44 protein-coding genes (2 of these 44 running past the window's edge) are annotated in these 57,671 nt (G+C 37.6%); 22 read left to right on the top strand and 22 right to left on the bottom strand.

The window, feature by feature from the left end; genetic code table 11:
- The 3 genes from IPO46_11895 to IPO46_11885 form a co-directional block, all read right to left on the bottom strand.
- Window positions 1-1,145, bottom strand: partial view of an SLBB domain-containing protein gene (locus tag IPO46_11895; protein ID QQS62774.1) — the 5' end (the start) only. 1,165 nt of this gene lie to the left of the window's left edge; 1,145 of the gene's 2,310 nt are visible here — the first part of the coding sequence; the start codon lies at window positions 1,143-1,145; its stop codon lies off the left edge, out of view.
- A gap of 116 nt (window positions 1,146-1,261) precedes the next feature.
- A complete protein-coding gene (locus tag IPO46_11890) occupies window positions 1,262-2,188 on the bottom strand; it encodes a nitronate monooxygenase (GenBank protein QQS64401.1) in 927 nt (308 codons plus the stop codon).
- 69 nt (window positions 2,189-2,257) lie between these two features.
- Window positions 2,258-3,262: an NTP transferase domain-containing protein gene (locus tag IPO46_11885; GenBank protein QQS62773.1), complete on the bottom strand. Its 1,005-nt coding sequence runs from the start codon at window positions 3,260-3,262 to the stop codon at window positions 2,258-2,260.
- 171 nt (window positions 3,263-3,433) lie between these two features.
- On the opposite strand from IPO46_11885, the gene IPO46_11880 reads away from it, so the two are divergent.
- From IPO46_11880 to thrC, 6 genes are all read left to right on the top strand, one after another.
- Window positions 3,434-4,717 carry a serine hydroxymethyltransferase gene (locus tag IPO46_11880; protein QQS62772.1) on the top strand — a complete coding sequence of 428 codons (1,284 nt, stop codon included), beginning with the start codon at window positions 3,434-3,436 and terminating at the stop codon, window positions 4,715-4,717.
- A gap of 4 nt (window positions 4,718-4,721) precedes the next feature.
- Window positions 4,722-5,132, top strand: coding sequence for a DUF4293 family protein (locus tag IPO46_11875; protein QQS62771.1), 411 nt, complete (start codon window positions 4,722-4,724; stop codon window positions 5,130-5,132).
- 26 nt (window positions 5,133-5,158) lie between these two features.
- Complete coding sequence (locus IPO46_11870) at window positions 5,159-8,002, top strand: T9SS type A sorting domain-containing protein (protein QQS62770.1); 2,844 nt, start codon at window positions 5,159-5,161, stop codon at window positions 8,000-8,002.
- Window positions 8,003-8,320: 318 nt separating this feature from the next.
- Complete coding sequence (gene thrA / locus IPO46_11865) at window positions 8,321-10,762, top strand: bifunctional aspartate kinase/homoserine dehydrogenase I (protein ID QQS62769.1); 2,442 nt, start codon at window positions 8,321-8,323, stop codon at window positions 10,760-10,762.
- Between the two features lie 20 nt (window positions 10,763-10,782).
- Window positions 10,783-11,727, top strand: a complete 945-nt coding sequence (locus IPO46_11860) for a homoserine kinase (protein QQS62768.1) — start codon at window positions 10,783-10,785, stop codon at window positions 11,725-11,727.
- Between the two features lie 21 nt (window positions 11,728-11,748).
- Complete coding sequence (thrC, locus tag IPO46_11855; protein QQS62767.1) at window positions 11,749-13,050, top strand: threonine synthase; 1,302 nt, start codon at window positions 11,749-11,751, stop codon at window positions 13,048-13,050.
- A gap of 50 nt (window positions 13,051-13,100) precedes the next feature.
- Here thrC and IPO46_11850 read toward each other — a convergent pair whose 3' ends face one another.
- Together IPO46_11850 and uvrA are read right to left on the bottom strand one after the other, a co-directional pair.
- Window positions 13,101-13,667: an aminodeoxychorismate/anthranilate synthase component II gene (locus IPO46_11850; protein ID QQS62766.1), complete on the bottom strand. Its 567-nt coding sequence runs from the start codon at window positions 13,665-13,667 to the stop codon at window positions 13,101-13,103.
- Between the two features lie 8 nt (window positions 13,668-13,675).
- A complete protein-coding gene (gene uvrA, locus IPO46_11845; protein QQS62765.1) occupies window positions 13,676-16,507 on the bottom strand; it encodes an excinuclease ABC subunit UvrA in 2,832 nt (943 codons plus the stop codon).
- A 281-nt stretch (window positions 16,508-16,788) separates the two neighbouring features.
- Here uvrA and IPO46_11840 point away from each other — a divergent pair, with 281 nt between their 5' ends.
- The 3 genes from IPO46_11840 (at window position 16,789) to IPO46_11830 (ending at window position 19,917) form a co-directional block, all read left to right on the top strand.
- Window positions 16,789-17,370 (top strand): sigma-70 family RNA polymerase sigma factor, encoded by a 582-nt coding sequence (locus IPO46_11840; GenBank protein ID QQS62764.1) that lies wholly within the window; start codon window positions 16,789-16,791, stop codon window positions 17,368-17,370.
- A 208-nt stretch (window positions 17,371-17,578) separates the two neighbouring features.
- Complete coding sequence (locus tag IPO46_11835) at window positions 17,579-18,982, top strand: MBOAT family protein (protein QQS62763.1); 1,404 nt, start codon at window positions 17,579-17,581, stop codon at window positions 18,980-18,982.
- A 2-nt stretch (window positions 18,983-18,984) separates the two neighbouring features.
- Window positions 18,985-19,917 carry a hypothetical protein gene (locus IPO46_11830; protein ID QQS62762.1) on the top strand — a complete coding sequence of 311 codons (933 nt, stop codon included), beginning with the start codon at window positions 18,985-18,987 and terminating at the stop codon, window positions 19,915-19,917.
- A gap of 37 nt (window positions 19,918-19,954) precedes the next feature.
- On the opposite strand, the gene IPO46_11825 is transcribed toward IPO46_11830, so the two are convergent.
- The 8 genes from IPO46_11825 to IPO46_11790 form a co-directional block, all read right to left on the bottom strand.
- Window positions 19,955-20,734 carry a TolC family protein gene (locus IPO46_11825; protein QQS62761.1) on the bottom strand — a complete coding sequence of 260 codons (780 nt, stop codon included), beginning with the start codon at window positions 20,732-20,734 and terminating at the stop codon, window positions 19,955-19,957.
- Window positions 20,735-20,749: 15 nt separating this feature from the next.
- Window positions 20,750-22,285, bottom strand: coding sequence for a hypothetical protein (locus tag IPO46_11820; GenBank protein ID QQS62760.1), 1,536 nt, complete (start codon window positions 22,283-22,285; stop codon window positions 20,750-20,752).
- Window positions 22,285-22,431 carry a hypothetical protein gene (locus tag IPO46_11815; GenBank protein ID QQS62759.1) on the bottom strand — a complete coding sequence of 49 codons (147 nt, stop codon included), beginning with the start codon at window positions 22,429-22,431 and terminating at the stop codon, window positions 22,285-22,287. Before IPO46_11815 ends, IPO46_11820 begins: the two co-directional genes overlap by 1 nt.
- Window positions 22,432-22,441: 10 nt before the next feature.
- Window positions 22,442-23,644, bottom strand: coding sequence for a glycosyltransferase (locus tag IPO46_11810; protein QQS62758.1), 1,203 nt, complete (start codon window positions 23,642-23,644; stop codon window positions 22,442-22,444).
- Window positions 23,645-24,988: an oligosaccharide flippase family protein gene (locus tag IPO46_11805; protein ID QQS62757.1), complete on the bottom strand. Its 1,344-nt coding sequence runs from the start codon at window positions 24,986-24,988 to the stop codon at window positions 23,645-23,647.
- A gap of 12 nt (window positions 24,989-25,000) precedes the next feature.
- Window positions 25,001-26,074, bottom strand: a complete 1,074-nt coding sequence (locus IPO46_11800) for an acyltransferase (GenBank protein QQS62756.1) — start codon at window positions 26,072-26,074, stop codon at window positions 25,001-25,003.
- 44 nt (window positions 26,075-26,118) lie between these two features.
- Window positions 26,119-28,296: a hypothetical protein gene (locus IPO46_11795; protein ID QQS62755.1), complete on the bottom strand. Its 2,178-nt coding sequence runs from the start codon at window positions 28,294-28,296 to the stop codon at window positions 26,119-26,121.
- A gap of 86 nt (window positions 28,297-28,382) precedes the next feature.
- Window positions 28,383-35,495, bottom strand: a complete 7,113-nt coding sequence (locus IPO46_11790; GenBank protein QQS62754.1) for a hypothetical protein — start codon at window positions 35,493-35,495, stop codon at window positions 28,383-28,385.
- Window positions 35,496-35,804: 309 nt separating this feature from the next.
- On the opposite strand from IPO46_11790, the gene IPO46_11785 reads away from it, so the two are divergent.
- From IPO46_11785 to IPO46_11755, 7 genes are all read left to right on the top strand, one after another.
- Window positions 35,805-36,986, top strand: coding sequence for a glycosyltransferase family 2 protein (locus tag IPO46_11785; protein ID QQS62753.1), 1,182 nt, complete (start codon window positions 35,805-35,807; stop codon window positions 36,984-36,986).
- A 291-nt stretch (window positions 36,987-37,277) separates the two neighbouring features.
- Window positions 37,278-37,703, top strand: a complete 426-nt coding sequence (locus IPO46_11780) for a response regulator (GenBank protein ID QQS62752.1) — start codon at window positions 37,278-37,280, stop codon at window positions 37,701-37,703.
- Window positions 37,704-37,826: 123 nt separating this feature from the next.
- A complete protein-coding gene (locus tag IPO46_11775) occupies window positions 37,827-38,876 on the top strand; it encodes a sugar transferase (GenBank protein ID QQS64400.1) in 1,050 nt (349 codons plus the stop codon).
- Between the two features lie 11 nt (window positions 38,877-38,887).
- Window positions 38,888-39,799, top strand: coding sequence for a glycosyltransferase family 2 protein (locus IPO46_11770; GenBank protein QQS62751.1), 912 nt, complete (start codon window positions 38,888-38,890; stop codon window positions 39,797-39,799).
- Window positions 39,796-40,935: a glycosyltransferase family 4 protein gene (locus IPO46_11765; protein QQS62750.1), complete on the top strand. Its 1,140-nt coding sequence runs from the start codon at window positions 39,796-39,798 to the stop codon at window positions 40,933-40,935. The genes IPO46_11770 and IPO46_11765 overlap by 4 nt, the downstream gene beginning before the upstream one ends.
- Window positions 40,936-42,126: a glycosyltransferase gene (locus tag IPO46_11760; protein QQS62749.1), complete on the top strand. Its 1,191-nt coding sequence runs from the start codon at window positions 40,936-40,938 to the stop codon at window positions 42,124-42,126.
- Between the two features lie 6 nt (window positions 42,127-42,132).
- Window positions 42,133-43,278, top strand: coding sequence for an acyltransferase (locus tag IPO46_11755; GenBank protein QQS62748.1), 1,146 nt, complete (start codon window positions 42,133-42,135; stop codon window positions 43,276-43,278).
- Between the two features lie 7 nt (window positions 43,279-43,285).
- Here IPO46_11755 and IPO46_11750 read toward each other — a convergent pair whose 3' ends face one another.
- From IPO46_11750 to IPO46_11720, 7 genes are all read right to left on the bottom strand, one after another.
- Entirely contained in the window at window positions 43,286-44,371 is a 1,086-nt protein-coding gene (locus tag IPO46_11750; GenBank protein ID QQS62747.1) for a class I SAM-dependent methyltransferase, read from the bottom strand.
- A 137-nt stretch (window positions 44,372-44,508) separates the two neighbouring features.
- A complete protein-coding gene (locus IPO46_11745; GenBank protein QQS62746.1) occupies window positions 44,509-45,843 on the bottom strand; it encodes a T9SS type A sorting domain-containing protein in 1,335 nt (444 codons plus the stop codon).
- A gap of 245 nt (window positions 45,844-46,088) precedes the next feature.
- Window positions 46,089-47,819, bottom strand: a complete 1,731-nt coding sequence (locus IPO46_11740; GenBank protein ID QQS62745.1) for a von Willebrand factor type A domain-containing protein — start codon at window positions 47,817-47,819, stop codon at window positions 46,089-46,091.
- A gap of 80 nt (window positions 47,820-47,899) precedes the next feature.
- Window positions 47,900-48,439 carry a hypoxanthine phosphoribosyltransferase gene (gene hpt / locus IPO46_11735; protein QQS62744.1) on the bottom strand — a complete coding sequence of 180 codons (540 nt, stop codon included), beginning with the start codon at window positions 48,437-48,439 and terminating at the stop codon, window positions 47,900-47,902.
- Window positions 48,440-49,465 (bottom strand): glucosaminidase domain-containing protein, encoded by a 1,026-nt coding sequence (locus tag IPO46_11730; protein ID QQS62743.1) that lies wholly within the window; start codon window positions 49,463-49,465, stop codon window positions 48,440-48,442.
- Between the two features lie 64 nt (window positions 49,466-49,529).
- A complete protein-coding gene (locus IPO46_11725; protein ID QQS62742.1) occupies window positions 49,530-50,168 on the bottom strand; it encodes an O-methyltransferase in 639 nt (212 codons plus the stop codon).
- Window positions 50,169-50,172: 4 nt separating this feature from the next.
- A complete protein-coding gene (locus IPO46_11720) occupies window positions 50,173-51,654 on the bottom strand; it encodes a sodium:solute symporter (protein QQS62741.1) in 1,482 nt (493 codons plus the stop codon).
- 150 nt (window positions 51,655-51,804) lie between these two features.
- Here IPO46_11720 and IPO46_11715 point away from each other — a divergent pair, with 150 nt between their 5' ends.
- The 5 genes from IPO46_11715 (at window position 51,805) to IPO46_11695 (ending at window position 55,392) form a co-directional block, all read left to right on the top strand.
- Window positions 51,805-52,413 carry a hypothetical protein gene (locus tag IPO46_11715; GenBank protein QQS62740.1) on the top strand — a complete coding sequence of 203 codons (609 nt, stop codon included), beginning with the start codon at window positions 51,805-51,807 and terminating at the stop codon, window positions 52,411-52,413.
- Entirely contained in the window at window positions 52,410-53,075 is a 666-nt protein-coding gene (gene tsaB / locus IPO46_11710) for a tRNA (adenosine(37)-N6)-threonylcarbamoyltransferase complex dimerization subunit type 1 TsaB (GenBank protein QQS62739.1), read from the top strand. The genes IPO46_11715 and tsaB overlap by 4 nt, the downstream gene beginning before the upstream one ends.
- A 105-nt stretch (window positions 53,076-53,180) precedes the next feature.
- Window positions 53,181-53,531 (top strand): helix-turn-helix transcriptional regulator, encoded by a 351-nt coding sequence (locus IPO46_11705; GenBank protein ID QQS62738.1) that lies wholly within the window; start codon window positions 53,181-53,183, stop codon window positions 53,529-53,531.
- An 83-nt stretch (window positions 53,532-53,614) separates the two neighbouring features.
- The gene (locus IPO46_11700; GenBank protein ID QQS62737.1) at window positions 53,615-55,018 is read left to right on the top strand and encodes an MBL fold metallo-hydrolase; all 1,404 of its coding nucleotides are present in this window, start codon (window positions 53,615-53,617) and stop codon (window positions 55,016-55,018) included.
- A gap of 143 nt (window positions 55,019-55,161) precedes the next feature.
- Window positions 55,162-55,392, top strand: a complete 231-nt coding sequence (locus IPO46_11695; GenBank protein QQS62736.1) for a helix-turn-helix transcriptional regulator — start codon at window positions 55,162-55,164, stop codon at window positions 55,390-55,392.
- 24 nt (window positions 55,393-55,416) lie between these two features.
- On the opposite strand, the gene IPO46_11690 is transcribed toward IPO46_11695, so the two are convergent.
- Window positions 55,417-56,343 carry a lipid A biosynthesis acyltransferase gene (locus tag IPO46_11690; protein QQS62735.1) on the bottom strand — a complete coding sequence of 309 codons (927 nt, stop codon included), beginning with the start codon at window positions 56,341-56,343 and terminating at the stop codon, window positions 55,417-55,419.
- A 134-nt stretch (window positions 56,344-56,477) separates the two neighbouring features.
- On the bottom strand, window positions 56,478-56,831 hold the full coding sequence (locus tag IPO46_11685; protein QQS62734.1) for a helix-turn-helix transcriptional regulator: 354 nt from the start codon (window positions 56,829-56,831) through the stop codon (window positions 56,478-56,480).
- Between the two features lie 127 nt (window positions 56,832-56,958).
- Between IPO46_11685 and IPO46_11680 the strand changes: the two genes are divergently transcribed.
- Window positions 56,959-57,671: the 5' portion of a pirin family protein gene (locus IPO46_11680; GenBank protein QQS62733.1), read on the top strand. It continues 154 nt past the right edge of the window; the window shows 713 of its 867 coding nt (coding positions 1-713); it begins with the start codon at window positions 56,959-56,961; its stop codon lies beyond the right edge, outside the window.

Raw genomic sequence — 57,671 nt, 5'->3', positions numbered from 1 at the left:
CGGGTTACGCCGCCTGCACGGTTAATGATGTCAAAAAGCCTGTCGTTTTTGCGTAATTCATATACGCCGGGAAAAGTAACTTCTCCCCTTATTTCCACTTTATTACTAAGGCCAGCTTTTACAATATCCACCTTTACAATGTCGCCATCCATTAATAAAAAATCCTGGTCGGGCAACTGAGTTATGGCATTTGCATTTACATCCCTTTGTACCTGTGTTTCATTTTCTGAACGCAGGATTTTCATGTTGGATGCCAATGCCTCCGAGGTGAGGCCTCCAGAAAATTTTAATAATGCTTTTACGCCTTCATCTTTTCTTAGCTGGTAATACATTGGCCTTTTGAACTGGCCGGTAGCTAAAACTTTTTTCTCAAAAATGCCAACAATAATAAAATCATTGTTTTGCAAGTAAATATGTTTTCCAAAATCACCGGTTGTTAAATATTTATATACATCTAATTCATCTATAACTTTGCCTGCCCTTTTAATTTGGATATTTCTTAAATTTCCAAACTTTGAAACGCCACCTGCCGCATAAATTACATTAAATGCATTGCTAAATGCCGATACGGTTACAGGCCCGGGATTATTTACTTCGCCTACCACATTCACATTTATTCTCCTGGGCTGGCCAAGGCTTACCGAAATATTAGTGCTTGCCGGAACCACGCTTTTAAAACGGGCATAAACAACTTTTCGGGCATTTTCGAAAGTAAGCCCCTGAACATAAATTTTTCCAAGGCCAGATGGGAAAATGGCGCCATCTCTTGCAACAATATAATTTTCCTGGAACTCTGCACCGCCCCAAAGCGCTACAATAATATTATCGCCAACGCCAATGGGATAATCCAATGGCGGGGTAGACATTTCATCTACACTGGTTGTAGGAGCAAATGCGGCAAAATTGGCACCGTAAGTTTTATCGGGGCTGTAGGCATTAAATTTAATATCGTCTTTTACAACACTGTCTTTTTCAATAGTGAGTTTGGAGTTGAGCTCAGCATTGCGGTCTTTGCCGGTTTCCCGGTTTTTATCTTCAAGTAAAGACCTCAATTGCGGTTGGGTAAGCTCCTGCGGATTAATCTGGTTAGGATTAATTTCCTGAGGGATGCCTGTAGGCGGCTGGCTGATTGCCGGCAAACTCAAAAGAACAACAATAAAAAAAATTGAAAAAAATCTAAATATAAATCCTCGAATATTACACTGCATTTTCTTGGGTTAATTTTCTGTTCGCAAAGATATAGTTTTTATTTTGGCGGAAATTATAGTAAATCATTGTATTCCATCCATATTTCATTTAGAATTTCTGCGGCAGGTTTTATATTATTGATCATTGAACTTACCTGACCTATTTCCAATTCGCCATCATCCATATTGCCTTCAAACATGCCTTTTTTTGCACGGCCACGGCCCAAAAGCTCTTCCAGTTGCTCCTTTGATGCACAAATTGACTCTGCTTGTTGCACCTGCTGGTAAAAATTATTTTTGAGCAACCGCACCGGCGTAAGCGCTTTTAAGCTTAACATGGTATCTCCTTCAATGGCATCTATTACGGCATTTTTAAAATTATTGTGGCAGGATGCTTCAACACTTGCCACAAACCTGCTGCCTATTTGTACTGCAGAAGCACCCAATACAAGCGCTGCCAGCATTTGCCTGCCTGTTGCTATACCACCGGCAGCAATTACAGGAATATCCACCGCTTTACTTACACATGGTATTAAAACCATTGTTGTAGTTTCTTCTCTTCCATTATGCCCTCCTGCTTCAAACCCTTCGGCCACTACAGCATCGCATCCTGCATCTTGCGCTTTTAATGCAAACTTGGCGCTGCTCACCACATGCACTACTTTTATACCATTGCTTTTCAATAACGCAGTATAGGTTTTGGGATTGCCTGCGCTGCTAAAAACAATGGGTACCTGCTGTTCAATTATTGTACCAATATGCTTGTCAATATCGGGATATAATAAGGGTATGTTAACCGCAAAAGGTTTTCCTGTGGCCTGTTTACATTTTTGGATATGCTCTTTTAATACATCCGGGTACATGCTGCCGCTGCCTATAATGCCCAGGCCACCTGCATTACTTACGGCGCTTGCCAGCCGCCACCCACTTACCCAAATCATACCGGCTTGTATAATTGGCTTTTCAATATTAAATAAACCGGTAACTTTTGAGGTGCCCATTTTCATATAGAAAATGAAAATTATGGATTAAATAAAAAAAGTGAAGATTAAATTATCAACATTTAAACATTATTTTGATGAGCCTCCCAATTCAATTTCGGTATTATCGCCAATGTTTAAATTACGGCTCACACCTTTTACCGATGCATCGCTGCCTATAAGGGAGTTGTTTAATACAATTTCCTGTATTTTGGAATAAGCGCCAATAATGGTATCTTTTATAATACAATTGTTGATGATGCTATGGTCGCCAATGGAAACATTTGGCCCAACAACCGAATTTTGAATTACACATCCTTCACCAATACTCACTGGCGGAATTATAATGGAATTTTCATAGTCGGCGGATTTGCTTTCGCTTGTTCCAAATTTTTTTAACAATATGGCATTAGAAGCAATCAGCGAATCTTTTTTGCCGCAATCAAACCAATTCTCCACTTTAAATGGCAGAAATACAATGTTCTTTTCAATCATACATTCCAGTGCATCGGTAAGGTTAAACTCATCGTAACTTTTAATTTTAAGCTGTTGTATTTTTTCAATACATGCAAATAACTGGCTTGTTTCTTTAATTTTATAAATACCTACCAGCGCCATATTGCTTTTAGGTATTGCCGGCTTTTCCACTACCCTGGTTATAGCGCCATCCTCATTAATTTCGGCAACGCCAAAATTTCTAGGGTCATCTACTTTCTTTACACCGAGTAATGAAGTAGGTGCATTAATAACATCGTTTACATCGTATTCCGCAATGGTGTCGCCCATAATAATGAGCACTTCATCGTCAGCAACCAGGTTTTTAGTAAGATCAATGGCATGGCCAGTTCCCAATCTTTCGCTTTGGGTTACAAAATAGGACTGTATATCCTTATGGTTTGCCATAACATAATCCTGTATTTTATCGCCAAGGTAGCCCACAATAAAAATAAATTCTTTAATACCGGCATCTCTCAATTGTTCAATAATAATGCTCAGGATGGTTTTACCCGCAAGCGGTATCAACGCTTTAGGTTGTGTATATGTATGTGGGCGAAGTTTAGTGCCTGCGCCTGCAACAGGAATGATTGCCTTCATAAATGCCAAATTTCTTCTGCAACTAAACTATGCAATAGTTTAATTTAATTGCCGGTTTGTTTTAGGTATGTGAAATTATGTATTTTGAATGAAAGATACAGTTTAAAAATCTACAAATCTGTGCTGGGTAAAATGTAAGGGCTGCTTATATTTGTACTATAATAAATAATAATGCAACGAGATAATACCGTTTTTAATTTGATTGGCAAAGAATTAACCAGGCAAAGGCAAGGAATAGAATTGATTGCCAGCGAAAATTTCACCAGCTTACAGGTAATGGAAGCTATGGGCACTTCGCTCACCAATAAATATGCAGAAGGCTACCCCGGACGCAGGTATTATGGAGGTTGTGAAATTGTGGATGAAATTGAACAACTGGCAATTGACAGGATAAAGCAGGTTTTCAATTGTAGTTATGCCAACGTGCAGCCCCATAGTGGCGCACAGGCAAATGCAGCCCTCATGCTGGCCATTTTGCAACCCGGTGATAAGATTTTAGGATTAGACCTTAGCATGGGCGGGCACCTAACCCATGGCTCTCCTGTAAATTTTTCGGGAAAATTATATGAAGCCCATTTTTATACTGTTAAAAAAGATACCGGGTTTATAGATTACGAAATGCTGGAAGAAAAAGCCAGGTCATTAAAACCCAAGCTGATTATTTGCGGTGCTTCGGCTTACAGCAGGGATTATGATTATGCCAGGATAAGAAAAGCGGCCGATGAAGCCGGTGCTTTTTTAATGTGTGACATTGCACATCCTGCAGGCTTAATTGCCAAAAACTTAATGAACTCGCCATTTGAGCATTGTCATTTTATAACCAGCACAACACATAAAACGCTACGTGGACCAAGAGGCGGTATTATTTTAATGAAAACGGATTTTGAAAACCCAATGGGATTAAAAGATCCTAAAGGAAATATAAGAATGATGAGCCATATACTGGACATGGCCGTTTTCCCGGGCACACAAGGTGGGCCTTTGGAACATGTAATTGCTGCAAAAGCTATTGCCTTTGGCGAATTACTCAGCAATGATTTTACCATTTATGCCCAACAAATACAAAAAAATGCACAGGCAATGACCAAAGCACTGCTGGCAAAAGAATACCAGATAATTAGCGGCGGCACTGACAACCACCTGATGCTGATAGACCTGCGAAATAAAAATATTACCGGTAAAAAAGCACAGGAAACACTGGATAAAGCACATATTACTCTCAATAAAAATGCCGTGCCTTACGATGATAAAAGCCCTTTTGTTACTAGTGGTATAAGAATAGGCGTACCGGCAATTACAACCAGGGGAATGAAAGAAGAACATATGCAAACGGTGGTTGATCTTATAGATAATGTATTAATGAATATTGATAATGAAGCCATCATTTCAACGGTGCAAAATAAGGTGAAAGAATTGATGCATGCTTTTCCATTGTACCCCGAATTAAAAAATTAAAACCATGTTACAACGAATTCAATCTATCTGGCTGCTGCTGGCTTCAATATGCTCATTTGCTACTCTTAAATTCCCCTTTTATATGGGAACTGATAAAACAGGAGTGCCTTCATCTACCCTGGAGGCAACAGACAACTTTTTACTTATCATTTTCACTGTAGCTATTGGCGTTACAGCCCTTCTATCCATTTTTTTATATAAAAACCGGGCAATGCAAATAAAATTTATTGCCGGAAGCATGATTTTGGAATGTGTTTTGATAATTTTATACTACAATTATTCTGTGCAATATGCCGAAGGGCATTTTGTACTGACATCTATATTTCATTTATTTATTCTTCTCTTTTTATTTTTGGCAATAAGGGGAATTATTCGTGATAATAAAATTGTGAGAGAAAGCAACCGGTTGCGATGAATCAATTATAATTTAAACATATAACTATGAAAGCAATTTTAACCATACTGTTTTGTGGCTGTATTTATATTACCAAAAGCCAAACCATTACTATAGACAATACCGGCGGCACTTCTGGCCTTATTGGCTTAGGCAATAACCTTTACCATGCCAGCGAATCATTGTATACCAGCGATGAAATTGGCGCAGGCAATTTTACTTCTGTTGCAACGGCAATAGAAAAAATAGCCTTTAAAGCAGTTGCGGTAGGAGCAACAACCACATTCAATAATGTAAATATTTACATGAAGAATGTACCATCTACAACAACCACACTTACTACCGGCACTTATACAACAGCAGGTTACACCCTGGTATTTAGCGGTAGCGTTTCTATTACTGCAACAGGATTTACCGATATTACATTAAGCACTGCATTTGTAAGAAACAACGGAGACAACCTGCAGGTACTAGTTGAACGCACAGACAATACTTCCCATACCGGGTTTACCTACCAAACGTCAAATGGCAACTCTGTAAACCTTACGCTTACTACTACCCGCCGCTACAATGGTACGGCTGCTTTGAGCGGAAGTACCGTATTGGCTCAAAGCGCTTTCAGGCCGGCCTTAAGATTAAAGCATGAATTTGTAACCGATATAGCGGTACAGGAAGTTTATACACTTGGTCGTTTACCCATCCCCAACGGTACACCACATACGGTTACTGCATTAATTAAAAATTTTGGTACCACTACTGCCAACAACCTCAATGTTACTTTAAATATTACAGGAGCAAATACATTTACCGATGTTCAAACCATCACTACACTTACACCGGACGCTTCTCAATTGGTAACCTTTACCAGTTTTTCTCCTGCGGTATTAGGCAATAATAATATTGCGGTTTCTATTCCTGCAGATGATTTTACTGCAAACGACAGCAAAAGTAGTACACAAATTGTAAATGAAAATACCTGGGCATATGCCGATGGATCTGCACCTTTTGGTTCTACCGGTTCTACTTCTTCAACGGTTGACTTTGCTGCAAAATATAATACCAATATCAATACCAGCATTATTCAAATGCGGTTGCATTTTTCCAATACGCCCGGACGTAGTTATAAAATTGCATTTTGGGATGCTACAGGCCCAGGTGGCTCCCCAGGAAACTTAATTTGGGAATCTCCTGTAAATCTCACTACAAACCTAGGATACAATAATATTGTATTGCCAACGCCTGTTGCAATTAATGCCGGTGATTTTTATGCAGGTGTAAGGCAGGTGGTTTCTGCCAGCAGTATTTTTTTATCGTACCAAAAAGAATCTCCAATAAGGCAGGGCGCTTTTTACTATTATAATGTTCCTACAAGCACATGGATAGATATGAATGCCGTAACCACTACGCCTTACCGGTTAATGATTGAACCGAAACATTTATTGGCCATAAATGCTGCTGCAATAAGCATCAGTTCACAATCTGCTGCTAATTGCACCAAAAATATCAACGTTACTATTTCGAATGCCGGCACCAACCCTATTGCACCCGGTACTGCAGCAGTTACATTAAATATTGGCGGTGCAAATACCTACAATGCTACATTAAACAATACTACCAGCATTAATGCCGGTGGTAATGAAGTAATTGCATTTAATGGAATTAATACACCCAATAGCGGAACCAACTACGACACTGCTTTTGTAACACTAAGCGGAGACGATGACCAACTGAATGATACCATTGCATCCACATTTATCAGCGGCCCGGCTGCTACACTCTCCGGAGCTTCCTCAAATGGCGTTGCATTAGTGAAAAATTGTGAAGATGCAGGCTGGACTTATTATTCTGATCCGGCAGACTTAAACAGCTACCTGCTTTCTATTAACTGGGACCCCGGAAATTCCGGCGCCAATGCATTACCCAAAGCCAATGCCATTCCCCGTGTACAATTAGATGCAGGTTTTTTCTCTGCTACTGATATACCAACCAAAAAAGCCACCTATACTTTGCAACGTTACTGGAATGTTGATTTGATGGGCAATACGCTTACTGCTCCGGTAAACTTACGTTTCTTTTACAACCCTGCCGATAAAGTATTAGTGGATAATGCTGCTTCAAATTTTGCTACCGCAAACATTGGCACACTTGAACCCTCACAATGGTTCCAATTAACGGCGCCATCGTTTGTGGGAGATGCAGCCCATGTTATTCCCGACTTTGTGCTCAACTCCTATCCTATTTATAATAGCAACACGCTCAATAATACCATCAACGGAGTTTTATATGCACAATTTGATGGCTTAGCAGATATTACCGGAGGCACTTATGCAACCGGCGTTGGGCCAAGTACACCGTTGCCACTTTTACTTACCAATTTTGAAGCAAGGCAAAACGGAAGAAAAAATTTATTGACCTGGAGAACGGCCAATGAAATAAACGTACAAAATTTTGAAATTGAACGCAGCAGTAATGGCATCAATTTTTCTTCTATTGGAGAAGTAGCTGCCAATGGTACCATGCACTACCAGTTTGTGGATAATACACCTTTAAAGGGCACTAATTATTACCGCCTTAAAATTATTGACCTCAACAGTAGTTACCGTATTAGCGAAACAAAACTGCTAAGCTTTAATACATCCGGAATAATACTTTATCCCAATCCTTTAACCACAGCTGCAATGCTTGAAATAGATGCGGTAAATGCAGGTACTTTTGAAATAAGTATTTCTGATGTTGCTGGTACAATAATTCAATTAAATACAACCTATACAATTATTCAGCCGGGAATTAACAGGATACCGGTAAATGTTGCCCGGCTTGCACCTGGAACTTATTTTATTAATGTAAAATCTGATGGTTTAAAACAATCAATAAAATTTGTAAAACAATAAGACACAACAATTTTAAAAAAGGGGCCAAAACCCCTTTTTTATTTTTAAAAAATGCCTCAAACCTCTTTATTACCCGGTGTTTTAAATTAAGTTAACCTCTTAAAACTATTTTTTATATTACCATTAATAATAACTATTATTGCATACATGAGCAATAAAAGTTTTCATACTTATTTTACAATAACAGTTTACGCTCTTACTACAACTGCTACCACAACCCGTTAAGGGTTGTACTTTCTCATATTATCCACTGGGGCGTTGCCCACAAAACTTCGGTACCTTAATCATCTTATTCATTATTTTAGTTAATTATATGTTATGTATGTTTTAAAATTTGGCGGCAGCTCGGTTGCCACAGCAGACAATATTAAAAAAGTAATTTCCATTATTGAGCAAAGGCACATGAATACAAAAAAACTCATTGTTGTATCTGCCCTTGGCGGCATTACAGATATGTTGCTGCAATGTTCCCTATTGGCTGCTGAGGCTAATGAAGGTTACAAAGAACTGCTGAACCAGGTAGAGCAAAGGCATTTGGATACGGCACGGCAACTCATACCCATCCAATCTCAAAGTAGCATACTCAGTTTTATTAAAATGCAATGCAACGAAATGGAAGACATCTTCAACGGTATTTTTTTATTAAAAGAGCTTTCGCTGCGCATTAAAGACAAAGTGATGAGTTATGGCGAATTGCTCTCTTCCAAAATTATTGCTGCTGCACTTGAAAGTAGTAATAAAGTACAATGGGTGGACTCTACCCAACTAATAAAAACCAATTCTCAGTATGGTTATGCCCAGGTAAATTTTGATGCCACTGATACAAACATTCAAAAATATTTTAAGGAAAATGATACCCTTCTTTATGTTGCAAGTGGTTTTATTGCTTCAGATGAAAAAAACATAAATACCACACTTGGCCGTGGCGGATCCGATTACAGCGCAGCAATATATGCGTCAGCTTTACATGCCAAAAGCATGGAAATATGGACCGATGTACCCGGAATGATGACAGCTGACCCAAGGCTTGTACCCGCTGCTAAAACAATTGCTTCCATATCGTACCAGGAAGCAATGGAACTTTCGCATTTTGGCGCAAAGGTAGTTTATCCGCCAACCATTCAGCCTGCAATGAATAAAGGGATTCCTATAAATATTAAAAACAGTTTTGCCCCAAAAGATGCCGGAACCGTAATTGAAAAAAAACCAAAAAATACCGGCAGTACCGTTTCGGGTATTTCCAGCATCAATAACATTTCGCTTATCAGCCTGGAAGGCAGTGGTATGGTAGGTATTCCCGGTTTTTCAAAAAGACTTTTTGAAACATTGGCTGCACAAAAAATCAATGTTATTTTAATTACCCAAAGCTCCTCGGAGCATTCCATTTGTGTAGGCATTGATGCCCATAATGCCAAAACCGCAAAAGCCGCAATTGATGAACTTTTTGCTTACGAAATTGCCACAAAAAAAGTAGAGCCTTTGGTTGTAGAAAACAATCTTGCCATTATTGCACTGGTTGGCGATCAAATGAAAAACCACACCGGTATAAGTGGAAGATTATTTACTGCATTAGGTAAAAACGGGGTAAACATAAGGGCTATTTCACAGGGAAGTTCAGAGAGAAATATAAGTGCAGTTATCAATAAAGCCGATATAAAAAAAGCCATTAACGTAATTCATGAAGCGTTTTTTGAAATTGAATACAAAGAAATAAACTTATTTATTGCAGGCACAGGAAATGTAGGGAAAAAATTAATTGCCCAAATTGCCCGGCAACAAAATTACTTAATGGAAAAACTGGGCCTAAAATTAAAAGTTACCGGCATTGCCAAAAGCAAATGTTTTTTGATAGATGAAAATGGTATTGATGTAAATAATTGGGAAAAGCTGGTGAACAATGGATTGCAGGATGGCATAAAGATATTTGCAAAAAAAATTATTGAAAAAAACTTACGTAATTCTGTTTTTGCAGATATAACAGCAAGTGAAGAAGTGGCAGATGTTTATAAAGGCTTACTGGAAAAAAGCATTTCGGTAGTAGCCTGCAACAAAATTGCCTGCTCTTCTGCCTATTCTGTTTATCAAAAATTAAAACAAACTGCAAGGGAATATAACACCAATTTTTTATTTGAAACAAATGTGGGCGCAAGCCTCCCTGTAATAATTACTTTAAATGACTTATTGCAAAGTGGTGATAACATAAAAAAAATACAAGGCGTATTGAGCGGTACATTAAATTATGTATTTAATCATTACAACGGCAGCCTGCCTTTTGCATCTGTAGTAAAACAGGCTCAGGATGAAGGTTATACCGAACCCGATCCAAGGCTTGACCTGGGTGGAAAAGATGTAATGAGAAAAATAATGATTCTTGCCCGTGAAGCCGGCTTTGCAATTGAAATGGATCATATTATTAACAACAGTTTTCTACCCGAAGAATGCATGAACGGTTCTGTAGATGATTTTTACAGGCAAATGGAAAAACACGAAGCCCATTTTAAAGCTTTATATTCAGATGCTAAAAATGCAGGCTGCAAATTAAAATTTGTAGCCGTATTTGATGAAGGCAAAGCCTCTGTTGGCCTGCAGCACATTAATGAAGACCATGATTTTTATCACCTTTATGGAAAAGACAATATTGTTTTGTATTACACACAGCGTTATACCGAACAACCATTGGTAATTAAAGGAGCAGGTGCAGGTGCTGAAGTTACCGCATCTGGCGTATTTGCAGATATACTAAGGGCAGCAAAAGCCTAAAGTTTTTTAAATTATTAAAAATGCAATTGGATACAAATCCTCAAAGAACAGTTAAAGTAAGCGCACCTGGCACAGTAGCAAATTTGGTATGTGGCTTTGATGTGCTTGGCCTTTGCCTAAACCACCCGGCAGATGAAATGCAGGTTACCATTACCGGTAAATCTGTAATTACTATTTCCCATACAGGTGAGTTCCCTTTACCATTTGATGCGGCTCAAAATACTGCAGGCGCAGCATTGCTGGAAATAAAAAAATTATTACCTGCACAAACCGGCTTTGATATCTTCATTAAAAAAAATATAAACCCCGGAAGCGGTATTGGCTCCAGCGCAGCAAGTGCAGCAGGCGCAGTAGTTGCTGCCAATTATTTATTGGGCAACCCGTTTACAAAAGAAGAAATGGTTCAGTTTGCATTATTTGGTGAAAAAGCGGCTTCGGGTGTAAAACATGCAGATAATGTTGCTCCCTGCATTTATGGCGGCATTACCTTAATCCGCAGCATTTTTCCTGTGGATATCATAAGGCTTTCTTCACCGCCACTTTGGGTTACAGTTGTTCATCCTCAAATAGAAGTACGCACTGCAGATGCCAGGCAAATTCTAAAAAAACAAGTATTGCTAAAAGATGCCATAAAACAATGGGGAAATATTGCCGGATTGGTTGCTGGTTTATTACAACACGACTATAACCTTATATCCAGGAGTCTCGAAGATGTAATTATAGAACCGGTGAGGAGCATCCTCATACCTGAATTTAACGATATTAAAAAAAGAAGTATCCGGGCAGGTGCATTGGGTGGTGGCATATCGGGTTCTGGCCCATCTGTTTTTATGCTGAGCAAAGATGAGCAAACTGCTCAAAATGTAAAAACCGAAATGAATAAAATTTATGATGCCATTGGGCTATTGCATCAGGTTCATGTTACCAGCATCAATACGCAAGGAGTAAAAATTGTAACCGAATAAAATTAAATTAAATTTATAAAATTGTTTTTCTACAGCACCAACAAACAGTCGCCGGTTGTAAATTTTAAAACCGCTACATTAAACGGGCAGGCGCCCGATAAAGGTTTATATTTTCCTGAAAAAATACACATCCACAGCAATGAATGGATAAAAAACATTTCACATGCCAGTAACGAAGCCATAGCTTATAATGCCATAAAACCTTATGTAGGCGATACAATACCCAATGATATTTTACAAGCTATTGTTGCAGAAACCGTATCATTCCCTATTCCTCTAGTTGAAATAAACAGCCAAATTTCATCGCTTGAACTTTTTCATGGGCCTACATTGGCATTTAAAGATGTGGGCGCAAGGTTTATGAGCAGATGCCTGGGCTATTTTACAAAAAACATCACTAAAAAAATTACGGTACTGGTAGCTACATCGGGAGATACAGGTGGCGCAGTTGCCAATGGTTTTTATAATGTGCCCGGCATTGATGTGGTAATACTTTATCCTTCGGGCAAAGTAAGCACTGTTCAGGAAAAACAATTAACCACTACAGGAAAAAACATTAAAGCTTTGGAAGTAAAAGGAAGTTTTGATGATTGCCAGGCCATGGTTAAAGATATTTTTAGCCGCTCAGGGGATTTTCCGGGATTATTTTTAACATCGGCCAATTCAATAAATGTTGCCAGGTGGCTGCCTCAGCAATTTTATTATTTCTTTGCCTGCAAGCAATGGAAAAAAGAGTATGGCATCCCGGTAATTGCCGTACCCAGCGGCAACTTTGGCAATATTTGTGCCGGCTTAGTGGCAAAGGTTTCAGGCCTTCCTGTAAAACATTTTATTGCAGCCTGCAATTCAAACAACACGGTTCCGGAATTTTTTAAAACGGGGAATATAAACCCCAAATCAACTATTGCTACAATATCCAATGCCATGGATGTAAGCAATCCCAGCAATTTTGTAAGGATCCTCGAACTTTTTCAGCATCAAATCCCGGAATTAAAAAAATCAATTTCTGCTTACAGCATTTCGGATAGTGAAACCAAAGAAACTATCATTAGCACTTATAAAAAATATGGATACCTTTTAGATCCGCATGGCGCAGTGGGCTTTTTTGCAATGGAAAAATATTTACAGCAATATCCACAGGCAAAAGGTTTTATTGTAGAAACCGCACACCCAGTAAAATTTTACGATGTTGTAGAACCATTAATTAATGAACCTGTACCGGTGCCCAATAACATCCAATCTATACACTCCCTTGAAAAGCAATCTACTGTTATTGAAAATAATGTTGAAGAACTTGCGGCTATCCTAAAAAAAATGAATTAAAATAAGTTGTAGCACCGGAGCAGTGCACCAAAAAGTAAAAGATAAAATTATTATTTCAACCAATTGGCTAATACCAGTTCCCCCTGTGGGGTCAATATACTTTCCGGGTGAAATTGCACGCCTTTTACATCGTACTGTTTATGCTGCAATGCCATTATATTACCGTTTTCATCCCTTGCTGTTATTTCAAGCATTTGCGGAAAATCTACTTCACTCACCACCCACGAATGATAATGGCCCACTTTAATATTTTCAGGAAGCCCCTTAAATAAAGAATTGTGGTTATTAAAAACAGTACAATTGCTGTCTACGCCATGGTAAACGGTTGAGAGATTTAGCAACCGGCCGCCAAATGCTTCGGCTATTGCCTGGTGGCCAAGGCAAACTCCCAATATGCTTTTTGATACAGCATACTTTTTTATAAGAGGCAGCAGCAAACCTGCTTCCGAAGGCAAGCCCGGCCCTGGCGACAAAATAATTTTATCGTAATTGTTCACTTTCTCAAGACTTATACTATCGTTTTGATAAACATCTGGCCTTATACCTACAATCTTCTCTACCATGTGAACAAGGTTGTAGGTAAATGAATCATAATTATCAAAAACCAATATTTTCATACTTATAGCTATAAAAATTTTCCGGTATTGCTTTCCCTAATTTTTTTTAAATCGGAGGGCTTACCTTCAAAAACCAGTTTACCGCCTTCCACACCTGCTTCGGGGCCAAGGTCAATAATCCAATCGGCACTTTTCAACACATCGGTATTATGTTCAATAACCAATACGGAATGGCCCTGTTCAATAAGTGCATTAAATGAAGCCAATAGTTTTTTTATATCGTGAAAATGCAACCCTGTAGTAGGCTCATCAAAAATAAAAAGTATACTGCCATTTGATGTGCCTTTACCCAAAAAAGAAGCGAGCTTTACCCTTTGTGCCTCGCCACCACTAAGCGTATTACTGCTTTGCCCCAGTTTTACATAACCCAATCCTACATCGCTTAAAGGCTGTAATCTTTGTGCTACCAGCAAGGCCTGCCTGCTCTTTTTATCAGAGCTGAAAAAGGCAATGGCTTCATCTACATTCATCTCCAAAACATCAAATACATTGTTGCCAAAATATTTTACTTCCAGTACTTCTTCTTTAAATCTTTTTCCATAGCACACTTCACATTGCAAATGCACGTCGGCCAAAAACTGCATTTCTACAATTTGCTCCCCTTCTCCTTTACAGGCATCGCACCTGCCACCATCTACATTAAAAGAAAAGTGCCTGGGTTGAAAGCCACGCATTTTACTCAAATGTTGTGCTGCAAACAGGTCACGTATTTCATCATAAGCTTTTATATAAGTAACCGGGTTGCTCCTGCTGCTTTTACCTATCGGGTTTTGATCTACCATTTCAACCTGGCTAATAAAATCCAAGTCGCCTTTTAAATCTAAATATGCGCCGGGTTTATCGGTTCCTTCTCCTTTAAGTTTTTGCAGGGCCGGGTAAAGTATTTGCTTTACCAAAGTTGTTTTACCGCTTCCACTTACGCCGCTTACAGCACAAAGAACATTAAGCGGAAACCTTACCGAAATATCTTTGAGGTTATTTTGGGCTGCGCCTTCAAGAAAAATTGACCTGTTCCATTTGCGTAATATTTTTGGCGGATCAATAGTGAGTTCACCAGAAAGATACTTACCGGTAAGGCTTTTTTTGTTTGCAATAATTTCATCATAATTTCCTTCAGCTACAACCTCGCCTCCCAAATGGCTGGCAAATGGGCCCATATCAATAATATGATCTGCATGTCGCATCATCATTTCGTCGTGCTCAACTACAACAACTGTGTTCCCTAAATTTCTCAACTCTTTTAAAACTGCAATAAGCCTTTCGGTATCCCGGCTATGCAGGCCAATAGAAGGCTCGTCTAAAATATATAATGAATTGGTAAGGTTGCTGCCCAAGCTTCTGGTTAATTGAATACGCTGGCTTTCGCCGCCACTCAGGGAATTGGCAAGCCTGTTTAAAGTGAGGTAACCAAGGCCAACATCTATTAAGGTTTTAATGCGGATATTGATTTCACTTAAAATCCGTTTGGCAATTTTTTCTTCAAATTCGCTTAAGAATAATTCTAAAAACCATTGCTGCAAATCTTTAACGGGCATTTCACAAAGCTGGCCAATATGTTTTGTTCCTACTTTTACATAAAGCGCCTCTTTACGCAACCTGAAGCCATTACAGGATGTACAGGTAGTGCGGCCACGGTAGCGGCTTAGCAAAACCCTGTATTGCACTTTATATAAATTTTGTTCTACCTCTTTAAAGAAATCATTAAGACCACTCACATATTCATTGCCTTCCCAAATTTCTTTTTGCTGCTTTTCGTTGAGCTTCATAAAAGGTGTATGCACCGGGAAATCGAATTTTTTTGCAGCCTTTATAAATGCATTTTTCCATTCACCCAGCTTTTCCCCTTTCCATGGAGCTATGGCGCCTTCATACACACTAAGGCGTTTGTCGGGAATAATTAATTCGTGGTCGAGTCCCAAAATTTGTGAGAAGCCTTCGCAAACCGGGCATGCACCATAAGGGTTGTTGAATGAAAACAAATTGGGTACTGGTTCTTCAAAAACAATTCCATCCAACTCAAACTTATTACTAAAATGCAGTTTCTTTTTTTCGTTGATCATTAAATACAGGCTGCCTTCCCCTTCTGCAAATGCCGTAGCTATCGAATCGGTAATACGATGCAAATCATCTTCATCAAAATCTTTTTTCAAAATCCTGTCAATTACCAGGAAGCTTTCTTTACTATTTTTAATTTCCTGTACCTGTGCACTTTCATTGAGTACATCATCAATTTGTTTCACTTCCCCGTTTACCCAAATTCGTGAAAAACCTTTCTGCAATAAAATATCGAGTTCTTCCTTTACATTTCTTTTACCCAAAATTTTAAATACAGAAAGAATTACAATTTTATCCCCCGCTTTACATTGTTGAATAGCAGTAACCACATCCGCTATATCATCTTTCTTTACTATTTTACCGCTCACCGGCGAATAGGTAGTACCAACCCTTGCATAAAGGAGACGCAGGTAATCATAAATTTCCGTCATGCTGCCCACTGTGCTCCTTGGCGTACGTGTAATTACTTTTTGTTCAATGGCAATGGCCGGGCATAAACCTTTAATATAATCTACATCGGGCTTGTTCATACGTTGCATAAATTGCCTTGCATAAGCGCTAAGGCTTTCAGCATATCTTCTTTGGCCTTCGGCAAATAATGTATCAATGGTTAATGAAGATTTTCCTGAGCCGGAAACACCCGTAACTACTACAAGCTTATTGCGTGGAATAGAAACGGAAACATTTTTTAAGTTGTGCAACCTGGCGCCTTTAATAACAATGTTATTATTAAAAGAAGTTGTAGTAGCAATAATTTTTTCTGCTGATTTTTTTTCTTTGAGCATATCCTACAAATGTACAATGCATGTGGCTTTCCGAAAAGTGCATTCGTAAATTTCCCATACATTGTTTTAAAAACTATAGGATTTGTACGATTATTGCCCTAAAACTAAAAAAATTTTATAAAAACATTTGGTTAAATTAAGAATGTATATATTTTAGCAGTCCAATATCCAATAAAGGATGAAAAGCCGTTAACGATTTCTTCAGCATACGTTCTACGCACTTCTTCGCTTTTATTGGCCCTAATTAACAATGTCCTAAAAACTTTAAAACAGTAAAAGTTATGAAATGCCTCTCCAACCTAACTGATCAACAATTGGTACACCTTTATGTGAATGGTGATGCCGAAGCGCTTAGCGCTCTTGTAACCCGCTACAAAGACAAAATTTACACTTCCATTTACTTATTGGTTAAAGATAAGTACCTGGCAGAAGACATTTTTCAGGATGTTTTTATTCGTGTAATAGACACGCTTAAAGGCGGCCGCTATGTTGATGAAGGAAAATTTTTACCCTGGGCTATGCGCATTGCACACAATTTATGTGTAGACCATTTTCGTAAAGTTAAACGCACACCTACTATTAAAACCAGCGAAGACAGGGATATTTTTGAATCGCTTAATTTTTCGGAAGCCGGTGCCGATCAGCGTATGATGAACAACCAAAGCCATGATAAAGTGAGAAAAATGATTGATATGCTTCCTGAAGACCAAAGAGAAGTAATCATTTTGCGCCACTATGCCGATCTTAGCTTTAAAGAAATATCGCAATTAACCAATTGCAGCATCAATACCGCCCTGGGAAGAATGAGATATGGCCTTATAAACCTGCGGAAGCTGATGACAGAAAAACAAATTGCCTTATAATTGCCTTATTATTTTATTTTAAGCCCGGGTACATCCCGGGTTTTTTATTGGAATATATTTTTGTAATACAATTATGAACCCATTATTACGTTTTGCTATACAGGCAATTGCAAAATTTGTAGCTTGAAAAGCAAAAAAAATGCTTTATCTATGCAAATCAAAATTGCAACAACTGAATTGTTCAACCAAACCCGGTAATCAATAAAAAATGTTATTTAATTCCCCGGAATTTTTAGGCGCTTTTTTGCCATTAACGCTTTTTGTTTACTTTTTACTGAATAAGTATAAGCTGGAAAAATCCGGGAAACTGTGGTTATTACTCTGCTCTTTATTTTTCTATGCATGGTGGAAACCTATTTATTTGGTTCTATTAATGGCCTCAATGCTCTTTAACTATTTTGCAGGCCAAAGGCTTAATTATGTTGAAGACCCCAAATGGCGCAAAATATTTTATATTGGCTGTTTGATGGTGAACCTGTCGGTATTACTTTATTTCAAATACGCAAATTTTTTTGTTGATAACCTCAATTACCTTTTGCCCAAAGGTCATGAATTGATTATTGACCCCATAATACTTCCTCTCGCCATAAGCTTTTTTACGTTTCAGAAATTTGCCTACATAACTGATAGCTACAAGGGCGAAACAAAAGGATATAACTTTTTGGATTTTTCATTATTCGTAGCTTTTTTCCCCCAATTGATAGCAGGGCCAATTGTGCACCATAAACAAATTGTACCACAGTTTGAAAGCCACAGTCAAAAATTATTTAACACCGATAACTTTGTACGTGGCCTTTACCAGTTCCTTATGGGATTGATAAAAAAAATAATGATTGCTGATACCTTTGCCATACTGGCCAATGCAGGTTATGCAGAGGCACACCATCTCTCTTTTTTAGATAGCTGGATCACTTCTCTTTCCTATACCATTCAGCTTTATTTTGATTTTAGCGGTTATTCCGATATGGCTATTGGTGCTGCACTCATGTTCAACATCAAGCTACCCCTAAACTTCGACTCCCCTTATAAGTCAACCAATATCCAGGATTTTTGGCGAAGGTGGCATATTACTTTGGGTAATTTTTTAAGGGAATATATTTATATCCCGCTTGGCGGAAACCGCAAAGGCGAATTTAAAATGCTTAAAAACCTGGTGATTACTTTTTTGATTGGTGGGTTTTGGCATGGTGCAAACTGGACCTTTGTTGCCTGGGGTTTACTGCATGGTATTGCACTTGTAATACACAGGCTTTGGCAAAAAACCGGTATAAAAATGAGTAATGCATTAGGCATTACCATTACTTTTCTTTTTGCAAATTTTGCCTGGGTATTTTTCAGGGCTTTAACTATTTCAGATGCATTTGAAGTAATAAAAAGCATGGTAGGCATAAAAGTTGCTCATTATTCAGGGTCGCATGTATTTACAGATATTTACCTGCTGCCCATGATGCTAATGGGCGTATTGCTGCTTTTCTGGAAAAACCCTAAAGAGCTGGTAGCCGAATTTAAGCCCGATTACAGGCATTTGGCCTATATGATAGTTTTAGGTTTACTGGGATTATTATTTTTAAATTCTATAACGGCAAGCGATTTTCTTTACTTTGATTTTTAAATATGACAAGTAAAAAATTTTTAATACGGTATGCAATAATTATGGCTGTGCTCATTGGGCTAATAGCCAGCATTAATTATTATATTGACATTTATGGCCTCTTCAGGGGAAAAAAGGAACGTAAAGTGTATATCAATGAACGTACCAGCAAGTATCTTTTTTCCATGAGGTATATCCCCGAAAATTATGAAGGTGTAATTGCAGGCCCTTCTTTATCGGACAACTTGAACCCTGATGCAATAAAAGCTTATAAAATTTACAATGCCAGTATAATGGGCATTAATGTAACGGAAATGAATTACCTCCTCAATAATATTATTGACAGGGGACAGATAAAATTTGCCATTATTTGCCTGGGCCGTTACCTTACCAAAGATCATGGGCGCAAAAGTGCTCATATTGATCCCAAAGAATACTGGGGAGCGCTGGGTTCTACCAACCTACTCAAAACATACCTGCTGTATGGCATAAGAAAATATGACCTTGCACCAGGCAGGTATGCACCCAATATTTACAATACAGATGGATGGAACAATTTTGAACTGGAAATGCATAACCTTAATCCCAAAGACAGCATTGAAAAAAGAGTTGCCCATAAAGTAATAGATACTATTTCTATTGATCCGGTTGCTTACGAAGAACTGGATTTTATTCTCAAAAAACTGCGAAGACACAATATACAGGTTATAGGCTATTACAGCCCGGTACCTTATGGTATCTATCAACTGGATAAAACCGCTTACCAGGACTTTGAAAAACGTATTAGTGCTTTATTTAAGAACAACGATGTTTTGCTGAACCTAAATGAGGAAAAATATAGACCCATTAACAGCGATTACGAAATGTTTATTGACCACGGGCATTTAAGCCACAAAGGTCAGAGTTTTGTATTACAGCAACTCGATAGTATTTTAAATGTGCTTTACAAAAAATAAGCAGGGATTGAACCCTGCTTAAAATTAATTTAAAAAATTATTCCGTATCTATTATGTCATACCCAATATATTCCTCCAACGATATTTTAGCGGCTTTGTAATTCCTCCTTTTAGATACCAGCTTGGATTTTTCTTGCAGGTAAACCTGGTACGCTTTATTCATTTCTTCAAGGGTAATTTCACCATCAGCGTACGATTTTTTGGCGGCTTCATTTGCCGTAAGGTCGTACTCCAGCGATTCCTGTTGCAACATCATCACTTCTTTCATTTCCTTATAAGCCTCAAACCGCAATTGCACTTCCTCTCTTACCATATTAATCTTAGTTTGCTTATTGTACTTATTTATTTCAATATTACCTTTTGCAATGGCTTTATCTTTCTTTACCCTCGAAAAAATATCAAAGGGCACGGCCACACCAAAATTATACTTGGGAAAAAAACTTGCCGCAGCAGAACTATTCACCACAAACTCATTTACATTTCCATTTGCTGAGATAGCATTCATCCATGATTTTTTTGCATATTTCAACTCTGCTTTTGACACTTCCGTATTTACATCAGACACCGCAATTTCCGGGTTATGGGCAAGTGCATACTCAATGAGTTTTAAGTTTAAGAGAGAATCGTTATCGTAGCTGGTAAAATCTATTACCTTTCTTTTATTCTCTTTTACCTGGGCCATTTCTTCGGCTTTTTCTTCCAATTGCCTTACTTTATATTTCTTGCGAATGCTATCGGGAACCTGCTGTATTCTTTGTGCCCCACAAAAAAGGCTTGTTAAAAAAAATGCAGTTGCAAATAATAGTACTTTCTTCATAATATTTTAATTATTTTATTTAAATAATAATTGCCATGGTTTTGTATTAGCCTCTTGTTCTGTTTCCAAATTTATTCCTTCCTCATCAAATTCTTTCAACCTTTTTATAAGCGCCATGCATGAATAAAAGAGCAGCGCCGAAGGAAGTTGCCCAATAGCCACCTGTGAGAACTGACATACCATATACGGAAATAAGCCGCATAATATTGCTACCATGTAAACTTTGAGCTTTTTATTTTTCATTTTAAAATAATAATAAATGCCCTGGTAAAGTATGGTGGCATTTAACAAAAGATGAAGGAAGAGCCCTATCCACCCCATTTCGAGGCCTAGTTTTAACAGGCCACTATCTGGCGGAAAGCCTGCAAGAGGATGAGATGGGTAATACATTGTACCTTCTACACCTGTAGTGGAAATGCCTGAGCCAAAGGGGTGATAATGCATATAGGGTTGAATAAAATGCCGGTTTTTACTCCGTACATTTAAAGATTCTTCTTTGCTGTCAAATGTTGTACGTATCCTGTTTAATGTTGGGTTGCTGTTTATTGGTGCAAACAATACAAACATAAAAAACATAATGCTGCAAAACACAGCTATAAGTGTTGTTTTATTACGGATTGTAGTTAAGCCATATAAAGCAACACCAGCAGGCAAAATAATATTTGTGGTTCGGGTTCCTGAATAGGCCATACCCAACATTAATACAATTGTTATAAAAAAATACAAGCGCATCTTAAACTTGTCTTTTTCATTAATGGCAAAAATCAGTGTCATTACCCCAAATGAACCGCTAAAAATTCCATAGGTAACTACATCCCCAAAAAAAGAAAATTTTCTAAATTGCCCACCCTGAAACAGTAATTCAAACATACCTGGCTGGCTCATAATATATTTCATCTCTCCGGGCAAATAACCAACGTATTGCTGGTATATTGCATAAAGGCCGGCAAGTAATGCCAATATGGTCCATAAATGTATAAACACCCTGAACTTCCAGTAACGGTCAATTAAATAATAAGCCACCATATAAACCAAAACCAGGGTAAACAACCGCCGCACCGGTGTTGTCCACCCGGAAATATTGGGAATATTCGGGTTAAAAGCCTCCAGTACAAATGCCGCAACATTAAACATGAGTACGATAGAGATGGGCGTAGAAAATAAATTTTGTGTGGAGATAAGCCGTACTTTTTTACTAAGCATAGCACCAAGAGTAAGAAAATAAAAAAGCAAATCGAATGAAGATGCTATGGGAAGATCCTGACCAATGAGATGGCCTGGATAAAAAATAAAAAATGTAATGATAGTAGTAAGAAAATACCCATGCAATGGGCTAAATAAACACATATATAAAACGGCAAGCCCAATAAGCAAAACACCAATAGCCAGAGGAATAAAAAAGAAACCCTTTGCCGACATATAACCACATACCAATGCTAAAAGCAGCAGCAACGCAATTCCACCCGGTGAAATGAGTTTTTTATAAAAAATCTCATGCCGCATCCAATGGCCCAGTGCAATACCTTTCGATTTAATATATTCCTTTATCATCAGAAATAATAAATTTTAAGAAATAAAAAGGCCATAACAATGGTTACAAATAAAAGGGCAACAAACTGTGTGAGCTTTCCGGTAGTAGATTCTCCTTCTGCTTCATCATGGTACCCTTTTTCAATATGCATTTCATTTTCTTCCATTAAAACAATTTTAATTTTTTTGCGATGCTACTGCATTATAAAACAGGTTTATTGAATTTTCCCATGAATGTGATGCGGCGACTTCTTTACGCAATTGCTGTTTCTGTGCATTGTCTTCCTCAAGTGCCTTTTCAATTGCCAGTACATATTCATCAGAATCTTTGCATAAGTAGGTACAATTTGCAAATGCTTCCATAGTTTCGGTTGCAGTGGCCACAACAGGTTTACCTAATGCAAGGTATTCATCTACTTTTCTCGGATAATTGCCAATTGTAAGCTGGTTAATTAATTGCGGGTTTAGGCACACATCAAACCGGCTTACATAAGCTGGCAATTCTGGTTCGGTTTTTCTTCCCAAAAAATAAATATTTGGCATAACATGTAACTCCGATTTTTTAAAATCATCATCTTCCGGACCCACCAATACCAGGCTCCACCCTGGCCTGGCTTTAGCAATTTCGCCCAATAATTTTATATCTAATCTTGCCGAAGTTAAAAAACCGCAATAGCCAATTACCGGGTTTTTAATATTTACTAAATCTTTGGGTGTTTCTCCGGCTATTGGTTTAAAAAATAAATCACCACAACCCTGGCCAATATAGAAACTATTGGGGTTGTATTGCTTTGCATAGGAAGTTAGGTAAAGGGAATTGGCCACCACCAAGTCTACCTTTTTAATTAACTCCGGCTCAGATATTGTGCCATGTTTGCTAAAATAAGGCTGCGCCAGTAAAAAATCTCTTAAATAGTAAACGGTACAATCCACTTTTAAAAAATTCTGGAGATAAAGGCCGTTAAAAAAATCGTTATCAATAAATAAAACAGGGTTTTTAAAACCCAGGCTTTGCATTGCCTTATCAATAGCAGCAGCCTGTTTTCTATTGTTTCTTTTATTAAAATACCTGTAAATAAATCCGTGGTTCAACCAATTAATAGATTCAAGCATTACCTGAGGGTTAAACACCCATAAATTTTTCTCTACCTCTTCCAAAACCTTTTCGCCTTTTTCTATGCTCTGCTTCCTGTTTTGGGTTTTTATATCATCGGGCAACCGCCATGCCGTAACTCTGTCCAGCGGACGATTAACATAAATTACCCGGTTATGCTTTGCAATAACAAAGGCCATATCTTTAAAGTTGCAGCCAATTTCAAAGTCCCAGGGCTGTATACCAATCATAATAATATCTCTATTAACTAAAGCAGGTAAACTCATTTATACTTTTATTTTATCTCTTAACATTGTGGCAATTTCCGGGTAAAATGCAAAGGCGTATTTAAAACAATTGATAATATTTATTTTAAAATACCGGTATAAAATTACCTGCGAAACAATAAAGCCAATAATGTTGCTTACAATTGCAGCATATGCAGCGCCAATAAACCCAAATTGTTTTATGCAATAATAAGTTATGGCTACATGCAGCAATGCAATAAAGCTGATGGTTAAAAAATTTACCTTTGGCCTTCCGGTAGAATCTATAATTACACCAAAGTATTTTAAAAAAGTAAGGAAAATACCTGTAATTGCTATGCATTGCAGGTATGGCACCGCATCTAAGTAATCTTTACCCCCAAGTATAAGGATAATAATTTTAGGAAAAGCGATCATAAAACACACGATAGGAATGTTTACACTTAGCGCTACCCCAACTGTTTTCTCATAAAAAAATTTGATGCGCTCCCTATTAGCGGCATTTTCTTTTTTGGAACTTTTGGGATATAAAATATCACTCAACACCTGCGATGGTATATCGGAGAGGTTAATTACCCTGTTGGCAATTCCCTGGGAGGCCGTAAAGCTTGTACTTCCTAAAATGGGTGAGAGCATCATTTGAGATGCATTGCTAAAAACAAGGGTACTTACCCCGGAACCAAAAACATATTTTCCAAAATGCCACAAACTGCTTAACCATTCTTTTTTTAGGATAAATGTACGGGTAAGGTGTTTTTTAACCTGGAGGTATGCCACTATAATACCGATGAGTATCCCCAGGTTGAAAAAAACAACCAGTACATTTAATGATACCTCCCTGTAAAATAAAAAGTAAAGTACAATCATAAACAGGTTAAAACCCTGCCGAAAAAAATATACCCAAAAAAGGCCTTTGAATTCCGATTTGCTGTAAAGCGCCCATTCAAAATGCGAAAATGGAATGAGTAAAACCATACCGCCGGCAAATATATAAAGCATGGGTTTTAATCCCTCGGCATTGAGAACAGAGGCTAGCCATCCTGCACAAATTGTAATAGCCGCAATAAGCAAAATGGTTACAATAGAATTAATAAACAATGCAGCAGCAAGCACATAGCGTTGTTCTTCACCATCGGCATGGTTTACATATTTTATCAACGAAGTTTTTACCAGTGCCTGCCTAATAAGCTCTACAAATGAAGTGCTGGTAAGGAAAATAGTCCAAACTCCCATTTCGGGTTTGGTTAAAGCGCCATGAGCCAATATCATTGTACTTAATACACCAAAAATAGGTATTGATAATTTTTGCAGCCCGTTATACAGCCCGGCTAATAGCCATCCCTGATATTTACTTTTCTCCTGCACCTTCCTAAAAATTTATTGAATTGCTGATTTTAATCTTTTTTTTTCTTTTAACGCAAAAAGCCATTCCATATTGGCCTTTTTAGCAAGTTTATACATCCAAACGGGAATTATTAAACCGCTTATAATGCCAGATAATAATAGTACTGGTAAATTATTAATGTGCAGAACATGCATTAAGAAAATTCTTAACCCGGCCATTACTACCACATGGGCCACATAAATATACAATGAATGTTCGCCTAAAACCCTTAGCCATTGGAGTGCGTTTCTTTTTTCCAATTGATTAGATAGTAAAATGATAAATGTACAACCCACTAATGCAATAAGTAAAAACAAAATGGGTAAATGATACTCAGCATAATCATAATGTGGCAATGGGTGCTGCAAGTTTAAATATAAATACCAGGCCTGTAAAGCCAGGAATGGGAAAAGCACCAGCATTAAAATTTTTGATGATTTCATATACTTTTCATTTGGGGCGTTATTGATAAAAAAGCTCACCCAATCCCCAATTGCAAAAAATATATAATAGTGCAATATGTCACTCAAAAACCAAACATTAATATTGTGTTGAAATATATAAGCCGAAATTAAATACATGATAAGCCCAAACAATACATTTAACCATACCGGAACTTTTAATAAAATTTTTACAAGTACATACAATACAGCTACATTGAATAAAGCATATAAGTACCAAAATTGTCCTACCTGCCTTGGCGAATACAACAGGTAGATATAATGCATTTGTTCTTTATCGGCATTTACATAAGATGAAAAGACAAGTTGCAGTGATATTTGTATAAATCCCCATAAAAAATAGGGGTAAATAATGGTGCGTGCCTTTGTAGCTACAAAACTGCTCAACCCACGCTTTTGTAAGCTTTTAGCAACAAAAAAGCCGGATACTATAAAAAATAAAGGCATACGGAAACTATAAAACATAATATTGGCATATTCAATGGGCAAATACTCTTGTATTGAAATGCCGGCGTATTTTATACCCTCAAATACATGACGATATAAAACAAGTATAATAGCAATTCCCCTTGCATAATCCACCCAAGCCTGTCTTTTGGTTTTCATCTTCTTTGGTAATGGTTACAGGCAAAAAATACTTACACTAATGTTTACGTATTAATGTTATCGGTATTTACCTTATTTAAAATTGCACCAAAATTTTTTGCGCTATTTTCTGTAATATATTTTAGTGCACTATAATCCGTAGGGCTTAACCTGTTATCGGCTGCAAACACTGTAAATACTCCTTCTGCATAAACAGCAATTTCTTTACTATCGGCATAATTATTCATGGCTGCACCTTCAATTAATACAAAATCAAATTCTTGTTTAAGTGAATCAAGAAAAGCCTTCATATCCAGGTTATGGAGTTCTTCTGAAGGAGTGGTATTGCCGCCCTTGCATCCGATAACATACAGGCCTTCATGCTCTGTTTGTGCATTTTTAATTTGGGCAGGATTTATACCTCGGCTTCCGGCAAAATCTTCTATAAACACCCTGGAACTGTATTTCTCCGTTAAGGTATTGTGAGAAAAATTTAAATCGAGTACCAAAACTTTTTTATTACTCAGTAGAAGAGATGATGCCAGTGCTTCCAAAACTGTGGATTTACCGGTGTGTGGCTGTGTACTGGTAAACAGGAAAATTGACTTGCCACTGTTCAATAATTCAAAACGTAATTTCCGGATATTATTTTTGAATAACTCATTGCCTCGTGTTGGCTTTGCCTGGCCAAGCATAATATTGGTTGCCGATTGCTTTTTAAATTTTAAGGAATTTAGAATAGAAGCGGTTTTCATTTTTGTTAATTTACCAAAAACTGAAGGCAACTTTATGGAAGAGTCAAAAATTTCGAGAAAAATAAATAATACAGAGAGCAAAAAGAAAACTGCAAAGCCTGATAGTATCCCTGAAATCAATGTGTTTTTCGACTGTGGTTCAGGCGCAGGCTGACCAACACGTGTTTGAATAAAGTTTACTGTTGGGTCGTCTTTTGACAAACCCTGCACCTGTGTGTATTTATCTTTTACGCTAATTAACTGCTTGTTTTCAATATCCAACTGGCTGCGTATCACATCCATCTTAACATCGCTGCCAACGCTTACATTGGTCATACCGCTGTATTTTCTTATGCTGGCCGTATAATCTGAAATGGTAGAAGCTGCTGCGTTCATCATGGCTTCTTCTTCATTAATTTCCCTGGTAATTTTATCTATTTCGTCTTTACTCTTTGATTTGCTACTTCCACTATTGGATTTAAGTACTATCTCTGCCCTCAAATCACTAATTTGTTGTTGTAGCACTGGGTCGTTACCACCTTTTCTGGCCAGTTCCTTGGTTAAATCATCTTTTTGTTTGGTCAATCTCACCACCTCTGCATTGTTATTGGTACCGCTATTACTACCTGCCGACAAGCTGTTTAGCCTTGCCTTAAGGTAAACTACACGGTTGGAGTGTTCGTTATACTTCCCTTTTTCATCTGCAAGTTTTGATTCCAGTGAACTCACCGTTTCCATAGCCGTAGATGATCGGCTTAAAGGGTCAAAAGAACCCTGGCTTATTTTTTCATTAATCAACAACTTGTTTAAACTATCTACTTTCCGTTGCTGGTTATCAATCATTGAATTGATATTTTCTGCTGACTCACTGGTACGTTTTGAATTGAGCGTTTTATAATAATTCAAAAATTCATCGCCTACTTTATTTACAACCACGGCAGCTAGTTCGGGATTAGTGGATTGATAGGAAATATCCAGGTAATCAGTTCTGTCAACCCGGTGTACCATCAAATTTTGCATGATAGATTTATAGTCATATCCATACAACTTAAAATATTCAATCAATACCCTTTCTTTATGTACATCCGATTTTAGCAGTTCATTTTTTGCCAGCTTGTTTAAGAGAATTCTTTTTGCCGTATCGGGTTGCATTTCCCGGTAGTAAGGCGTTTGCATTTGTTTTGGCCCAAGTTTGGTAAATGCATTTGCTGTATCTGTTAAGTCATGCAATAGCAGAGAGTAGCCCACGTAATTAATTACCTGTGGAGATGTAATGGTGGCTATTACGTTATCAAACTTTACTTCTATGGTGTAGATATCAATTGCAGAAGACCCATCGGCAAGCCTCAGTTTTTCTGTAGTAAACCCAGTTGAATATTGTGCTGTGGAAACATATAAAGGTTGCTTCTTTATAATCAATAATAAAGTAAGGATTGCGGCAAGCAGGCTAAGGCCGAGAATAATCCATTTTTTGCGGTAGAGTACTTTTAAAAAATACAATACTTCCATGTAATTTCAGTTAAGAGGTTTTAAATACTATTAAAAAAATCTGGTACCCGAAGATACCAGACTTTTTAAAGTTTTGGTTTTTCAGCTTATCTTATTTTGACAAGTTTAACCGTTTTGGCTGGCTTTCCATCAAATAATACATTCAGCACATAATTTCCCGGAGTTAATGAAACACCGCCTGGCAGATTTACCTGAATTACATTTCTGCCTGAAATAGGTTTAAATGGAGTTGATTTATAGATCAACCTTGCATTTACATCATAGAGTAAAATTGAAATATTATCAGCTTTTACTTCATTTACTTCTACTTCAATTTTATTTGTAAACGGATTGGGATATACATTAATAGCGCCTTTATCTTCTTTTATTGCAACAGTTTGCTGCATACCTTTCTCTACTTGCGCAACAGGATGCTGGTTACTATTTGCATTATTAATTATTTCTCCTGGGGCATTTTCACTTGCAGGTTCTGTTTCGTCTGCCTGCTTGTTTGTGCTTATTGGCGTATAATTATCATAAGCATTGTAAGACTCAATGGTAAATGCGCCGGTAAAAGTATAAGGCTGGTCTGGCGCTGTTATTACACTCAATACCAGTTCTCCGTTATCATCCGGTTGCAAATTATCGAGATATACAATTTTGGTACTGTTGTTATAGCTGTTCAATTGTACTGTGTGGCCGTTGCAGGTATAATTAGCAATGGCATATCCAAAGAAGATGGCACTGCCAAAAATACCAATACGGTAACGTTTATTAATATTCAGGTTTTTGAATTTAACCTGGCTCAACTGATTGGCATCGCTCCAGTAATTACTTTGCATTACCAAAGATGGGAAGATGCCGCTATTGGAATTTACACCACCGTAACCGGTACCGTTGAACTCTTTAGTAATCTCCATTTCTACCCCGCTGTTAAAGGTTTTGTTATCATTCAAATCAGGGAATGTTGCTCCTTCAACTGCAGGTGAGTTTAAATTATTCCAGGGTGCAGATGCATTCATTGCACTTTCAACATTAATATTAATATAAACAATCCTTGGTGATAATACTTCTGTTGCAATATTGCTATAGTCGCTGTTCCTCCTGCTTAAACCGCTACCACGGTAGGATCGAATTTTATAGAAATACCGCACATTGGGGCTTAAACCAGTGTTGGTGTATGTAGTAACGCCAGCTGAAAGTGTGGCAATTAATGAATAAGAACCATACTGAGAAGTAGCCCTGTATAATTCAAACCCTGCTTCGTTACTACTTTGGTCGCTCCAGGTAAGTTTAATTTGGGTGCTATCCAGCAGGGTTTCTGCCATAAGATTAAAAGGCCTTACAATACTTGAGGAAATAAATGCAGGGTCAACTTCCTGAATAATTAATGCATTGAGATTTAAATACCTGAGATCAGAAGTTGTTTTTTTGAATGATACCGTAAGTACGCCTGAACCATTGGGTGTTAAATTATTTATTTGAACCGATTTAACGTCATTGTACATTCCTTCAAGTACAACTGAGCTTGCTCCAGATTTCATGGTCATAGAAGAACTTATTCCTGCATCATGGCTGCTAAAGCCAACTATATTATACCGCATAGATGGATTAAGGCCGGAAATTTCAATATTGTGTTCCAATGCATCTGTTACATGAATGCTGGATTGCATTACATTATCGGGGTAAATACCACTGTTATACCCTGTGTACATACCAGCAGATTGGTTGCCTTCCCATCCATCTACCAGGCGGATAGAAAAACCAGAATTTGTATTTGCATCATCTATTAAATTGCTTACCACATAATTGGTAAAAGGATAAGTGAGTACATTGTTCCATGGCGTATGTGCAGCCGGTGAACCTTGCGGACCAAAATTAATATACACATTTCTTACTGAAGGATCCGTTACAATAATGCTGAAGGTTTCTTCGGTTTTACCAGCATTATTATCAGTAAGTATTACACTGATATTATTATACGTACCCACATCATTTGTTCCCGGATTAATTGAAATTGATCCTGTACCGTTACCGGTTGGTGTAAATACGGCAAATGATGGAAGGCCGGAAACACTTAAGTTTAAAACATCGCCGGGATCGGTACCGGAAATATTTACATTGGCTGAGCCTCCGCCTTGTACCACAATATCATTTATGGTTTGAAGCACTGGCAACCTATTGGTAGATTTTACTTCTACAAAATTGGTTAAACCTGAACTTCCATTATCGTTGGTAGCTTCAATCTTATAATAATAAGTAGTTTGGCTGGATGTGGAATTATCTACATAAACACTATCATTTGCATTGGTAGCGCCTGTGTTTAATAATATATAAGGCCCGGCAGGGTTTGTTGCCCTGTACACCTGGAAGTTGTTTTCGTTATACGATTTGTCTTTCCAGGAAAGTTCAACCTTTGCATCACTTAATGCCTCACCAACTAAATTTTCCGGCATGGCAGGTAACGATAAGTCGTTTACCAGTTTCTCCAGCACCATTGCATTTAAAACAGCAATGGGTGAACCCGGCGCTTTGTACATTCTTAATACCAACTGGCCGGAACCATTAGGAGCTACGCTGCCAAAAGAAACTGTTTTGTTTTTATTGCCTTGTACGTCAATTGATTTACTTTGGCCATTGTACTCGTATAGGGTAGTACCATTATTGGTAAAATTGGCCCAGGAACTGCTGCCAAACATGGTAACATTATACCTTGTACCAACAGTAAGGCCTGTAAGAGTAATACTGATAGTATCGGGGGAGCCGTAAACGCCACCGTAGAAGAAATCCTGTATTACATTGTCTGGGTAAACACCAGAGTTATCTCCGGTAATTGAACCCTGGCCACTTGTACTCCACCAACCGGTGCTAAAATTCAATCCAATTCCTGTATTTGCGCCAACTGCATTAAGCAAATTGGTACTTACAACATTGGTAATATTATTCCATGGAGCATTGGCCACAGGTGCAGCATTTTCCATATTCATATATACAACTTCCGATACAGGTTCGGCATGGGTAACAGTAGCATTAAAACTTAATAAGGAATAAGCGCCACCGGCATCTGTAACTTTAAGTACAATGCTATGTACCCCTTCAAAAGAAAACCCAGGAGCTAAAACTACAGTTGCATTTCCATCTACTCCATTATTTACCGATACAAATGATGGCGAAGATTGTACCGACCACACTAAACCCGTATTACCTTGTGCATCTGTAGCTGATACAGGAACATTTAATACTGCACCTTCAGCAAGTGATACATCGGTTACCGAATTGGGTACAGGTTTATTATTGTCGTTTACTACCAAAATAAAATTCAGTGTATCGGTTCCTGTATTTTCATCTTCCACTACAACTTGCATTGGGAAATCTCCCTGTTGTAATATATCGGGGTTGATAAATGTAAACTGGCCTGTTCCGTTACCTGTTTGGTTAAAACTTACAAATGGCGGCAATGTAGTAATCACCGTAAGTGTTAAAGTTTCACCATCCAAATCGGTAGCGCCAATATTTAAATTTTCTGTAGTGCTGTAATGCATTACAAAAGAATCGGCAGGCAATGCATTAAAGTTTGGCATGTTATTGTGCGTTTTTGTGGTTGCCTCACTGGTAAACGCTGAATTACCGCCGTTATTTATTGCACGGATGATATAATAATAAATGGTATTGGCAAACAACTCATCATCGGTATAGTTTACTATCGCAGTGGCATTTGCCGGCAAAGTTTTAATATACCTGTAATTAGAGTTGTCTCCTACTGAGCGAAATATTTCAAAGCCTGTTTCATTGCCGGAGTTGTCGTTAAAAGACATTGCAATTGAAGTGGTGTTTTCTCCATTTATAACAAGGTTTGATGGCGCTGCAGGTTTTGGCGTAAGGCTGAGAGTAGTATCTGACTGCAGGCAAGACTTTACAAAAGAAGGAACCAAACTTGTGGCAATGGCTTCTTTAACTACGGTTACATGATCAATAAACCCAGCAAAGTAAGATGATGAAGCTGCTGAGTTAAATGCATTTTGTCCTCTGGATGCACCAAATGCAGAAGGATTTGTAGAATTAAAAATTGTTGAGATTGTATGGGTAGTTGTTCCCACTGATATACCATTTACATAAAGGGTAATTGTTGTGGCTGTATAAACCAAGGTAATATGGTTCCAGTTTCCAGAAATCCAGTTAGCATTTGAAATTATATTTGAAACAGTAAGTGTTTTACGTACATTATTGCCGGCAATGGCCGCTTGTAATGAACCACTATTGAACCTTATGGCCATACCATTATCTTTTCCGCCAAAATCTACTACCACATTATTCGTACCAGCAATAGCAGAACTGGTTGGGTTTACCCAAACGCCAATTGTACGGGACGAATAAGTATTTGCCGGAAAATGTGTTACTGCATTATTAGGAACAGAAACATACTGATTGTTCCCATTTAGTTGCAAAGCATGCGTTCCTTCAGCCGCTGCAGTATTAAATTTTGGCAAGCCATAGCCCGCTAAATTGTTGGCAGCTCCACTTTCATCAGAATAATTATTATTAAAAGTCCATGAACCTTCAAAATTATTGATCAATGCAGAAACGCCATAGTTATTTTGAGCCCTTACTTTATACCAATATTTTTTACCTGCAATAAGGCCTATTGAATCTGTAAAACTGGTAATATTTGCGGCAGTTGTACCGGCAGGATAATATGGCCCGGCCATTGAACTTCCTCTCAATAACTGAAACCCTGATTCATTGTTGCTATTGTCCGTCCAGGATAAAACAAGTTTATTGGTAGCGGATGCGGTTGCAAATAAATTTGATGGGGCAGCCGGGTAATTTGCTGCAATGCCTGGCACAATCAACCTGAAAGCGCTATCCGGTATCAAAGTTCTTTCATTGATACCGGCAGTAGGCGATTTCCAAAACACCTGCATTAATTCTCCCCCACCCTGTTCAAAAAATGTGGCAATAAACCTATGTACACCAGCAGTAAGATGAACTGTACCTGATGCATATTGCGGACCGTGCAAACCATCATTATTAACGGTAGCTACTGTACCGGTTCCGGTATATTCTCTGTCAATATATAAACGGCTACCATCATCAGAATAAGTTTCAAACTGGTAGGTAGCATCTACAGGGATATTGATATAGCCATCCCACATAAAGGCAAAATTATCATCCCTGTTGCGTGGAGAAATGGTTACATTGGGTACTGTGCCAGTTTTAACCGGGGTGAGGCCATTAAAATTAGGCAGTGTGCTATAAGTACCTTCATAATATTTATAAATCAAACCTGATTGTTTTGTCAAACCTACAATCTGGTCGGTTGGCACTGATGAATTTCCGGCTTCATCCCGTGCTACTACATAAAATGAGTAGTATTGATTGGCAATAAGATTAGCTGTAGTTACAAAATTGTTATTGGTAATATAACTTTTTACGCCATTTACATATACATCATATTTAAATACACCTACGTCATCAGATGAAGGATCCCAGCCCAGGTTTATTGTAGTAGCAGAAGACGAAGTAACCCTTAAATTTTGAGGAGTATTTGGTGCCGTATTATCGCCAAATGTTGTGGCGCTGGCTTCATTACTTACTTCTGCAGCGCCGTTATTATTTACGGCTCTTACAATGTAATAATATTTTGTACTGGCGCTTAAGCCTTCATCAATGTATTGTAATACATCTGCACCTACCCTTCCGGCAAGCTGGTAACCACTTCCCCTGGTTTTGCTCCTATATATTTCAAAAGTAGTTTCATTAAAAGCCGGCGTAGGGTTATCGTTCCAGTCTAATTGAATAGTGGAATTAGATAAAGTTAAAGCGGTTAAATTATTTGCCTTATCTGGCCCATTTTGTCCATTGGCCGATATAACATTAAAAATTGGGGAAAAATCGCTGGAGCAACCAAATTGCTCGTTCACTTTTACTTTATACTGGCCTATAGGCGCATTGTAAACACTGGTATCGCTTACTAAAGAATTATCGCTAATCTTCCTCCATTCATAAGAAGCATAACCGGAAGGCACCATTAATGGAACGGTGTTGCGCCCATCAGGAGAAGGAAGTACATTACTGTACGACCCATTAATAGTAATTGGTGGTGTTACCGTTGCCTGTTTTATTGTAACCATTACAGGCGTTGGCGACCAGGCAGACCATTCTGATGTAGAGGTACGTTTAAAACGGCCACGATAAGTGCCATAATCTGTAGCAATATATTCATTATTGTTAGCCCCGGAAATGAGAATCCCATTTTTATCCCACTCGTAATCATAAAAGCCTGGTTGAAGGGCAAGCCTTGCATTTACAGGCTCGTTGGAGCAAAATTCACTATGCTGATAATAAACTAAAGGATTGGCTTTATGTTGCTGCGGCAGATATGGGAAATATACGGGCTCATTCCAAAAAACATTCCAAACACCATGACCCATAGTGGGATAAAGTTTTTGTATAATTTTTCCACCCATATTTCTAAATGAATCTACAAGAGTAGTAACAATACCTGCAGCCGGGTTACCATCTCTACCGCCATTTGTTATCCAAACTGGAACCGTAAGATAAGTGGAAAGTTGAGAGTAATATGTTGTAGCCGCAGCAGAAATGATGATTAAAGAAGCAACCCTCTTGGGATTTTGATAAATATATTCATAATTTGATTGGGAACCTGCAGAAAGCCCGCTCACAATTAATCGGTCTTCATCAGCTTTTGCGCCAGCAACCAACGAATCAATAAAAGAATTCATTGCAGGAAAATATCCCTGAAAGGATCCATCCGTACTTTGGGGATAAATTAAAAAGCCGTCAAAATCCCCGGCATCTACTTTTTGCGCATGCAATTGGCCACCATGCAATAGCTGGTATTCATTATCGTAAATTGATCCTCTTTCTCCCATTCCATGAAAGAACATGAACATAGGGTATTTTTTACCATCCTGCACACCTTGCTGGTAACTTTTGGGGAATTTTACCCTAAATACCATGCCCCGGTGCCAGTAGCATTTGTATCCGTAATTATAAGGGTTCCAACCCAGGCGGTTGGTATGGCCCCATTTTAAAATTTTATAGTAATTACTCCAATCCGGTGCAGCCGGGTTGTTGCCTCCGGTAAAAACAATATTAGGGTCGGCAGAGTTAAACCCATAACCATACTGGGCTTTTACAGAGGTTGCAACAAAGAGTAGGCCTGCTAATGCAGTAATTAAGTAAAAAGTCTTTTTCATTTCCTGTATTCTATTTTAGAATTGATTGGTTTGCTTTACAGGAATTGGGTTTAAGGGATGTGGAATTACATAAAATACAATACCAGAAAAAGTATTGAGGATTTAAAAACGGGATCGCCTAAACTAAAATGGCAAAAAATAAGCTTTAAAGAGGAATTGAATAATACCGAGGTAAATAGTACACGCAAATTTTGTTTATTTTTTCCATTTGTGCAAATTTTTTTAAAAAAAAATACGCATTGTGCCGATATTGCGTTAATAATCTGCTTTTTGTTAAAAATTTATTGAATATATACCTGATTAATAAGTATGACGATTAAGATAATTTTCTGGCTTAGTTTGCTGGTAATTTTTTACAGCTATATAGGTTACGGTATCCTTTTGTGGATGATCCTTAAGGTAAAAAAAGTTTTTAAAAAGCAATCTAAAGAAAATATTACTGAGGAGTTTGAACCCCATGTAACACTTATTGTAGCTTCATATAATGAAGCGGAGATTTTGAAGGATAAAATAAAAAATTGTTTTGAACTTGATTATCCATCGGAAAAATGCCAATTTTATTTTATTGCCGATGGATCCAATGATAGCAGTACAGATATTATTGCAGCAAACACTGGGATAAAACTTTTTTACCAACCCGAAAGAGCCGGTAAAGTTGCCGCAATCAACAGGGTGATGCCCTTTGTTACTACAGCTTTTGTAATTTTCAGCGATGCCAATACGCTCTTAAATAAACAATGCATCAGGCAAATAGTAAAGCATTATACTGATGCAAAAACCGGCGCAGTTGCGGGCGAAAAAAAAGTGCTTGATATAAACAATTACGGTGATGCCGCCGGTGCAGGCGAAGGATTATACTGGAAATACGAGTCTTTTCTAAAAAAGTTAGATGCGGATTTTTACAGCGTGGTAGGTGCAGCGGGTGAATTGTTTTCTATAAGAACCGAACTATTTGAACCCACACCTACCCATGTTTTACTGGATGACTTTATTATATCCCTTACCATTTGCCAAAAAGGATACAGGGTGGCTTACGAGCCCAATGCATTTGCTTCAGAAGCGCCCTCTTTTTCAATGCAGGAGGAACAAAAAAGAAAAATCAGGATAAGTGCAGGCGGTTTCCAGTCGGTGGTTATGCTTAAATCTTTATTAAATATATTTAAGTACGGTAAGCTAAGCTTCCAGTACATTTCGCACAGGGTTTTAAGATGGGTAGTTTGCCCCTTTTTATTGCCTGTTGTATTTTTGAGTAATTTTTGGCTTGTAGCTACATACAAAGCACCTATATACGGCGTGCTGCTTTGTCTTCAAATAATTTTTTACCTGGCTGCATTGCTCAGTTGGCTTTTTTCACTTAAAAATATTAAGGTTAAAATGCTTTATGTACCCTATTATTTTGTGTTTATGAATATTTGCCTTTACATTGGATTATGGCGGTTCCTAGGCAAAAAGCAAACGGTTTTGTGGGAAAAAGCCAAAAGAAAAACCTAGTCTTTTTTATATTTTTTTAAAAAAAGTTTTGAAATACAGATTTTTTATATAGTTTTACGGCTCAAAGAGATTTTTATAATCTCTATCCTAAGTCGCAATACCTACAATTACCCTTTCCGTTAACTCCAAAGAGCACCTGTAATTTCCTAATATCTATGTATCTATCGCCGGTAGAGGAATATAATATTTTTCTACAGCAAGGTACCGAAGCGCCGCTACGTCTCCAATTTATCCCCTTGAGAAATGATTATTTGCACATAATGTGTTTTCAAAAACAAAAAATCATTACAAGTGGTAAAAAAAGAAATTTTAACAATCGAAAACAATGGCCCGGTAGGCTATTTGGTCTCAACTGTATTAAAAAAACATTATGCAGTTACCAGAACTTTTTCCTGCTCCGAAGCCATGAAAAAACTTCAGTCTCAAGATGAGACTGACCTGATTATACTTGACATCCCTAACGATACGTCGGATAATTATAAGCTGCTGCAGCATATTTCCACCAGTTCTGTTTTGAGTAATATACGCACAGTGGTAATATCAAATTCCGATGATCCGTCATTAAAGCATAAAACTGCCGAACTTGGCGTATCGCTTTTTCTTACAAAACCTTTTGATCCTGTTTATCTTTCCGATAAAGTTCGTGAATTGGTAAATGTATATGCTAAAACAAGTAATCGTAAGAGAAGGATACCATTTAATCTCAACATATTCTAAGAGGAACCAGCTAATTTAATTAACGTCAAACAATGCCGCTAACCTCTGGCTGTTTGGTATTTATTTACTAAATTGCTTAATATGCAAGCCACCGCTAAATCCCATGGTTTAGAGGGTAATGAAATGGATATTGCCCCTGTCACACATCAATTTTTATTTGTAGGCAGCACCGACACCTCAACTACTTGTGAATTACTCAATCATTTTTCTCAAAGTAAAAAGGTAAACGATTTTACAGAAGCCGTTAAATTGCTTTCTGAAGAAACCGGTTTTATTCCGGCACTTATTATTATTGATGGCCCATTAGATTATAAAGAACTTATTTCATTTAAAATATGGCAGGCAAACTGGAAAAAAAACAGTTATATACCCACAGTTTATAATGAACTTGCTTTAAATTCAGAAGAACTAAATAAACTCTACAAACAACAACTGGTTGATGATATTATTAACCTGAAAAAAAATTACGGCATCCTGCCCGATAAAGCCAGGTTTATTAGCGGCATGGCATTAAAAAAAGATAATGCCAAAAGAGTAGAACCCCATCAGCATAAAACGCATCCCCTTATGCGGCTGTTTGATATCGTGGTTTCTGCAACGGCAATAACTTTACTGTCGCCACTTTTTTTAATGATTGGGGCATGTGTAAAGCTGGGCTCAAAAGGGCCGGCAATTTACAGCTCCCCCCGTGCAGGGCAGGGTTTCAGGATTTTTAAATTTTACAAGTTTCGTACTATGGTAGCAGATGCCGATAAAAAAGTTGCTGAATTATCTGCACAAAACCAATACTCATCCGAAGTAAAAGGCCCTAATTTTTTTAAAGTAAAAGACGACCCACGCATTACAAAATGCGGAAAATTTCTTCGTAACAGCAGCTTAGATGAGTTACCTCAATTATTTAATGTACTCCTTGGCGATATGAGCATAGTAGGCAACAGGCCTTTGCCGCTTTATGAAGCCGTAAGCCTCACTACCGATGAATGGGCCGAAAGGTTTATGGCACCAGCTGGCATTACAGGGCTATGGCAGGTTTCTAAAAGGGGCAGCGAAGAAATGAGTACGGCCGAAAGGGTTTCCCTCGATATTGATTATGCCCGCACCCGAAGCCTGGGAGGTGATTTTAAAATAATGCTTAAAACACCTACAGCGCTTTTACAAAAAACGAATGTGTAGATTTGCAGGTAATGAACGCTTACCAAAACCCAATGGTTTCCATTATTACTTTAAACTATAATGGCACAGATACTACCCGCAGGTTCCTGGAATCTACAAAAGTGTTATCCTATAAAAATTATGAGATACTGGTTTGCGACATGAACTCAACGGTAGACCCTACACAACAAATAACTGAAGGAAATTTCCCAAAAACAAAGCTATTGAAAAGCAACACCAACCTTGGCTTTGCAGGGGGAAACAACTGGGGCATGCAGCAGGCAAATGGCGATTACTATTTTATTGTAAATAATGATACTGAAGTAACGGCAGATTTAATAGAAAAATTATTAAAACCATTTGAAACCGATAAACAAATTGCTGTAGTTTGCCCTAAAATAAAATACTACGACAACCCGGATTATATTCAATTTGCCGGCTTTGCTAAAATGAACATGTATACCGGCCGCACCCACAGCATTGGCGATAAAGAGAAAGATGATGGCAGGTATGATAACCCAGGCTATACCTTTGGCGCACATGGCTGTGCCATGATGGTAAAAAAAGAAGCGGCCAATTTAACCGGTATGTTTCCCGAAAAGTTTTTTCTCTATTATGAAGAATGGGATTGGAGCATGAGGATACACAAAGCCGGCTATAAAATTTATTATGAACCTGCGGCAGTTATTTACCATAAAGAATCCATGTCGGTTGGTAAAGAAAGTTTACTAAAGGAATATTATATTTCCCGCAACCGCATTTTATTTATGAGAAGAAATTGCAACCCTTTTCAATTGTTGGTATTTACGCTATTTTATTGCTGTATTAGTTTTCCCAAAACTTTTTTGCTGTATTTATTTACCGGAAAGCTTAAACACCTCAAAACTTATTTAAAGGCCCTGTGGTGGAATGTTACACACACAAAATATTCTGCTGTATCATGAAAAAAATAATTGCTATTGAAGCCCAAAGATTGTTTCGCCCCAAAAAACACGGGATGGAAATAGTAGCATTGGAAATATTAAAGCACTTGAAAAATGCTGCCGGAAACGATTTTATTTACCAGGTTGTAGTAAAAGAAGATGTGGATGAATGCATAACCAGCAGCAGCAACTTTACGGTAGCCCAATTGCCTGCAAAGGCCTACCCTATTTGGGAACAAATACTGTTACCATCATTTATAAAAAAATTAAACGCAGCATTATTACATTGCTGCTCCAATACTGCGCCTTTGTTTTGCAAAACGCCCATGGTGGTTACCATACATGATGTAATTTATATGCAAGCCGGTGGGTTTAAGGGCTCTGCCTATCAAAATTTTGGCAACCTGTACAGGCGGTGGATAGTACCCAAAGCGGCAAAAAAAGCAAAAGCCATTATTGCCGTTTCGGAATTTGCAAAAAAAGAAATAGTTGCTGCACTAAATGTACAGGCAAATAAAGTGCATGTAGTTTACAACGGGCTCAACGCTATTTACAGGCCATGTACCGATATACAAAAATCGGTTGCCTTTAGAACGGAATATAAACTCCCAGAAAAATATTTGCTGCACTTTGGCAATACCGCTACCCGAAAAAATACCAGCGGCGTATTAAAAGCCTACATTCAATATTGTTTTAAAGAAGAAAATGCGCTGCCATTGGTAATTTCAGGGTGCAGCAAAGGAACTATTACAGCTATTGCCCAAAGAGAAAATTTGCTGCTACCAGAAAACAATATCCTTTATACAGGATATATTGAAGCTGCTGCACTGCCATTATTGTACAGCAATGCATATTTATTTTTATACCCATCCTTTGCCGAAGGCTTTGGGTTGCCACTTGTAGAAAGTATGGCTTGCGGCACACCGGTTATTACCGCACACAACAGTTCATTACCCGAAGTTGCAGGAGATGCGGCATTATTTGTAGATGCTGCAAACCCCAATGAAATTTTTTTGGCAATTACCCGTTTACTTACTGATGCAAATTTATACAACCAGCTAAAAGAAAAAGGCCTTAAAAATGCACAAAGGTTCAATTGGGAAAAAACGGCAAATCAAACTAAAGAAATTTATAAAATGGTTTTAAATAATTTATAAATGGCATTGCAGGTATTTACTATTTTTTGGATCGTTTTCCAGGTGGCTATTGCACTCATCCTGTTGTTTCCGGTTATATCCTATACCTGGTGGTTACTTTTATCTAAAACGCAAAAAATTAAAAGCCAACCCATTCTTGCGCCCGATTATGGCATTATTGTTACAGCTTATAAATATGCAGGCAACCTGCCTAATGTAATCACCTCTTTATTGAACCAGGATTATCCGCATTATATGATTTATGTAGTTGCCGATAACTGTGGCGATGACGTAATTTTTCCCGAACATGATAAACTGGTAATCCTAAAACCGAAGCCTGCATTGGGCAATCAGCTAAAATCCCATTTTCTCGCCATTAACAATTTTAAAAGGCCTCATAATATTGTAACCATTATTGACAGTGATAATTTAACGCACCCGGCTTATCTGTCCGGGCTCAATAAATGGTTCAACAGGGGCTTTAAAGCAGTACAGGGCGTAAGAGCAGCTAAAAACACCAATACAGAATATGCATCGCTTGATGCCGTTAATGAAATGTATTATCTTTTTTATGACCGGAAAATATTATTTGGGATAGGCTCTTCCTGCATGCTTTCGGGTTCCGGTATGGCTTTTACCACTGCGCTCTACAAAGAATGCCTGCAAAGCTCCAACTCTTCCGGCGCAGGGTTTGATAAAATACTTCAAAAAGAAATACTCCTACGCAATCACCGGATTGCATTTGCCGAAAACGCCATAGTGTATGACGAAAAAACTGCGTCGGCAGACCAATTGGTAAAGCAAAGGGCAAGATGGATTAATACATGGTTCCGATATTCAAAGTTCGGCTTTCAACTCATGTTAAAGGGAATTATTAACTTCAACCTTAATCAATGGTTGTTTGGATTTGTGCTGGTGAGGCCGCCATTATTTATGTTGCTTATTCTTTGCCTTGCTATAACGGTGATTAACTTTTTCATCAACCCCTATTTTGCATTGGCCTGGGTATTTGCTTTATTGCTTTTTACCCTTGGCTTTTTTATAGCTTTATATAATTCCGGTGCAGGCAAAAATTTATATAAGGCATTGTGGCATATACCTAAATTTATTTTTTTACAAATTGTTTCTTTATTTAAGGCTAAAAAAGCCAATGAAATATCTGTTTCCACCCAACATCAGATACATGAGGAAATAGATACCCTTATAAAATAATTTTGCATGAAGGTATATTTTAAAAATTTGGATGGCATCCGTTTTATTGCCGCTTTGCTGGTAATATTGCAGCATACATCCGAGTATAAAGCAGATACCCATGCAGCGTTACCCAATAGCATGCTCCACCAGTTTAAGGAGTTTGGCGGCTATGGTGTAACGCTATTTTTTGTTTTAAGCGGCTTCCTTATTTTTTACCTGCTTTTTGCAGAACATGAGTTTAAAAAAACCATTAGTGTAAAAAGCTTTTATATACGTCGAGTGCTACGCATATGGCCTTTGTATTTTGGCTTTGGGTTGATACAAATTTTTGGTATAGACTGGGCCATGAAACACATGGGCAACCCTGTTGATACGCCGGTTTTAGAAAACTTGTTTTACTTATTTACCTTTAGCATAAACCTGCAACTATTATTTGCAACACTCAACCGGGGAATTATTGAACTGTACTGGTCGGTATGTATTGAAGAGCAATTTTACCTGCTGGCGCCATGGCTGGTAAAAAAATGGTATAAAAGTATTTTATACATTATTTTAGGGATGATAGCCATTGCTTTTGTTTTTAAATTTTACATGAGGTATTTAGATGTTTCCCAGGGAGTAGATTTTAATAACAACAACCCTTTATACCTGTTTACGTTATGCCGTATAGATAATTTTGGTATGGGTATATTGGCTGCTTATATTTATTTTAATAAAAATATTTATGCCAAAGTAGAGAAATATGTTACCAATAAATGGATACAGGTTTGCGTGGCGCTGTTTACCCTTTTATATATGATTAAGGTAATTCCTATGCCGCAATTTGAACAGGATTATTTTTTTGCTACTACACCATCTATTTTATATGCCTACCTGATACTTGCAGCCAGTACAGGAAACTTCTTTGTAAACCTTGAAAAGCCCATATTAAAATCTTTGGGAAAATACTCTTATGGCATTTATGTTTATCATGCCGTATTATCGCAACTGGTGCTTATGGCTTTTATGAAAATGATACCCGGAAAAAATATTTTTACCTACGATATATTATACCCAATTACCAGCGTAATAGTAACGGCTATTGTTGCCGGCCTATCCTACGAGTTATATGAAAAGCATTTTATGAAATTAAAGCAAAAGTTTACCATCATTAAAAACAGGGATGTTTAGATTTTGTTTATTTTTCAAAAACAAACATGGGGTACTCACCTTTTAAGCCATATTTTTCAGGATTTTTTTCTTCTGCACGGTAAATTTTATCCAATATTTGTTTGCCAAAAAGCGCAGAATGCGTATATACTTTCATAAATGGCACGCTGATAGACCTCCAGCAGGCCAGCTTAAATGGCATGGGCAAATTTTGTTTAAAATATTCGTAAGGATGGGCATAAAAATAAAGCATCTTTGATGCTTTTTGTTTACCCGATGCTTTGGCAAATAAATTGCGTAAACGGTGGCGTATAAATTCTACCCCCCGAAAGGGCAATAATGAAATATTCATCCAGGGAGAATGCTTGTACCAATCATAAACCACTACACCTTTGCCGCCTTTTTGCAAAACACGATATAGTTCGGTTATGGCTTTCACCTGCTCATCTTTGGGAATATGGTAAATGGTATTGAGTGAAACAAAACCTTCAATCTGGTTGTCTTTTACGGGCAGGTTTGTCATATCACACAAAAGGCAAATAGCTTTATCGCCCAATTTTCTTTTACATTCACTTAAACCCTGAAAGGACATATCTACACAAATTCGGTATTGGTAACCTTCGGAGTATTGCAGGTAGTCGTTGTATTGCAGTGCACCCGATGCTGCATCCATCATGTATTTACCGGAGGCATTCAGGTAACGTTTCACCCTGTTATGGCATTGGGTAATATAATCCTGGGCAAATGGCCTTAAATCTTCAAAAATATCAGCATCTTCATAATCCCCTTTATCAGTGGTATGCCATCCCCTGCTATCATAAAAATCTTTTACCAATTTTTTATCATCGCTGAGTGTATCACCTTTAATTTTTTCTTTGGAATCCACTACTGCAAGGTCGGGTAGCAATAAAATAATTCCCTCAATAATTGGATAAATATATTGCCTGGTGCTTGTAATAAGGCCTTCGGAAATTTCGGTTGTCATCAATTTGCCATCCGATTGCCAAAGGTTATTTTCTTTAATCCTTATATTCAGGTTATTAATTTCGTCTGTTTCCAGTTTTCTAAGGTCGGCTCCGCTAATAGGGCATTTTAATATTGTGATCCATTCCATTATTCAAAAAATTTTAATAAAAATACCAATAAACTTTAACTAAACGGAAATTGTTTATTTATAGTATCCGTATATACATTACATTAAAAAAGCGGCAAAATAATTTGCCGCTTTTCAACTCGAAACTTTAGATATGCTTAGTTATTAAAGAAAGGTACTGTTTGGCGTGTGCCATCTGCCTGAATAAGGGTAACATAATACATGCCTTTGGATAAACCTGCCGGCCTGCTTATAGTATTTAAACCTGCAACAAGGTTTGCCCTGAATTGTTGTAACACTCTTCCCGTAGCATCAGAAATAGTCATTGAAACTGCAGCTTGCTTAAGGCTGTTGATCCGGATATCTATCATTCTTCCGTTGCGTATAATTCCGCCTATAACAATTGGTGATCCTTTGATGCCTTTCATTTGCACGGTAAGCACTTTACTGTATTCAAAACTTCCGTCAATATCTACCATTTTCAAACGGTAATAATTAATTCCGGCACTTGGGTTATAATCAATTGCCTGGTAATTTCTGATAGAAGAACCCTGCCCTACTGCAGGAATATTATTAGTTAAATTACTGTAATTGGTACCATCTATACTTCTTTCAACAACAAAATAATCGCTTTTCACTTCTTCGGTTGTTTGCCATTTAATTAATGCAGTTTTACCATTTTGCATTGCTATAAAATCCAATAATATTACGGGCAGTGCAGTTTCATCTGGCCTGGTTTGTTTCATCATCCAGGTGTAAATATTTTCACCACCTTCGGTCCAGCTTGGGTTGTACCATGTGTTCCAGCAGCAATGGCCACCAACATACTGGGTATAATGTGCAGCCGCAGCTTTACCGCTATTTAAAGTATCCCTTATTATATCCATAAGCCTGTAATCCTGTGTACCTTCAAATCCCCACCATTTTCCACCGTTTTCGGCATAGGTTTTCATTTTAGGAATAGTATTATCCGGAGGAACAGCACTCATCACTACCATTGATGCCAGCCTGTTGGTATAAGTAAGGCTGTAGCCATCAATATAATTTTGCCATGCCCATCCGCCCATTGAAAGGCCGGTGCCATTGATTTTTTTAGGATCTACTCTCCAACGCAATAAAATAGAGTCAATCCTGTCGTTAATTGAAGCAGGGCTTGGCCATGTATTTACCGGTTGCATAGAAATTACAATTGGCTTTACTGTTTTCCCATCTACAGTAAACTGCATGGTATTACCTTCTGCAATAAATTTTGAGGGGCCATAGGTTAATAGTTTTGAAGGGTTTGTTCCACATTCCCCTAAGCCAGGTACAAAAATAATGAGTGGATAAGTTTGGTTTGTACCGTCGTTATAATCATCGGGTAAATGTACATAAGCATTCCAATCTCCTATTTTAGTTAGAAATTGCTGTGCATTTGCCGATTGAAAAAAACTAAATGAGAGTACAAAAGCTACAAAAAGGCAGCGTTTGCCTAATGCGTAAATAAGGATCATAACTTGGGTTTTTCGGTGGTTAGCTATTTTAAAAAGGGATTTTTCCTGAATACAAAATGTCCCTATTCGAAATTTATAACTAAAGAGGGGAAAAAATATTGTGCAGCGTGGAAAACAAATGACCCAAATAGTGAAAATAGGTGATAATCAATGCAAAACAAGCAAAAAACACAACGTAACAACACTACAAACTGTATGAAAATGCAGGTAGAAATACTACTAAAAAATACACAATAAAATAAAAATTAATTCTTCTTTTTCCTTTTGCCAGGCCTTTTTTTTGGACCGTTGTAGAGCTCATCGGCTTTGCTGATAAGGGACAAGTATTCATTTTGCAAAAAATTGGAAGTATTTGCAGACTGAAGGGCAATATCGTAAATCATTTGCCAGGTTGTAGTGCCCAGGTATTTTGAATTTCTTAATTGCATTCCAAACATCGCAATTGAAGTGGCCAACTTTAATTCGTTGTGCAAACGGTTAAATGGTTCAAAATTATTTATTACCGGAAAGTTTAAATATTCCACATTAGGATTATTGCAAAGGCTGTAGCGCAATTTTATTAAAGCAATATTTTGGCTATCTGAAGCCTGTGGCAGAGAAGTAATAATTTCAAAAATTGCCAGCGTACTGCTTCCACTGCCAATTTCCCCACCTTCTATATAGCTCGAAGGGTCGGTAACTGCATCTCTCCGGTTATCGAATCCAATGAGACGGTATTGCTTTACCAGCAGCGGGTTAAATTCTAAATTCATCACCACATCATCGGCAACTGCATAAAAAGTTTGGGTTAATTCTTGCACCAGCACTTTTTCGGCTTCCATAATATCATCCAGGTAAGCATAATTTCCATTGCCTTTTTTGGCTAGGGTTTGCAGTTTTGAATCTTTAAAATTTCCCATACCTACTCCCAGGCAGGTTAAATAAACGCCAGATTGTTTTTGTACGGTTATGAGTTCTTCTAAGGCTTCTTCTGATTTTTCGCCCACATTAAAATCCCCGTCTGTAGCAAGTATTACACGGTTTACCCCATTACTTATGTAAGTTTTCCTTGCCAGGTTGTAAGCAGCCCTAATTGCCGATTCTCCTGGTGTATCGCCTGCTGCGGTAAGTTGTTCAATAGATTTAGCAATGGAGTCTTTATATATTCCGGATGTGGGTTCTAACCACAGGCCTACCGATCCGCCATACACTACAATGGATACCTGGTCAATTGGCCTCAGGTTTTTTACAAAAAGTTGAAAAGCTGCTTTTAATAACGGGAGCCTGTTGGGCATATCCATACTACCGGAAACATCGATGAGAAATACAAGGTTTGCCGGAGGAACTTTAGACATATCCAGTTTGCGTGCGCTCACATTTAAAAACAATAACTGGCCATTTGCATTCCAGGGACATGAGCTGATTTGTGTTTCAATATTAAACAAATTGTTGTTAACAGGCTTATGGTAATAAAGGTTAAAATAATTCACCATTTCTTCAATCCGCACTGCATCGGTGGGCACAATGCTTTGCATATTTATAAACCGGCGCACATTACTGTACGATGCCTTGTTTACATTTAATGAAAAACTGTTTTTTGGAAATTGCCTGGCAGGCACAAACTCGTTTTCTACCAGCTTAAAATAGGTTTCGTTGTCAAATGTACTCGTAAACCTTCCATCGCTATTTTCATTACCGGAAAGAGAAATTAGCCTGGGCTTTGATTTATTGCTGTTTACCGTGCTGGCTTTTAGTACAATAGTTTGCCATTGATTATGCGAAAGCACTTTGCTAGCTGTTTCATACCCGTCTATAGTAAATGTAAGTGTATCGGAACCTAATAAGCTTTTAATGCCAAAACTCCCCCATGGGCCTGTTTGGTAGATGGAACGGGAACTATGCTGAAAAATTTTTACGTTTTGAAGTGCATTGCCTTTATCATCTTTTACTTCGCCACGTAAATAATATTGCCCTTTTGCTAAGATTGCAAAAAACATAAAGAGGCAATATACAATGAGGCTTTTCACCTATGTAAAATATTGAAATTTTGTTTCGCAGGGTAGATGAAAAAAATATGTTACTCTTCTGTAAGCTGATAAATTGCGCCAAGGTTCCTTGCCAGTCCATCATAATCCAGGCCAAAGCCAATTAAAAACTTATTGGGTACATTAAACCCCAAGTAGTCTATTTCAAGTTGGTATTTCAATGCCTCCGGCTTATGCAGCAGCGCAGCAATTTTTAATGAAGCTGGCTGCTGGTCCCTTAATTGCGGTAAAAATTCAAACAATGTTTTTCCGGTATCCACAATATCTTCAAGTATGATAACATGCCTTCCTTTTAAAGGTTCATCGAGGCCAATAGAGGTAATTACATTGCCTGAACTTTTGGTGCCTTTGTAGGAGGCAAGTTTTATAAAAGAAATTTCCGCCTCAATGCCCAAATATTTAAACAAATCACTGGCAAACATAAAGGAGCCGTTAAGAATGGCAATAAACAATGGCCGTTTACCTTCATAGTCTGCATTTATTTTTTGGGCAATAGCTTTTACCTGCCCTGCAATTTCTGCTTCATTTAAAAAGGGTATAAAATTTTTATCGTGTACTTTTATTACAGGCATTTATCTTGATTTTGTCAGTTCTGTATTTGCAGTGGGTTTAAGGAATATTTTTTGGCCTTTTTTAACCCTGGCTGAACCCGAAATATTATTATACTGCACCAGGTATTGCAATTGTATACCGAAGTTTTGCGCTACCTGGTAGAGGGTTTCATCCTGCAAAGAAAAGTAAACATACTTGTTGCCTTGTTTCATTTTTTTATCGAGATAAATTACCTGGTATTCATTCAGCAGCCCATCTGTATCCCTATCGTTAAATTCTAGCAATTTCGCCAGTGGAATATCATTTGCCGTTGCAATAGCTAACAAAGAAGTACCTTTTTGTGCAAATAAAGCTTTAATGCCATTTACTTTTGATTTTGCTGCCATTAATTTGGGATTTTTAACAACAACCGGGGTTGGTTTTACAATTTTTTCTACCACTTCGGCAACTTTGGCAAGCGGTGATTTTTTTTCTGGTTTTACTACGGGCTTTACCTCCGGTAATTTTTCAGGTGCCGTAATTGCAATGTCGCCTGGTATCATTTCTACCTGGTCGTACTGTTGTAAGTTATTTGTTTCAATATATTTAATGAGCATTTTAGGATAGTTGGGATTGGTTGCATAGCCGGCTTTTTTTAAACCGTATGCCCAGCCCTTATAATCATTAGATGCTAAATCAAAAAGAAACGAATACCTGTCGCTACCCTTTAAAAAATTACTATGGTCGCTATAACTTTCTTCTGCTGTTGCATATTTTCTAAAGCACTCATTGGGGGCATCATCGGTGTGGCTTACGCTTGGGCCCGTCCAGGTACTTTTACATTTAATGCCAAAATGATTGTTTGACCTACGTACTAAATCACTGGTTCCTGCTTCTGTTTCCAGCAAACCCTGTGCAAGGGTAATGGAAGCGGGTATGCCGCTACGTTTCATTTCTTTTACGGCAAGGTCTTTGTAGGTATCAATATAAGCCAGTTGCTGCGCTGTTTGGGCATTACCGTAGTAGCCCAATAAACATACTAAAACGCCAATTCCAAGTTGTTTCATTTAAAAGATATTTTATTTTACAAAGCTATATGCAGCGTAAGGTATTATCATGCTGCTATACCATTTATTTTTTTCTTATGAGCATTAAACCATCCCTAAGTGTAAGTATTACCTGCTGAACCCGGCTATCATTTGCAACATATTTGTTAAATGCGGCAATTGCTTTTGCATTTTTTCCTGTTAACTTCTCCTCAAGCACTTCGCCATGAAACAACACATTATCTGCCAGTATAAAGCCGCCGGGTTTTAACCTTTGCAAAGTTAACTCGTAATATTGAATATAGCTAACTTTATCAGCATCAATAAAAACCAAATCCCATTCTTCGTGTAATGCAGGAATTATGTGCAAAGCATTTCCCCGGTGTAATTTTATTTGCTGCTGCATTTTTGCCTCTTTAAAATATTGTTCGCAAATGCCTGCATCCTTATCCCGTATTTCAATGGTATGTAAAATGCCTCCCGGTTGCAAACCTTTAACCAGGCATAAAGCGCTAAAGCCTGTAAATGTGCCTATTTCCAATATATTCACAGGCTTTATCATCCTGCTTATCATTTCCAGCACTATTCCTTGTACATGACCGCTAAGCATAATTGAATGTTCATGATGAGCCAGGGTTTCCTGCTCTACTTTATGCCTCATTGCATCCAATGGCGAAGTAAATTTTGCTGCGTAATTTTCTGCTAAAGGATGAACCAAATCCATGATACTAATTTGCTTTTTTTGAAATTATTAACAACCCGGCAAATGTGATGAGGCCATTAATAAGCAACAACTCCAGGCCAATTTGAAAATTACCAAAAATATATTTTTGATACACATCAAGCAGGTAACATAGTACAGGCGCAGCAATACAAATTATAGGCACCCATTTATCGGCAATTTTTCTTTTTGTAAAAATGCCAAAACTAAACAAGCCCAGCAGTGGCCCGTAAGTATAAGCAGCAACTTTTAAAATTACGCCAATCATGCTGGGGTTATTAACCCAATGAAATACCATTACAAAAAAAAGAAAAACAAGCGCTACAATTAAGTGTACTCTTTGCCTTGTTTTCTTCTTTTCAGCCTCTGGCCAGTTATCCTTACGCTTCATGCCCAATATATCTATACAAAACGATGAAGTAAGCGCAGTAATAGCACCATCGGCGCTTGGGAATAATGCAGAAATTAAGGCAATGATAAAAATAATAGCCACCACATGCGGCATGTGGTTTAAAGCCAGGTAGGGAAATAATTTATCGCCATTTACATCCAGGCCATTGAGTACATATTTCCCATTTTCCATTACAGCGCCAAGGCTTTCGGAATACAAATACAATAAACCGCCCAGGAAAAGGAACAACATTATTACCGCCATCATAATTAATGATAGCGTTACCATGTTTTTTTGAGAATCTTTTAAGGTACGTACAGAAATATTTTTTTGCATCATTTCCTGGTCCATTCCGGTCATGGTAATGGTAATAAAAGCACCTGCAACAATTTGTTTCAGGAAAAATAATTTACTGTCGGGGTTGGTATAAAATATTTTACCCAGCCCTTTTTCGTTCATTTGATGCATGGCGCTGCCAATATCCAGGTTCATAGTACTTAAAATATAGCCAACACAAACCACCAAACCAGTGAGCATAAATGTGGTTTGTAAGGTATCGGTAAATACAATGGTTTTAACGCCACCTTCGTAGGTGTACAGTAAAATCATAATTAAAATGATGATAGTAGTTACCCAAAAAGGGATTCCAAAACCAGAAAGTATGGTATCCTGCAAAATTTTTACCACCAGGTAAAGGCGTGCTGTTGCTCCCAGCGTTCGGGAAACCAAAAAGAAAGAAGCGCCTGTTTTATATGAACGTATGCCAAGCCTGTCGTTTAAATAACTATAAATTGAGGTAAGGTTTAAACGATAATATAATGGCAACAAAACAAAGGCTACAATAATATACCCAATAAGATAGCCAATGGTAATTTGAAAATAAGCAAAAGCTTCCTTACCTACTGCGCCGGGCACGCTTACAAAAGTTACACCGGACAAAGAGGTGCCAATCATGCCAAAGGCAACCAGCATCCAGTTGGAATTTCTGTTGCCTATAAAAAAAGATTCGTTGTTGGAATTTCGGCTTGTGTACCAGGCCACAGCAATTAAGAGTAAAAAATAACCCGCTACAAAAAGCAATAGTACTAATGGAGACATCTGAAATATTTAAAATAAAACTGAAAATAACCAATTTCCCTGTTTATATAATTCATAATGTTATAAACAGCATGTCAATAAACTTGTATAATGCATCAAAGGCAACTCAAATTGTAACAATATGCCACTATTTTTGCAAAAAACAACTTAATGAAAATAGCCGTTTTGAATGGTGAGCCCTGGCAAATGGATTTTTTAAAAAATATTTCGGATACTGAACTAATTACAGCTCAAAATACCGAAATGCTTTTTGCCCAAAAAGCAAATGCATTTATTATTTTTAATATTACACAGGAATACTTAAACATAAAAGAAGATAATTTACCTGTATTATTAGGTTGCGTGTGTAAGAGCAATAAAGAAATGAATGTTGCTGCAAATGTTATCCGATTTAATGATTGGAATGGTTTTTTAGAAAAAACTAAATGGGAAATTTCTGGTGAAACCACTCCAGGGATTTTGAACCTTTTTCATCATTTGGGTAAAGAGCCAATTTTTTGCAGTGATGTTCCGGGTTTTATTAGTGCAAGGATAATAGCTTTAATTATTAATGAAGCTTACATTGCCTTAGCCGAAGGCGTAAGCACAAAAGGAGAAATAGATATTGCTATGAGGCTTGGCACCAATTATCCATACGGGCCATTTGAATGGTGCGAAAAAATAGGGAGGAAAAATATTTATTTTTTGCTCTCCAACTTATCAAATTCAGATGAACGCTACCTTCCAGCGCCATTGCTGGTAAAAGAATGTAATTTATGAGCCTCATCCTCAATATTGATACTTCAGAACAAATAGCTACTGTTTCCATTGCAGAAAATGGACTAATCTTTGCTTTACAAAAAAATGAAACCCAAAACAAGCATGCTGCATTTTTACATACAGCAATAAAATCACTCCTTGATAATTTACCTAACCAAAAAATTAATGCCGTAGCAGTTGTTGCCGGGCCAGGCTCTTACACCGGCTTAAGGGTGGGAATGAGCGCTGCAAAAGGGTTATGTTATGCATTAAACTTACCACTCATTACCATTAACTCATTAGCTATGATTGGACATGCAGCAGTAAAACATTCAACAGAAAAGGATGCTTATTTATGTCCCATGATAGATGCAAGGAGAATGGAGGTTTTTACTGCTCTATACAGCCCTTCACTTAAAGAAATAATTGCTCCCAAAGCTGAAATAATCAATGAAGGATTTTTAAATTACATTATGAATTTCGCTAATAAAGTATTTTTTATGGGCACCGGGGCAATCAAAATTTCAAAAATTTTCCCAAATAGTAAATATCATATTACCGACCCAACAGAACATTTTCCGTCATCAATGGCAATGCTTTCATATTCAAATTTTTATGAGCGCAAATTTGCTAGCCTGGCTTTATCAGAGCCATTTTATATTAAGGATTTCTACGGAAAATAAAGGCACATATTTTTTATTTTAACAATATTATATTAAAATAAATAGCAGCTTTTTTGTATATTTGCAACTTAAATAATTGTTCAAGCATTTAAAAATTACAAACCTATGACGGTTACCACTCATTTACAAGAACCTGAGAATACGTTGGTTAACGTAAACTCAGAGGCATTAAAAATTAATTACCACAACTTAAAAAAGGCTGCATTGGTATTGCGTGCCCTTAACCACAAATTAAGGCAACAGATTTTACATTTGATAGAAACGGAGAAGAAAATTACCGTTACAGAGATTTATATAAAAATGCGCCTTGAGCAATCCGTTGCTTCTCAGCATTTAGCAATTCTGCGTAAAGCCGGTTTTGTAAATACAGAAAGAGATGGAAAATTTATTTACTACACTGTAAATTATAAAAGAGTTGAACAAGTTGGGGATATAGTTGAGCAACTTGTTGCTTAAAAAAAATTGTTTTTACTGGATGCAAAGCGGGCTAAGGCTCGCTTTTTGTTTACTACTTAATTATTTTAATAAATTTTATATAAATGTATATTCAACAACTCTATACAGGGTGCCTTAGCGAAGCTGCTTATTATATTGAGAGCGAAGGAGTAGCGGCTATAATTGATCCCTTAAGGGATACAAACCTGTATTTGGAAATGGCCAGGGAGCGTAATGCCCAAATTAAATACATTTTTGAAACGCATTTTCATGCCGACTTTGTAAGTGGCCATATTGACCTTGCCCATGAAACTGGTGCTACTATTGTATTTGGCCCGGGAGCAGTAACGGCTTATAAAACCTATAATGCAAAAGACGGCGAAGTTTTTAACCTTGGAAAAATAACTATTGAAGTTTTACACACGCCTGGCCATACTTTGGAAAGTTGTTGCTATTTATTAAAAGATGAAAGCGGGAAAAACCATACAATTTTTACCGGCGATACTTTATTTGTAGGAGACGTAGGCAGGCCCGATTTAAGCAGTGGAAATATGAGCAGCGAAGAACTTGCTGCGGTACTGTATGCAACGATACAGTCTAAAATTTTACCCCTGGAAGACCACATTATTGTGTACCCTGCACATGGGCCTGGAAGCAGCTGTGGTAAAAACCTTGGTCCCAACACTTTTAGTACTATTGGGGAAGAAAAGAAATCCAATTATGCGCTGCAGCCGCAAACTGCAGAACAATTTATTAAAACCATTACCAGCGGCTTACAGGAGGCACCCGTATATTTTGCAGTTAATGCAAAAATTAATCAAAAGGGTTATGATAAACTGGAAGATGTAAAAATGCGGGGAATGTTGGCTTTAGATATTAACAGCTTTAAGGCAAAGGCAACAGAAGGAAGTATTATACTCGATACACGGAATGCTACAGAATTTACACAGGGTTTTATTCCCGGATCGGTATTTATTGGCCTCGAAGGCAGGTTTGCCGAATGGGCAGGGAGCCTTTTACCTTTTGATAAAAATATAATACTGGTAACCACGGAGGGCAAGGAAGAAGAATCGGTGGTAAGGCTTGCCAGGGTTGGGTTTAATAAAATGGATGGATTTTTGCACAATGGGTTTCCCACATGGAAAGATGCCGGTGAACCCATTGATATGATAATAGATGTAGAAGCCGATGAACTGGCAATGGATATACCGCACGACCCCAATTTATGTATTGTAGATGTTCGTAGGGAAACTGAATTTGGCAATGGCCATATAAAAGGAGCTATTAACCTTCCGCTGCATGAAATAACCGACCCTGCACAACTGGCAAATTTTGAGGATTCCCAAAATTTATACATCCATTGCGCCGGTGGATACAGGAGCGTTATTTCAGCTTCTATTTTTAAAAAACAAGGTCTTCATAATTTAAGAAATGTACTGGGTGGTTGGGAAAAAATTGCACAACAGCAAAACATAGTTAAGGAAACAGATAAAACCGTTTTAAATTAGTTTGCCCAGAACAGGAACCTGGCTTTATTTCCCAAAGCTTTAGAAAGTTTTCTACCGTTAAAACACCCTCCTAAAATTGGGTGTTTTTCACGTTGTTTTGATTGAATATCCCTTTCATCTTTGTACCCTAAAATTTTTAAAAAATGAAAACCTCATTGAGTAACGAACTTAGCAACAGGGAAATTGAAATTCTTGCCCTGGTAAGTATGGGTTTATTTGACCAGGAGATTGCCAAACAAAATTTTCTTTCTCCCCATACAGTAAGGCAGCACCTGAAAAATATTTATAAAAAAATTGGTGTAAGAAACAGAGTTGAAGCTTCGCTGAAATATCTTTTCTTTTTTCAGCCGGTAAGCATTTATGGTACAGCGTAAAACTGTGTTACGGCAAAGCTGATTTTAAGGTGAATAATATTGGCTCCGTACATCCTCAAAAGCTGGCTCCGGTGTGCCATCAATCCATTTATAACCCTCCCTGTATCCCCATTTCCACCGCTTATGGCTCCACAAATAATTTGCTGGCTGTTTACGAATAATGCGCTCCATAAAATCCCGGTATTTTAAAGTAAACTCTTTTTCATTTAGCAGAGACCCGTCTTTTGAAAAAACTTCAGGAACAAATTTGTAGTATCCCCTTTTTACTTTTACCATATCTACAAATACCACTGCAATATTGCTGTTTCTTGCCGATTTATCGGGACCGGAAAAAAAGGGGGCAGGTTTATTAAAGTAATTCAACCAATAAACATTTGTAAGGTTCCCGGGGTTTTGGTCGGCTGCCAGCCCAATTGCATATTGCTGGTTAAAAACAGCATTTCGTAAGGTTACAAATTCATGAGCCGCAACCAGTACAGTACCTCTTTTAGAGCGCATCTTATAAATAATCTTATCCATTATTTTATTATTGATGCGCAGGTAAATCCCCACCCAGGAAATATTTATTTTTTCGGCTACCGCCATATTTACAAACTCCCAGTTCATTTGGTGGCCACCCATAAACTGTATGTTTTTACCACTTTCTATTAAGGGTTGCACATCAGTAATATCTATAATCCCCCTATGGGAAATTTGGTTATTTGAGAGGCTCAAAAGTTTTAAAGTTTCAATAAATGTATCGGTAAAATTGCGGTAAAACTGTTTGGCAATTTGCCGCCTTTCCTTTTCTGGTTTTTCGGGAAAAGCAATGCCCAGGTTTACCAGCACTACTTTTTTACGGTAGCCCATTACTGAGTATAAAATAAAAGCAACAAAATCGCTTATACCATATAATATAAAAAATGGCAGCAGGGAAAAACAATAAAGCAAACCGTAAACTATATAATACATGTAATTTTAAACCTGTTATTGCCGTCAAAGATATAAAGCAAATTCAAAACAGTCGCTATAAAAAAAATGATAACCCTTTTAATGAAGAAAAAATTAAATCCTGCAAATTAAAATGGCTTATGATTTAGCGGCAATTATTTTCCAAAAATTTTCTTACGGTGAATATTTCCCCAGTCTCTAAGGCTATCAATAAGCTTATGCAAGGTTTTACCATGAGGGGTCAACTCATATTCTACCACCGGCGGAAATGCATCATAAACTGTTCTCACAATTAACTGGTGCCGCTCCATTTCTTTGAGTTCCTTCGACAGCATTTTATCAGAAATACCGCCAATTTCCCTCGCAATTTCCTTAAACCTTTTTTTACCGAAGGTAAGGGCAATAATAATCTGCAGCTTCCATTTACCTGCCAGCACCTCCAGGGCATCTTTTACGGGTATTAACATAAGGGAACACTCTTTTTCTCCCAATTTTACTCTTTTATCCATGGTACAGCTCCTTTAAGTAACTTTGTGGATAGCGCTATACAAAAGTATAGTGCTTACTAATAGATAGCAAATATACTTAACTTTATTCTTGTAAAAAAATCAATTAAAAATAAAGGGGAAAATACCAATGGCACAAAAAACAATAAAAAAAATAGAAAAAGGAAGGCCGATAAATGTAGGTTCTATGAAGGTAAGGGAGCTTTTGCCAACCGATTCCGGTTTTTTTAACCCATTCCTGGTTTTTCACCATGCAGAAACAGTAATCAGTAAAACGATACCCATCAGCCAGCAAGGCGTTGGGCCACACCCACACAGGGGATTTAGCCCCGTAAGTTTTATTTACCGTGGGGGCGTTCATCACCGGGACAGCCGTGGGAATAACAGTATTATCTATGAAGGAGGCACCCAATGGATGAATACCGGTATGGGCGTTATCCATAGCGAAAGGGTACCTGATGATATATTTGAACATGGTGGCGAACAGGAACTATTACAGGTATGGGTAAACAGCCCTGCAAAAAATAAAATGGACCCGCCTGCCTATTATCCTTCTTCCAAAGAGGAAACCCCAACACTAACCAGTAAAGACGGGTTGGTAACCCTAAGGCTGCCTGCCGGGAAATTAGATAATGTAAGCGGCAAAATACCTACACTTACACCTGTTACTACAATAATGGGTGAAGCTAAAAAAGGAGGCACTTATACTTTTAACTTTCCTAAAAACCAAAACAGCTTATTGTATGTTTTAAGTGGAAAAATAATTGTAAATAGAAATACTGAGGTAAACAATAAGGAGTTGATTTTATTTAATAAAGATGGAGAAAGTTTTGACATTACTGC

This window comes from Chitinophagaceae bacterium, assembly GCA_016699815.1.
Classification (GTDB): Bacteria; Bacteroidota; Bacteroidia; order Chitinophagales; family Chitinophagaceae; genus Ferruginibacter.
The sequence above is the reverse complement of the archived record's forward strand: the minus strand, read 5'-3'. Positions and strand labels throughout refer to the sequence as shown.

Coding starts and splice junctions, on each gene's coding strand:
- IPO46_11890 (QQS64401.1), bottom strand. CDS start 2,188: ATGGGCACCTCAAAAGTTACCGGTTTATTTAATATTGAAAAGCCAATT.
- IPO46_11885 (QQS62773.1), bottom strand. CDS start 3,262: ATGAAGGCAATCATTCCTGTTGCAGGCGCAGGCACTAAACTTCGCCCA.
- IPO46_11880 (QQS62772.1), top strand. CDS start 3,434: ATGCAACGAGATAATACCGTTTTTAATTTGATTGGCAAAGAATTAACC.
- IPO46_11875 (QQS62771.1), top strand. CDS start 4,722: ATGTTACAACGAATTCAATCTATCTGGCTGCTGCTGGCTTCAATATGC.
- IPO46_11870 (QQS62770.1), top strand. CDS start 5,159: ATGAAAGCAATTTTAACCATACTGTTTTGTGGCTGTATTTATATTACC.
- thrA (QQS62769.1), top strand. CDS start 8,321: ATGTATGTTTTAAAATTTGGCGGCAGCTCGGTTGCCACAGCAGACAAT.
- IPO46_11860 (QQS62768.1), top strand. CDS start 10,783: ATGCAATTGGATACAAATCCTCAAAGAACAGTTAAAGTAAGCGCACCT.
- IPO46_11850 (QQS62766.1), bottom strand. CDS start 13,667: ATGAAAATATTGGTTTTTGATAATTATGATTCATTTACCTACAACCTT.
- uvrA (QQS62765.1), bottom strand. CDS start 16,507: ATGCTCAAAGAAAAAAAATCAGCAGAAAAAATTATTGCTACTACAACT.
- IPO46_11840 (QQS62764.1), top strand. CDS start 16,789: ATGAAATGCCTCTCCAACCTAACTGATCAACAATTGGTACACCTTTAT.
- IPO46_11835 (QQS62763.1), top strand. CDS start 17,579: ATGTTATTTAATTCCCCGGAATTTTTAGGCGCTTTTTTGCCATTAACG.
- IPO46_11830 (QQS62762.1), top strand. CDS start 18,985: ATGACAAGTAAAAAATTTTTAATACGGTATGCAATAATTATGGCTGTG.
- IPO46_11825 (QQS62761.1), bottom strand. CDS start 20,734: ATGAAGAAAGTACTATTATTTGCAACTGCATTTTTTTTAACAAGCCTT.
- IPO46_11820 (QQS62760.1), bottom strand. CDS start 22,285: ATGATAAAGGAATATATTAAATCGAAAGGTATTGCACTGGGCCATTGG.
- IPO46_11815 (QQS62759.1), bottom strand. CDS start 22,431: ATGGAAGAAAATGAAATGCATATTGAAAAAGGGTACCATGATGAAGCA.
- IPO46_11810 (QQS62758.1), bottom strand. CDS start 23,644: ATGAGTTTACCTGCTTTAGTTAATAGAGATATTATTATGATTGGTATA.
- IPO46_11800 (QQS62756.1), bottom strand. CDS start 26,074: ATGAAAACCAAAAGACAGGCTTGGGTGGATTATGCAAGGGGAATTGCT.
- IPO46_11795 (QQS62755.1), bottom strand. CDS start 28,296: ATGGAAGTATTGTATTTTTTAAAAGTACTCTACCGCAAAAAATGGATT.
- IPO46_11790 (QQS62754.1), bottom strand. CDS start 35,495: ATGAAAAAGACTTTTTACTTAATTACTGCATTAGCAGGCCTACTCTTT.
- IPO46_11785 (QQS62753.1), top strand. CDS start 35,805: ATGACGATTAAGATAATTTTCTGGCTTAGTTTGCTGGTAATTTTTTAC.
- IPO46_11775 (QQS64400.1), top strand. CDS start 37,827: ATGGATATTGCCCCTGTCACACATCAATTTTTATTTGTAGGCAGCACC.
- IPO46_11770 (QQS62751.1), top strand. CDS start 38,888: ATGAACGCTTACCAAAACCCAATGGTTTCCATTATTACTTTAAACTAT.
- IPO46_11765 (QQS62750.1), top strand. CDS start 39,796: ATGAAAAAAATAATTGCTATTGAAGCCCAAAGATTGTTTCGCCCCAAA.
- IPO46_11760 (QQS62749.1), top strand. CDS start 40,936: ATGGCATTGCAGGTATTTACTATTTTTTGGATCGTTTTCCAGGTGGCT.
- IPO46_11755 (QQS62748.1), top strand. CDS start 42,133: ATGAAGGTATATTTTAAAAATTTGGATGGCATCCGTTTTATTGCCGCT.
- IPO46_11750 (QQS62747.1), bottom strand. CDS start 44,371: ATGGAATGGATCACAATATTAAAATGCCCTATTAGCGGAGCCGACCTT.
- IPO46_11745 (QQS62746.1), bottom strand. CDS start 45,843: ATGATCCTTATTTACGCATTAGGCAAACGCTGCCTTTTTGTAGCTTTT.
- IPO46_11740 (QQS62745.1), bottom strand. CDS start 47,819: ATGTTTTTTGCAATCTTAGCAAAAGGGCAATATTATTTACGTGGCGAA.
- hpt (QQS62744.1), bottom strand. CDS start 48,439: ATGCCTGTAATAAAAGTACACGATAAAAATTTTATACCCTTTTTAAAT.
- IPO46_11730 (QQS62743.1), bottom strand. CDS start 49,465: ATGAAACAACTTGGAATTGGCGTTTTAGTATGTTTATTGGGCTACTAC.
- IPO46_11725 (QQS62742.1), bottom strand. CDS start 50,168: ATGGATTTGGTTCATCCTTTAGCAGAAAATTACGCAGCAAAATTTACT.
- IPO46_11720 (QQS62741.1), bottom strand. CDS start 51,654: ATGTCTCCATTAGTACTATTGCTTTTTGTAGCGGGTTATTTTTTACTC.
- IPO46_11715 (QQS62740.1), top strand. CDS start 51,805: ATGAAAATAGCCGTTTTGAATGGTGAGCCCTGGCAAATGGATTTTTTA.
- tsaB (QQS62739.1), top strand. CDS start 52,410: ATGAGCCTCATCCTCAATATTGATACTTCAGAACAAATAGCTACTGTT.
- IPO46_11705 (QQS62738.1), top strand. CDS start 53,181: ATGACGGTTACCACTCATTTACAAGAACCTGAGAATACGTTGGTTAAC.
- IPO46_11700 (QQS62737.1), top strand. CDS start 53,615: ATGTATATTCAACAACTCTATACAGGGTGCCTTAGCGAAGCTGCTTAT.
- IPO46_11695 (QQS62736.1), top strand. CDS start 55,162: ATGAAAACCTCATTGAGTAACGAACTTAGCAACAGGGAAATTGAAATT.
- IPO46_11690 (QQS62735.1), bottom strand. CDS start 56,343: ATGTATTATATAGTTTACGGTTTGCTTTATTGTTTTTCCCTGCTGCCA.
- IPO46_11685 (QQS62734.1), bottom strand. CDS start 56,831: ATGGATAAAAGAGTAAAATTGGGAGAAAAAGAGTGTTCCCTTATGTTA.